The sequence below is a fragment of the Streptomyces paradoxus genome, from assembly GCF_014202475.1.
Lineage (GTDB): Bacteria > Actinomycetota > Actinomycetes > Streptomycetales > Streptomycetaceae > Streptomyces > Streptomyces paradoxus.
In genome coordinates, this window is record NZ_JACHGV010000001.1 from 542,469 (window position 1) to 600,139 (window position 57,671).

Below are 57,671 nucleotides of genomic sequence, written 5' to 3' on the forward strand. Positions count from 1 at the left end.
ACCGGGTGCGTCTCCACAGGCGCGGATCAGTAGCAAGCCGACCAGGGAATGTCACTGCCCGCGGCTGAACGGCGGGTCAAGGGTGCGCTGAGCGTGGACACGCAGTCAGCCGTCGCCGTGCTGGTGGGGTCTGGTCTCGCCAGGACGGCAGGAATGCGGGAATCACCGCCGTCCTGCCGTCACTCACGGTGCTGGACGAAGCGAGGAGAGCCACCGTCGAGCTCGAGGTGTCGGACGACCCCGCACCACGCACCGAGCCGCGGCGAGCGCGCTCACGCCTACGCGGCCAGCGCAGGGAACACGACCACCGAGCCGTCCTTGTCGCGGGCCATCTCGATCGCCACGTCCGGCGTGGGGCCGTTGACCATGACGCCGTCGCCCAGCCTGTGGATCTGGTTCGTCGCGCGCATCAGGCGATCGACCTCACCGGTTGTGAAGACGGGTCGACGACCCTGCGGGCGGGCGAGCTCCAGCCTCGACAGGCGTTGCAGGACACCGGCGCTGTCCGACTCCAGTGTGTCGAGGCGTTGCTGATCGGTCTTGAGTGCACGGGTGAAGTTCTCGAACAGGTTGCCGGAGCCGGTCTGTGCGTGCTCGACGGCCTGCAGGACGATGACTCGCCGCTTCAACGCGATGGCCAGGGAGGCGAGTTCGAGGTGGGCGCGGAACGTGCCGCCATCCTCGTCGACGCCGGGGAACGCCTTGGTCAGCGTGCCGATCTCGACGGCCTTGCCGTCGGGCAGCTCGTCGAGTGCGCTCTGCCATTGGGCGAGGTTACGCTCGGCGGCGGCCAGCGCCTTGCTGATGGCGTGCACCGCCGAGTCCAGTCCCAGCGAGGCACCGAGCTTGCCCTGGTCGAGGAGAACGGCGGTCGCCTTGTCCATGGCGTCACGGCAGCCGTCGAGTTCGCTGCGGTCGTGGTTGAGCTTTTCGTCGTGCAGTCGCTCCAGCAGTTCCGTGATGCGTTCGATGGCCTGCTGGCCCTTGGAGTCGGCGTTCGCGCTCATCCCCACCGCCACGGCCATGAGCACGAGCGGCGCGGCCACGGTGAGCGCCGCGCTGCCGGCGACCGCGACACCGGCTGTAGCACCGGCTCCGCCGACCGCGCCCGCCGCCGCCGCTCTGCCGACCGGCTCGAACGTGGCGCCGGCAGCGATGCGGCCCGTGGCGGCGTTCACGAGTGAACCGTAGATGCCGTCGGCCGGCCCCTCCTTCAAGAGGCGGAGGCCAGCGGCTCGCTGCCGTCGTCAACGCGGCGATATCACGCACTCTCGATTCCGGCACTGAGGGCGCCGGAACGGTCGCCGATGCCTGCACGGGGCAATGATGTCCTCAGGCTGACACCGGGCCTCGTCGCCGGACGGCAATCATGAGCCGCCAGAACCCAGGGCAGGGGTTCCAGCGGCCGGTCGCCGCTCAGGCCGCCTCGCGCACCTGACTCCGATGGGCCCGGACGACATCGGCGTACCGATGCCCCGTCCCCTTGATCGTCCGCCGCTGCGTCGCATAATCCACGTGCACAAGCCCGAACCGCTTCTCATACCCGTACGCCCACTCGAAGTTGTCCAGCAGCGACCAGGCGAAGTAGCCGGCCAGTGGGGCGCCCCGGCGGGCGGCGGAGGCGCAGGCCGCCAGGTGCCGCAGGAGGTAGTCCTGCCGCTCGGGGTCGTCGACCGTGCCGTCGGGGCGCACGACGTCGGGGTAGGCCGAGCCGTTCTCCGTGACGTAGAGGCGGCGGGCCCCGTACTCGTCGGTGAGCCGCATCAGCAGTGTCTCGATGCCGCTCGCGTCGATCTCCCAGTCCATGCCGGTGCGCGGGACGCCGCCGCGGCGTACGGCCCGGGCGTGCGGCGCCGGTCCGTCCGGGTCGTCGGCGACGGTCTGGGGGAAGTAGTAGTTCAGGCCCAGCCAGTCCAGCGGGGCGGCGATGGCCGCCGAGTCGCCGGGACATTCCGGGAGTTCGACTCCGTAGAGCTCGCGCATGTCCGCCGGGAAACCCATGCCGTGCACCGGGTCGAGCCACCAGCGGTTGGTGTGGCCGTCCATGCGGCGGGCGGCCGCGATGTCCTCGGGGCGGTCGGTCGCGGGACGGATGGTGGAGAGGTTGTTGACGATGCCGACCTGCGCTCCCGGAGCCGCCGCGCGGACGGCCCGGGCGGCCAGGCCGTGGCCGAGCATCAGGTGGTAGGAGGCGCGGACGGCGGCCGTGAGGTCCGTCAAACCGGGAGCCATCTTCCCTTCGAGGTGGCCGATCCACGCGGAGCACAGGGGCTCGTTGAGCGTGGCCCAGTGGGTGACGCGGTCGCCCAAACGCCGGGCGACGACCGAGGCGTACTCCGCGAACGCCGAGGCGGTGTCGCGCTCCGGCCAGCCGCCCCGGTCCTGGAGCGCCTGCGGCAGGTCCCAGTGGTAGAGGGTGACGGACGGGGTGATGCCCGCCTCCAGCAGGCCGTCGATCAGCTCGTCGTAGAAGGCCAGGCCCTTGGCGTTGACGGGGCCGTCGCCGCCCGGGACGACACGCGGCCAGGCGATCGACAGGCGGTAGGCGTTCACCCCCAGCCGGCGCATCAGGGCGATGTCCTCGCGCCAGCGGTGGTAGTGGTCGCAGGCGACATCGCCGTGGTCGCCGCCGGCGGTCTTCCCCGGGGTGTGCGAGAACGTGTCCCAGATCGACGGCGAGCGGCCGTCCTCCGCCACGGCTCCCTCGATCTGGTACGCCGAGGTGGCCGTGCCCCACAGGAAGTCGTGCGGGAGAGCGGCGAGGTCGATGGTCACGGAAGTCCCTTCGGGAACGGGCGAGTCGGTCACTTGACGGCTCCCGCCGTCAGGCCGGCGACGAGATAGCGCTGGAGCAGCAGGAAGCCCGCGACCACGGGGACGCTGACGACCAGCGAGGCGGCCATGATCTGGTTCCAGTACACGTCGTTGAGGGTCGAGTAGCCCTGGAGGCCGACGGCGAGGGTGCGGGTGGTGTCGTTGGTCATCACCGAGGCGAACAGGACCTCGCCCCAGGCGGTCATGAAGGCGTAGACCGCGACCGCGATGATGCCGGGCACGGCCGCCGGGACGACGACCCGGAACAGCGCGCCGAGCGGGCCGCAGCCGTCGACCAGGGCCGCCTCGTCCAGGTCGCGCGGCACCGAGTCGAAGTAGCCGATCAGCATCCAGATCGAGAACGGGAGCGAGAACGTCAGGTACGTCAGGATCAGACCGCCGCGCGACCCGAACAGTGCGATGCCGGTCGCGTTGCCGATGTTGACGTAGATCAGGAACAGGGGCAGCAGGAAGAGGATGCCCGGGAACATCTGCGTCGACAGCACGGTGACGGTGAAGACGCGTTTGCCCCGGAAGTCGTAGCGGCTGACGGCGTAGGCGGAGAAGACGGCGATCACCACCGAACAGACCGTCGCCGCGCCCGCCACCACCAGGGAGTTGAGGAAGTAGCGGGCCAGCGGGACCGTCGACCAGATGTCGATGTACGGGCGGATCGTCAGCTCGCTCGGCAGCCAGCGGAACGCGCCGGTGACGTCCGCCAGGGGCTTCAGCGAGCTGGAGACCATGACGTAGACCGGGATCAGCACGAAGCCCGTCAGCAGCGTCAGGAAGATCCGCCGGGACCACAGGAACGAGCGGGGCGGGGCCATGGGGGACGTGGTCATGAGGCGCTTCTCCGTCCGCGTGAGGTGAGCACGAGGTGCCCGCCCGTGACCAGCAGCAGGAACAGCAGCAGGAGGACGGACATCGCTGAGCCGGTACCGAAGTTCCAGGTGACGAACGACGCCTGGTAGATGTGCACCGAGATGAGGTCGGCGGCCTCCGGGGCGGTCCTGCCGAACAGGACGAACGGCGTGTTGAAGTCGTTGAACGTCCACAGGAAGAGGACGAGCACGAGGACCTGGTTGACCGGGCGCAGGGACGGCAGGGTGATCCGGCGGATCTGCTGCCAGACGCCGGCGCCGTCCAGCGCGGCCGCCTCGTACAGCTCACGCGGGATGTTCTGCAGGCCGGCCATGACGATGAGGAAGGCGAACGGCCAGCCCTTCCACACCGACACCGTCAGCAGCGCGACGAAGCTGTTGTCGCCGATGAGCCAGAAGGACGGCTTGTCGGTGAGGCCGAGCTGATCGTGCAGGACGTGGTTCACCAGCCCGTTGTCGTGCTGGAACATGAACACCCAGGTGATGACGGCCGCGTAGACGGGCAGGGCGTACGGGACGAGGAACAGGGCCCTCAGCAGGCCGCGCCCCCGGAAGGTGTCCTGCATGAAGACCGCCGCCGCCGTGCCGGTCAGCCAGCACAGGCCCACCGACAGCAGTGTGAAGGCGACGGTGACGAGGAAGGAGTGCAGCAGCGCCTCGCCGACCGGGGCGTCGAAGTCCACCGACACCTTGTAGTTGTCGAGGGCGGACCAGGGGGCGGCGCCCCAGTCGCGGATGTAGAACTGCGTGAGCTCCTTGAAGCTCATGACGATGCCGATCACCATCGGCACGAGGTGGACGAGGAGTTCGAGGAGCAGGGCGGGCAGGAGCAGCAGGTAGGGCAGGCCCACCCGGTGGATCCGCCCGGTGCGGCGGCGGGGGCCGCGCGCCGCGCCGGGCGGGCTCTTGCGGACCGCCGGCCTCTCGGCCTGGGCAGTTGTGGTCATGTCGCTCAGGCCGCCGGCATCTGCTGCTGAGCCTTCTCCAGGGCCGCCTTCACCGATCCGGTGGTGACCGGGCGTCCGGCGGCCGCGTCGGCGAACAGGCCCTTGATGGCCGTGCCGACCGCCGTCTCGAACTGGGACTCGTCGGCGACCTGCGGCAGCGCGACCGCGCTGTTGGCGAGGGTGTCCTTCAGGACGGTGGTGGCCGGGGTGGCGAAGGCGGCGTCCGACTGGGCGGACTTGACGGGCGGGATGGTGCTGTAGGCCTTGTTGAGGATCTTCTGTTCGGCGTCGCTCGTCATGAACTTCACGAACTTCGTGGCGCCGTCGGTGTTGTCGGTGTTCTTGAAGACGGCCAGGTTGATGCCGGCGACCATTGAGTTGACCTGCTTGCCGGTGCCGGGGGCGCCGGACTGCACGGGCACGGGGGCGATGCCGTAGTCGTCCTCGCTCATGCCCTGCGACGCGAGGTTGGCGGACGCGGACTGCCACAGCAGCATCGCGGTCTTTCCCTTGGCGAAGTCGCTCACCGACTGGTTCTGCGCGTACTCGGCGTTGCCCGGCGCGATGACCTTGTCCTCGGCCATCAGGTCGACGTACTGCTTGACCGCGGCGACCGTCCCGTCGCTCGTGAAGTCGGGCTTGCCGTCGGCGGTGAAGAAGTCGGCGCCGTGCTGCTTGGCGAAGACGAACGCGTGGTGGATGTTCTCGGACGGGTTCGAACCCTCCATGCCCAGGGCCCACTTGCCGTCCTTGGACAGCTTCTTGCCGTCGGCGACCAGCTCGTCCCAGGTGGCCGGGGGCTTCGAGATGCCCGCGTCGGCGAACATCTTCTTGTTGTAGTAGAGCGCGTACGACATCGAGTACAGCGGCACCGCCGCCGGGTCCTCGCCCTCGGCGCCCGTGGAGCCGAGGGCCGAGTCGACGAACCGGTCCCTGCCGCCGATCTTGCCGAAGTTCTTCGCGTCCCACGGCAGCAGCGCGCCCGTGGCCTGGAGCGAGGCGCTCCAGGTGTTGCCGATGTTCAGCACGTCCGGGCCCTGGCCGGAGGTGGTGGCGGTGAGGATCCGGTTGAGCAGGTCCGACCAGGGGACGACCTCCAGCTTCACCTTGATGCCGGTCTGCTTCTCGAACTTGTCGAGTTCGGGCTGGAGAACCTTCTTGTCGACCTCGATGCTGGCGCCCTGGTTGGACGCCCAATAGGTGAGCGTCTTCGGTGAGTCGTTCGACCCCCCGCCGGTCGCGGAGCCGCCGCCGCAGGCCGTGGCCGCGAGGGCGAGTGACAGTGTGACGGCGCCTGCCGCCGCGGCTCGGATGCTGCGCATGGCTGCTCCTGGCCCTTCCGGGAGTACGGGAGGACGCCTCCCCCGTCGCGAGGGAGCCGTCATGGCTTAATTTAGGACGTGAGTTAATCCCCGGAAGGCAGTGCCGTCAAGGGTTTGGACACACTCTCGGAACTCTCGCCGGACCCCTTGACGCATCTGTTCCACGGATGAAGCATTCAGCGGCGAGAGAGCGCTCCCCGCACCCCACACCGTTCACTTCCTGAACCAGGAGAGCCGCCCCATGCACCCTGACTCCCCGTCATCACGCCTGCCCGCTCCCGGTCGCCGGGCCGTCCTCGGCGCCGCCGCGGCGGCCTCCGCGCTGGCGGCCCTGCCCGGCACCGCCTCGGCCGCCCCGGCCGGTCGCGAGCGGCCCGTGCGCACGAGGCCGCGCGCCCTGCCCGGCGGTGGCGACCTCGGCCCGAAGGTGCTGGTCTTCGATCCGTCCACGCCGAACATCCAGGGCAGACTGGACGAGATCTTCCGGCAGCAGGAGTCGGCCCAGTTCGGCACCGGCCGCTACCAGGTGCTGTTCAAGCCGGGCACCTATCACGGCCTCAACGCGCAGATCGGTTTCTACACCTCCGTCTCCGGCCTCGGCCTCTCCCCCGACGACACCACCATCAACGGCGACATCACCGTCGACGCGGGCTGGTTCGACGGCAACGCCACGCAGAACTTCTGGCGCTCCGCGGAGAACCTCGCGGTCGTACCCGTCAACGGCACCAACCGCTGGGCGGTCTCCCAGGCGGCCCCGTTCCGCCGGATGCACATCCGCGGCAACCTGAACCTCGCCCCGACCGGTTACGGCTGGTCCAGCGGCGGCTACATCGCCGACAGCCGCATCGACGGCCAGGTGCAGCCGTACTCGCAGCAGCAGTGGTACACCCGGGACAGCGCGATCGGCGGCTGGCTCAACGGCGTGTGGAACATGGTGTTCTCCGGCGTCGAGGGCGCCCCTGCGCAGGGCTTCCCCAACCCGCCGTACACCACCCTGGCCACCACGCCGGTCTCCCGCGAGAAGCCGTTCCTGTACCTCAGCGGCAGCGAGTACCGGGTCTTCCTGCCCGAGAAGCGGACCGACGCTCGGGGCGTCACCTGGGGCAACGGCACCCCGAGGGGCACCTCGTTGCCGCTGTCGCGCTTCTACGTCGCCCGGCCCGGTGTCACGGCGGCCACGCTCAACCAGGCCCTCGCCCAGGGGCTCCACCTGCTGCTGACCCCGGGGATCTACCACCTCGACCAGCCGGTGCGGGTCGAGCGGGCCGGCACCGTCGTACTCGGCCTCGGCTACGCCACGCTCATCCCCGACGGCGGCGTCACCGCGCTGAAGACCGCCGACGTCGACGGCGTACGGCTCGCCGGGTTCCTCGTCGACGCCGGACCCGTCAACTCCGCCACCCTGCTGGAGATCGGCCCGCGCGGCGCCTCCCGGGACCACTCCGCCAACCCGACCACCGTCCAGGACGTGTTCATCCGGATCGGCGGGGCCGGTCCGGGCAAGGCCACCACCAGCATGGTCGTCAACAGCCGGCACACCATCGTCGACCACACCTGGGTCTGGCGCGCCGACCACGGTGACGGCGTCGGCTGGGAGACCAACCGCGCGGACTACGGCGTCGTCGTCAACGGCCACGACGTATTGGCGACCGGGCTGTTCGTGGAGCACTTCAACAAGTACGACGTGCAGTGGTTCGGCGAACGCGGCCGCACGGTCTTCTTCCAGAACGAGAAGGCGTACGACGCCCCGAACCAGGCCGCGATCCAGAACGGTCCCGTCAAGGGCTACGCGGCCTACCGGGTCGGGGACGGCGTGACCAGCCACGAGGGCTGGGGCCTGGGCAGCTACTGCTACTACAACGTCGACCCGACCATCGTGCAGCACCACGGCTTCGCGGCGCCGAACCGGCCCGGGGTGCGCTTCCACGACCTGCTCGTGGTCTCGCTCGGCGGCAACGGGCAGTACGAGCGCGTCATCAACGACACGGGGGCGCCGACGTCGGGGACCTCGACGGTGCCGTCGACGGTGGTGTCGTACCCGTGAGGGACCGGCCCCTCCCTTCCGGGCGGAAGGGAGGGGCCTCCCGGGCCTCCCCCGGCGCTACCGCGCCGAGGCCGCGACCGGCGCCGGCGCGTAGCCGGTGGGCCGGGCCGTGAGGGTGCCGCGGCCCTGGGTGCGGCTGCGCAACCGGGTCGCGTAACCGAACAGTTCGGCCAGCGGCACGGTGGCGGTGACGACCGCCGCGCCCGCGCGGGAGACCGAGCCGGTCACCTTCCCGCGCCGGGCGGCGAGATCGCCGAGCACGCCGCCGACCGCTTCCCCGGGCACGGTGACCGTGACCTCGACGACCGGCTCCAGCAGGACCATCGCGCAGGCGCGCAGGGCCTCCCGGAGACCGAGCCGGCCGGCCGTGCGGAACGCCGTGTCCGAGGAGTCCTTCACATGGGTCGCCCCGTCGGTCAGGGTGACCCGCAGCCCGGTCACCGGGTGCCCGCCGAGGGGGCCCTCGGTGAGGGCGTCCCGGCAGCCGGCCTCGACCGCCCGGACGAACTCCTGCGGCACCCGCCCGCCGACGACAGCCGAGCGGAACTCGAAACCTCCCTCCTCGTGCGGCTCCACGTCGAGGACGACATGGGCGAACTGCCCCGCCCCGCCGTCCTGTTTGACATGCCGGAACACCAGCCCGGACACGCCCCGGCCGACGGTCTCGCGGTAACTGACCCGTGGGCGACCGACGTTGACCTCCAGCCCCAGCTCGCGCCGGAGCTTCTCCACCGCCACCTCCAGGTGCAGTTCACCCATGCCGGACAGGACCGTCTGCCCGGTCTCCGGGTCGGACCGCACGACCAGCGAGGGGTCCTCCTCGGTCAGCCGCGCCAGCCCCGACGCGAGCCGGTCGGTGTCACCGGCCCGGCGGGACTCGACCGCGACCGATACCACCGGCTCGGGCACACCGGGTGGTTCGAGTACGAGCGGCGCCTCCGCCGCGCACAGGGTCGAGCCCGCGCGTGCCGACTTCAGCCCGACCACGGCGACGATGTCCCCGGCGACGGCCCGGTCCAGCGGGGCGTGCCGGTCGGCCTGGACGCGCAGGATCCGTCCGATCCGCTCGCTGCGCCCGGCGCTCGCGTCCCACAGGGTGTCTCCCTTCTCGATCGTGCCGGAGTAGATCCGCAGATACGTCAGCCGTCCCGTCGGCGTGGCGTGCACCTTGAACGCGAGGGCGGACGCAGGTGCCGCGGGGTCGGCGGGCCGCGTCTGCTCCTCGCCGTCGTCCGTGCCGCGGACCGGCGGCACGTCCAGCGGCGACGGAAGGTAGGCCACGACCGCATCGAGCAGCGGCTCGACACCGCGGTTGCGGTACGCGGAGCCGCACAGCACCACCACGCCGTCACCGTCCCGGGTCACCTCGCGCAGCGCCGAGGAGAGGGTCCCCTCGGAGAGCGCGCCGGTGACGCAGAACTCCTCCAGCGCGCCCGGGTGCAGTTCCGCCACGGCCTCCTCCAGCGACCGGCGGCGCGCCAGGGCCTCGCCCCGCAGGCCGCCGGGCACCGGCACGTCCTCGCAGGTACCGTCGTCGGCCCACAGCAGTGCGCGCATGCGCACCAGGTCGACGACGCCGGTGAAGGTGTCCTCCGAGCCGACCGGCAGCTGCACGACCAGGGGTGCCGGGTGCAGCCGCTCCCGGATGGACGCCACGGCCGCGTCGAGGTCGGCCCCGGCGCGGTCCATCTTGTTGACGAACGCGATCCTCGGCACGCCGTGCCGGTCGGCCTGCCGCCACACCGACTCGCTCTGCGGCTCCACCCCGGCCACCGCGTCGAACACGGCCACCGCGCCGTCGAGCACCCGCAGCGCCCGCTCCACCTCGTCGGCGAAGTCGACGTGCCCCGGGGTGTCGATGAGGTTGAGCCGGTGACCGTCCCAGGCGCAGCTCACCGCCGCGGCGAAGATGGTGATGCCCCGGTCGCGCTCCTGCGGGTCGAAGTCGGTGACGGTGGTGCCGTCGTGGACCTCGCCGCGTTTGTGCGTGGTGCCGGTGGCGAACAGGATCCTTTCGGTGACGGTGGTCTTGCCGGCGTCGACATGGGCGAGGATGCCGAGGTTGCGGACGACGGCGAGCGGGTTGAGGTGGGTGCGCACGGCCCGGGGCCTTTCGGTGCGTTCAGGAAGGGGGCAGCGCGATTCCCGGGCGAAGCGGGCAGACAAGAACTCGAACCCGACGTTGCGTCAGGATCGTCGGGGTGTCAGACGCTCGTCCCGGTCAGCCGGTGCCGCCGCGCAGCGGGCACCGGGGCGACGAAGACACGAGGATCACCTCGTAGCGCGGCAGGGAGACGACGGCAGCGGTGTGGTCACGCATGGCCGTCTCCCTTCATTCGTCGCGCCGGTGCCCCGGCGCTCGGTAGTGGGCGGCGCCGGGTATGTGCGTGAGTGTAGGGAGGGCGGCGGGGACGGGGCCAGGGGTTTTTGAAGCGGGCGGTTCGGGGCGGTCGGGTCCGTCTTCGTCGCGTCCCGGCCGATGGCGACCTGGCGGTAGTTGCCGGCCGCACCTGCCGAGCCCCGCTGCGCATCTCTGGTCTCCACACACCTCAGGGGTCTCGTCCGGTTCGCGCTCTACTCGCCGGGCCGGTGACTGCGGACGCTGAACGTATGGGGGCTGTCGAAGAGGGGCTGCGCCGATTACAGTTCGGCCAGTTGGCTTGTCCGCGCTGCCGGTTGCCGGTTGCCGCAGGATCGTGTGGCGACGCTGGAGCAGGACTGGGTTCTGCTGGAGCCGGGGCTGGAGGTGCCGGCGCACCTCGTGCCCGCAGAGCACCGGTGGATCACTCTGTCGGACGGCCGGGTCACGGTGTACGGGGTGTGCCCGCCGGACGGCTCGCAGCGCTGCCGGATCGAGCACCGGCTGGCGTGCTCCAAGCAGCCGTTGCCGGATCTCTGGCCGTGGCTGACGGCCCTGCGGGCGGAGAACGCCCGGGCCGCGCAGCGGCGAACCGACCCGGAACCGCCGCGCCTGCCGCAGGCGTGGCCGGACGCCGGGTAGGCGGGGCTTCCGGCACGCTCTGACCGCATGCGGCAGCAACGACACTGGCAGTGCCTCGGCTTCGAAGACGAAGTCCCCGGCCAGCAAGTCGAAAAAGGCCGACTGTACGAGCCAGACGCTCGACCAGGCCGAGTGGATGGAGCACTGCGCCGACGATGCCGGCACTGACGCCGACACGGGGGCGAAGTCGGCGGGCTTGAGGTTCGGCGAGTCGTACACGTGGCCCGACGGGCTGAAGGTGTCGGTCACCGAGGCGAAAAGGTTCACCGACTTCGACGAGGATGTGCTGGAGTCACCTGAGCCGGGCAGTACTGACTTCCGGGTGACGCTGAAGTTGGAGAACGGAAGCAAGGAGCCGGCCGCCCTGGACGATCTGTCGCTCATCGTCGAAGGGGCCACGAACGGTGGAGAGGCGTCCTTCACCATGTTCGAGAACGGGTCGCAGCCGCTGGAGGGCCGGCTCGCTCCCGGGGTGAAGACGAGGAAAAACGCCGACCACGTGCTGGAGACGAAGTACGGCAAGAAGATCGTGGTGACGGTGCAGCGGAACAGCGAGAACTACGACCTGGACTTCCCCGAGTTCAACGGCGAGATCACCGGCTGACGCCGGGCACGACGAAGCGCCCCACTCCCCGAGTGGCGGCTGGAGCGGGGCGCTGTCGTCAGGAATCGCTCCGGAGACTGTGTCGCTGCCGGTACCCCTTCGTCGCCTTCATTCCAGCAGGCAGGGCCGCGGTTTTCCGGCTCCGGCAACCCGCGCGTGTATGCGTCACGGCGAGCCTTTGGCAGATCGAAGCGCCGTCAGTTGCTGACGTCGACGGGTGGCGGTGACGCGAGCGAACTGGCCCGATGGCGACAGCGAGAGTGCCGCTCCGCTCGGCAGCCACCTGTCCACAGCGGCAAAACCCGCAGGCCGGACCGCTACTCCGGCGGGGTCGGGGTGTCGTGGGTGCGGTACATCGCCTGGACGTCCAGCTCCAGTTGGACGGTCGGGCCGACCACGGCGATGCCCCGGGCCAGCATGGAACGCCAGTTGAGGGTGTAGTCCTCACGGTGCAGTTCCGCCGTCGCCAGGGCCGCGCAGCGCAACTCCTGGTCGTAGCCGCCGTTCACGGTGCCGAGGTAGGTCGTGTCCAGGGCCACCGAGCGGCTGACGCCGTGCATCGTGAGGGAGCCCTGCAGCGTCCACTTGCTGCCGCCCCGGTAGGCGAAGCGCGTGCTGGTGAAGTCGATGTGCGGGAAGCGCTCGACGTCGAGGAAGTCGGCGGACCGCAGGTGGTTGTCGCGGGTGCTGTTGCCGGTGGTGATGCTGGAGGCGTCGATGCGGACGTGCACGCGGGAGTCGGTCATGTCCGGGGCTATCCGGATGCCGCCCTCGAAGCGTTCGAAGCGGCCGTGGACATGGGCCATGCCGACGTGCTTGGCGATGAACCGGATCGCCGTGTGCGGTGGGTCGAAGAGCCAGGTTCCGGCCGTCGGCAGCTGGAGCGCCTCGGCGGGCTGCAGCCAGACGCGTTCGGTGGCCGGCGGGGCGCCCGGGCCCGTCTCGATCGTCTCGCGGTGCGGCCGCAGGCCCTGCGCCGAGATGAGCAGGCTGTACCGGCCGGGCGGCAGGGCCGCGAGGAAGTAGCCGTACGGGTCGGTCGTGCCGCGGGCGGCGACGCGGTGGGTGTCCAGGGCGGTGACGGTGACGTCCGCCGCGGCCAGCGGCGAGCCCATCGGGTCGACGACCTCGCGGGCTACGGCACCCGCGCCGGCGGGGAGGGGGAGGGCGAGGCCCGCCGCTGCGGCGGGGGTGCTCTTGAGCCACCGGCGCCGGAGCGTTGCGAGGGCCATGGTGGTCACCTTTCTTCGGGTGTGCGGCCGTACGGACGGCGCTTCCGCGCACGCCGACGGCCGCACCTTGCTGCGGTCACACCCCCTTGTCGATCTTGACGGACCGGGCTCCGGTGCGGGTGTCTCAATACGAGACAGTCAGGGCTGCCCCCTGAAGGCGTCCGCGTGTTCGGCGGCCCACTGGGCGAACGTGCGCGCCGGGCGGCCGGTGACCTTCTCGACGACGCCGGAGACCGTGCGGCCCACTTCCGGGGTGTCTCCGTACGCCTTGAGCAGGAAGCCGACGACGTCCTCGGGGAGGCCCGCCGCCCGCCACGTCGCTACGGCCTCCTCCTCGGTCAGTTCAATCAGGGCGATCTCCCGGCCGACGGCAGCGGCGATCGTGCTCACCTTGTCGCCGAGGGTCAGCACCTCGGGGCCGGTGATCACGTACTCCTGGCCGTCGTGCCCCTCCTGCGTGAGCGCGACCGCGGCGACGGCGCCGATGTCGCCCTCGTGCACCATGGCGCTCAGCCGGTCGACGAACGGCTCCCGCACCTCGCCCGCCGCCACGATCCCGTCCGCCCAGTCCAGGGCGTTGGCCATGAACTCGACCGGCATGAGCACGGTCCAGTCCACGCCGTCGTCGGCGCGCACGGCGTCCTCCAGCGGGGTGGGGCCGCCGCCGTGCAGCACGGTGACGCGGCGGATCCCGGCGGAGCGGGCGAGTTCCAGGATGCGGGGGCCGGTCTCCAGCGGGCTGAAGGCCGCACCGCCGAAGGTGATCAGATGGAGGCCGGTGACACCCTCCATGGCCGGGGCCAGGCCGTCCGGCTCGGTGAGGTCGCCCTCGACGACCTCGACGCCGGCCGGGAAAGAGGCCTTCGCTGCGTCACGCGTCAGGGCGCGCACCTCGTGGCCCCGGTCGAGCAGTTCGGTGACGACCTGCCGGCCGACGGTTCCGGTGGCACCGGTGACAAGGATCCTCTGCGTCTGGGTCATGCCACGACCCTAGGAAGGCTTGCGGTCAGTTTCCGTCCGCAAGGCCGGGGAGAATGACGTGGCTTCCCATACCGGTCCGCAGGGGGTGGGGCATGGCGGAACGACGGTTCACACGGCAGGACTTGGTTCGCCGCCGACGACGAGGCGGCTTCGTCGGAAGACGCGATGAGATCAGCGCGTTCCGGACCAATCTCGGCCCACGGCTTCTGGCGGGCGGTGTCAGGCTCATGCGTCCGGTCGACGAGACGGTGGTCGGCAAGTCGCAAGACCGCCACGCCTGGGTCATGAGACTGGTCAGGTCCGTTCTGCGGCTCATCGCCCGGCATTCCCCGGGTGGGAACACAGCCGTCCCCACGGCAGGGCCGTAGAGCGGCTCCTGACTAGGGGGCGCTCCCTTGGGTGTGCTCCGGCGGGCCCCCTTCGTACGCCGCCAGCAACACCCCCCGTACCCCTTCCGCCGTCACCTCGCGCGGATTGGCGTACGGCTCGCCCGCGGCCCGGTCCGCCGCCGGGGCCACGTCGGCTTCCGCGAGGCCCAGTTCGGCCAGGGAGCGCGGGGCGCCGAGGCGGGCGGCCAGGTCCCACAGGGCGCGGGGGACGTCGTCGGTGCCGAGGGCGCGGCGCAGTACGGTCAACGCCTGCGGAGCGGCGGGGGCGTTGTGGGCGAGGGCGTGGGGCAGGACGACGGTGTGGGTCTCGGCATGGGGCAGGCCGTAGGTGCCGCCCAGGACGTGGCACAGCTTGTGGTGCAGCCCCATCGTGGTCGTGCCGAGGCACGCGCCGCACAGCCACGCCGCGTACAGTGCCCGGCCGCGCGCGTCGAGGTCACCCGGGTCGGCGGCAAGCCGCGGAAGCGCCTCGGTCATCGCCCGGACGCCCTCCTCCGCCATGACCGTCACCAGCGGTGAGACGTCCGGGGCGTACAGTGCCTCGACGGCGTGGGCGAGCGCGTTGATCCCGCTGGTGACGGTCAGGGGTACGGGCAGGGAGAGGGTGAGGCGGGGGTCGTAGACGACGCTGCGGGGCTGGACGACCGGGTCGCGGCCGGTGCGTTTGGTGCCGTGCTCCGTCAGGCCCCACACCGGGGTCATCTCCGAGCCGGAGTAGGTCGACGGCACGGCGATCAGCGGCAGTCCGGTGCGCAGGGCGATCGCCTTGCCGAGCCCGATGGCGGAGCCGCCGCCGACCGCGACGCAGCCGTCCGCACCGGCCGCGCGTACGGCCGCGACGGCCCGGTCGGCGTCCTCGACGGGCACATGCATGCGGGCCTCGGCGTGCAGGCCCACGCAGCGGTCGCCGAGGGCGTCCGCCACCGTCCGTGCCACGGACTCGCCCCGGCTTCCGCACACGACGAGCAGCCGCCGCAGGCCCAGTCGGGCCGCCTCCTCCGGGGTCGCGGTGACGGCCGCGCCGGGCCGGAAGACCACCCGCACGGGCCGGGTCTCGTAGGTGAACTGCTCCTGGAACGTCATGCGGTCCGCTCCAGGACGAGGTCGAAGCGGGCGTGCCGGAAGGGGTTCGCCACGCCGAACTCCCGGGCCAGCGAGGGGTCGTCCGTCTCCGTGAAGTCCTGGACCAGGCTCTGTTTCACGGCGAACACCGCGTCGGAGTCGAGGTAGTCGCCGCCGGCCACGAAGATGTGCGTGGTGACGGGGGTGTGGCCCTCGGCCTCGGCGATGAAGTGGATGTGCGCGGGGCGGTAGGGGTGCCGCCCGGTGGCGCGCAGCAGCACGCCCACGGGGCCGTCGGTCGGGATCGGATACGCCGCCGGGACGCAGGTGCGGAACCAGAAGCGGCCCTCGGCGTCGGCGGTGAACAGCCCGCGTCCGTTGCCCGCGGGCTGGACGCCGGGCTGCTGGACGTCGTAGTAGCCCTTGTCGTCGGCCTGCCAGACGTCGACGACGGCGCCGGGCAGCGGCGTGCCGTCGGCGGACCGCACCCGGCCGCTCACCACGCACCTCTCGCCGCCGCCCACCAGGTCGATGTCGTCGCCGAGCGCGCGGACCGGCGAATCCGTCATGTGGAAGGGGCCCAGCACGGTCGACTCGGTCGCGCCCGCCGCGCGATCGCTGTTCAGCGTCTCCACCAGCATGGACAGGCCCAGGACGTCCGACAGCAGGATGAACTCCTGCCGGGTGTCGGTGCAGGCCTGGCCGGTCGCCGTCAGGAAGGTGATCGCCCGCTCCCACTCCTCCTGGGTGAGACGGGTCTCGCGTGCGAAATCGTGCAGGTGGCGGACGAGGCCGGTGAGCAGTTCGCCCAGCCTCGGGTCGGCGGTCCCGCGCAGGCTGTCGAGGGCCTGCGCGGTGACGCCGGCCCCGGTCGCGTCGGTGGTCATCCCGGCTCCTCGTCGTCGACGTCCGCTTCCTCCATGATGGCGCGCTCAGGCGTGCCCGAGGATGCGCCGCAGCGCGTCCGCGAGCAGTTCCCCGGCGTCCGGACGGGCGCCGGCGTGCCGGAAGGCGACGAACCCGTCCGGGCGTACGAGGAGGGCGCCCGCGTCCGGGATCTCACGCAGCCGCGCCCAGTCGCCGTACGGGTCCTCGTACTGCTGCCCGGGGCCGATCACCACCGTGGCGATCTCCACCTCCTGCGCCTCGGCCGCCCGCACCCAGTCCTCTCCTCCGATGCCGGTCAGCAGGGTGAAGCGGCCCCGGCCGATCGTGTCGAGGGTGGAGAGCGTGCGGGTGCCGGAGGTGATCCAGGCGTGCGGGAGCCGGGCGCCCGGGCGGGAGGACGGCTGGTGGTGCAGCTCGGGGTCGCGGGCGAAGCCCGGGTCGGGCGTGCCGTCGGGGACGATCGCGGCGGAGCTCTCGGCGGAGTAGCGCTGGTTGAGGTCGACGCCGTGCGCGTTGAACTCGTAGACCTTGAAGGCGATCGCCTCGCGCAGCTTCGCCCGCTGCTTCTCGGCGGCCTCGGTGGCGTCCTTGCGGGCGGCGATGTTCGCCCACAGCTGCTCGGGGGTCTGCGGGGCGAGACCGTCGAGGGCCTCGAAGACGGGGGCGGTCTCGCGGATGGACCGGTTGGCGCGGGTGACGACCTGGCGGCCGACCGGGGCGCGCTCGGCGGTGTAGCTGTCGAGCAGCCTCGGGTGGGCGGTGCCGTCGAGGACCAGCCGGAGCTTCCAGGCGAGGTTGTAGGCGTCCTGGATCGAGGTGTTGGAGCCGAGGCCGTTGGACGGCGGATGCCGGTGCACGGCGTCTCCGGCGCAGAAGACACGGCCGTTCGCGTACGACTGCGCGTACATCTCGTTGACGGTCCACGCCGAGGACGACTTGACGGTCACGGGGATGTCGTCGTCGCCGACGAGCTGTCGGACGACGGACTCGGCGTACTCGGTGGTCAGGTCCGGCGCGCCGGCGTTCACGTCGTAGCCCCAGACGATGAGCCACTCGTTCCACGGGCGCACGCAGCGCACCAGGCCGGCGCCGATGCCCCCGACCGTCGCCCCCGGGGCGAGGACCCAGTAGAGGGTGGACGGGCGGTGGGCGGTGTACTTGCCCAGGTCCGCCTCGAAGACGATGTTGACGCTGCCGGCCACGCCCATCTGACCGCCCATCGGCAGCCCGGCGTCCGCGGCGACCTTCGACCGTCCGCCGTCGGCGCCGATGAGGTACTTGGCGCGGATCTCGTACGTGTCCCCGCGCAGCCGGTCGCGGACGGTGGCCGTGACGCCGTCGGCGTCCTGGGTGTGGGAGAGGTACTCGTTCTGGAAGCGGAGCCGGGTGCCGCGGGCGACGGCCGCGTTCACGAGGACCGGTTCCATCAGGTGCTGCGGCATGTCGCACATGCGGGTGGGGCTGGCCAGTTCGTGCTCGGCCTGCACGAGCGGGTCGTTGCCCCAGGAACGCACCCGGCCCAGCTCCTCGCCCGCCAGGCTCGTGCAGAACGTCGTGTTGCCCATCAGATGTTGCGGAGTGGCCTGCGCGACGACCTGCTCCTCCACGCCGAGGTCGCGCAGCACCTCCATGGTGCGCTGGTTGGTGATGTGCGCACGGGGGGTGTCGGCGAGGCTCGCGTAGCGGGTCACCACGATGTTGGGCACGCCGTAGGTGCTCAGGGCGAGCGCGGCCGAGGCACCGGCCGGGCCGCTGCCCACGATCAGGACGTCGGTCTCGACGACGGTGGACACGGGGGCTCCTGCGGAGGGGTTGGGGCGACGGGGAGTGCCGGACGTCCGTGATCATGGCGTCCTCCGGCCGGTCGCGGGTGTCTCATTACGAGACACCCGGTGGGGCGGGCCGTGTCAGGTACGAGCATCCGGTGAGGCGCGCCGTTGCGTGTGCGGGCACCGGTGAGGCAGGCCGTTGCGTGTGCGGGCACCCGTGAGGCAGGCCGCGCGATGTGCGAGCACCCGGTGAGGCAGGCCGCGCCATGTGCGAGCACCCGGTGAAGCGGGACGGAACCGGCGATTGTTTCCCGTTCAACCGAACGCGCTACGGTGGTCCGTGCCGTGACCACCACAGACTCTTCCCCCGCAGCCACCGCCCGGCCCTCGCTGCGCGCCGCTCGCGAGCGGTTCCTGGCGGGGCGTCCGCTGCCCCCGGGAGTGCCGGAAGAGGTCGTCGCGGCGTGGCGGCGGGCGCGGTTCTTCGGTGTGCCGCACGACTTGGAGGAGCCGTCGGCGTGTCCGCCGCTCCCCGGGGAGTCGCCACTGCTCGGTGCCGCCCGGCCGGTGCTCGACCGGGTCGTCCCCGCACTGAGCGCGGGCGGGTCGCTGCTCGTCCTGACCGACGAGCGGCTGCGCGTGCTGTGGACGGCGGGGAGCTCGCCCGGGTCGCGTGTGTGCGCCGTCCTGTCGGAGCAGGAGGTCGGCAACAACAGCGCGGCCCTCGCCCTGCGTGCCCGGAGCCGGGCCGAGGTGCACGGGCCCGAGCACTTCCTCGACCGATGGCAGGACGTGTCCGCGGTCAGCGTCCCGGTGCTCGGCCCGGAGAGCGGGCAGGTGCTGGGCACGCTGACGGTCGTGTCCCGGCTGTCCGCCGCGGGCCGGCCGCATCCGCAGGCGGCCCTCGCCGAGGCGACGGTCGCGGCGGTCGAGACCGAACTGCGGACACGGGCCGGGCGGGGCGAACGGGTGCTGCTGGACGCCTACGTGCTGGCCGCGCGGGGGCAGGACCGGGCCGTGGCGGCCCTCGACGGCCGCAACCGGCTGGTCAGCGACGCGGCCCAGCGGCTGCTGACGCCCGAGGTGCTCGGAGTGCTGGAACGTACGGCGGCCGGCGCCTCCGACACGGACGTCACGGGCTTCGCGGAGCTGCCGGAGGGGGCCGGATGCACCGCGCGTGTCACTCCGGTCCGCCTGGACGGCAGGACCATCGGGATCGTGGCCGCCCTGGAACCCCTCGACGATCCGGCGCCCCCGGCCCCGGCCCCGTCCCCGCCGGTCGCGCTGACCGGCTCCTCGCTCCCCTGGCGGCACGCCGTCGGCCATGCCGTCGAACTGGCCCGCTCCCGGGAGCCCCTGCTGCTCACCGGTGAGCGCGGCACGGGCAAGAGCGCGCTGGCGCGGGAGCTGTTGGGCCCGGATTCCGTACAGGTCGCCGACGCGGCGCTGGACCCCGGCCTCGGCCAGGCTCTGCCCGCACGGCACCCCGGCGACCCACTGCTGCTCCGTCACGGTGAGCGCCTCGCGCAGCCCGGCGTGGCGGCACTCAACTCCCTGCTCGACCAGCACCCGGACACCCGGCTGCTGGTCACTTACACACCCGGCGCACCGGTGGGCCCCTGCCTCCAGCGCCTCCTGGACAAACTGTCCGCCCGCTCGGTGGCCCTGCCGCCGCTCCGCGAACGCACCGAGGACATCAGGGAACTCCTGCCGGCCCTCGCACCTCGTCCGGCACCCGGGCAACCGCCGCTGACCTGGACCCTGGACGCCCTGCGCGCGCTCCAGCGGTACCCGTGGCCCGGGAACGTCACCGAGCTGGCCCATGTCGTACGGGCCCTGGCGGAGCAGCGGCGGCCGACCGGGCCGGTGCGCCGGGCGGAGCTGCCGGACGCCGTCCGGGAAGGACCGGCCGCGCGCCCGCTCAGCCCGATGGAGCACGCCGAACGCGCGGCGATCCTGGAGGCGCTGCGCCGGCACGGCGGCAACAAGGCACGCGCGGCGGCCGCGCTGGGGATCGGCCGGGCGACGCTGTACCGCAAGCTGCGGGGATACCGGCACTGAGTCACGGGCACGCACGACGGCCCCTGCGTACGCGCGGCAAGCCGTGACGGCGCACAACAGCTCGGGCGGGTCGAGAAAGATCTCGACCCGCCCGAGCTGGTCTGTGTCCGAGGGGGGACTTGAACCCCCACGCCCGATAAAGGGCACTAGCACCTCAAGCTAGCGCGTCTGCCATTCCGCCACCCGGACCAGGTGTCTGCCGCCTTGCCAGGGGTGTTCCCCGCGGCGACACGGACAACAATACCAAGGTTTCGGAGTGCCTTTCACCTGCGTTTCCGTCCGCATGGCGGGGGTCCGGGACCTCGCGCTCCGATACCTCTAGGGTCGCACCATGAGTGACTGGATGGTTACGCAGGGCTCCTCCGCGGGACGCCGCCCGCGGACGCTGTCGCCGCTCAGGGAGCATCTGCGGGACACGTTCTGGTTCGCCCCGACCGCGGCGATGGTCAGCGTTTTCGTGGTCTGGGTGGGGGCGCAGGCGCTCGACACGGCGATCGTCGACGCGCTCCAGGAGGACCGGGACTACGAGACGCTCGACGAACTGCTGCGGTTCGCGGAGGACGCGAAGGCCGTGGTGAGCGCGGTCGGGTCGGCGATGATGACCTTCATCGGTGTGGTCTTCAGCATCTCGCTGGTGGCCGTGCAGATGGCGAGCGGGCAGTTCACCCCGCGCGTGGTGCGGCTCTTCGTCCGGAGCCGGATCACCAAGGCGACCTTCGCGGTGTTCCTGGCGACGTTCGTACTGACCCTGCTGGTCCTGACGAGCTTCGACAGCGTCGAGGACCCCCGGGCCGTCACCTCGGTGCCCTTGGTGCAGTCGGTGCTCACCCTCTGCATGGTCGGGCTGAGCCTGCTGCTCTTCGTGCTGTACGTGAACTCCACTCTCAGGCTGATGCGGATCAGCCATGTGATCGCCCGGATCGCCTCGGAGTCCTTCCGGGTGGCCGCCTCGGTGCCCGTGCCGGCGGGCGGGCAGGACGACCCCGGCCTGGGCGCCGCGACCGCCTGGGTGCCACACGAGGGCCGGGCGGGGGTGCTGCGGGATGTACACATCTCGCGGCTGGTGCGGGTGGCGCGCAAGCACGGGGTCGTGCTGCGGCTGATCCCGCGGACCGGGGACTTCGTGGTGCCGGGCATGCCCGTGCTGGCGGTCCACGGCGGGCCGGTCCCGCCGCGCCGGGCACTGCGCTACGCGGTCTCCGTGGGGGTGGAGCGGACCTACCACCAGGATCTCGGTTTCGGGCTGCGGCAACTGGCCGACATCGCGTTGCGCGCCCTGTCGTCCGCGATCAACGATCCGACGACGGCCGTGCAGGCGCTGGACCGTATCGTCCAGTTCCTGGCCGCGCTGAGCCGACGGCCGTTGGATGCCGCCCTGTACCGGGACCGGGCCGGTGTGCTGCGGCTGGTGCAGCCGGTGCCCGGCTGGGCCGAGCTGGTGGACCTCGGGTTCACCGAGGTGCGGGGGTGCGCGCCCGGAAATCCGCAGGTGTGCCGGCGCATGCTGGCCGGCCTGGACGACCTGCTCCTGCTCGCGCCGCCGGAGCGCCGCGCGCCGCTGCTGCGCCATCGCGAACTGCTCCGCCAGGCGATCGACCTGACTGCACCGAACCCGGCGGACCGGGACTTCGCACTGCACCCGGACCGGCAGGGGATCGGCTGAGAGTCCAGGGCCCGAGTGGCGCCGGGCCCTGTTCGGCGTCGGGCCGTGTTCGGCGTCGGGCCTGCCGGACGAACGGATCCTGTTCGGCGTCCGACGCCGGCCCCCCGCAGACTGACCGCGTGGCGAACCGGCGCCGGACGCGCCCCCCTTCCTCAGGGCAGCAGCTGGTACTCCGGGAAGTTCCCCGGCAGCCGCTCCCCCTCCGGGCCCCGCGTCACGGCGCGCACCAGCAGGTCACCGCCGACGAACGCGCCGCGCCAGGACGCGCCGAGCCCGCCGAACAGTTCGTCGCGGTCGCCCCGGGAGCGGGGCGTGCCGTGGCCGACCTTGAACGCGCGGATGTGCGGGGCGAGCCGGTCGTACGTCGCCCGGTCGTCCGTGGACAGCGTGGCGACCAGCGCGCCGTTGGAGGCGTTCATCGCGGCCAGCAGCTCCGCTTCCGTGTCGACCAGGACGATCGTGTCGACCGGCCCGAACGGCTCCGCGTGGTGCAGCGGAGAGGACGAGGGCGGATTGAGGAGCGTGACCGGCTGGACATAGGCGGAGGTGTCCTGGCCGGGCAGGAAGCGGGCGTCGTCGGGCGTGGCGCGGTGCAGCGGTACGGCGCCGCGCTCGATCGCCTCGGAGACCTGGTCCTGCAGTTCCTTCGCCTTGGCCGCGTTGATCACCGGCCCGAAGTCCAGCTCCGGGTACGGGTCGTCCGGGTGCTCCACGGCGAGCGGATGCCCGACTCCGAGCGTCCGCACCGCCGGTAGGTACGCCGCCAGGAACGCGTCGAACAGGTGTCGCTGGACGACGAAGCGCGGGTACGCCGTGCAGCGCTGCTTGCCGTAGTCGAAGAGCTTGGGGATCACCGCGGTGAGCGTGTCCCAGTCCGAGTAGTTCCAGATGCCCCAGGTGTTGAGCCCTTCCTGTTCGAGTACATGTCGTTTGCCGAGGTCGGCGACGGCCGTGGCGACGGCGGCTCCGGTGTCACGGCCGCCGACGAAGGAGACGCAGCCGATCTCGGGCGCCCGCACCAGCGCCTGTGACAGCTCGCCTCCGCTGCCGCTGACGAGGGTCACGGGGATTCCCTCGCGGGCGGCGAGAGCACAGGCCAGGGTCAGACAGGCGACACCGCCGTCGGTCGGGGTCTTGGCGATGACCGCGTTGCCTGCCAGTGCCTGGACCAGCACTGCGTGAACGAGCACGCTCATCGGGTAGTTCCAGCTGGCGATGTTGGACACGGGGCCGTCCAGCGGGGTGCGCCCGGCGAGCATCGGTTCGATGCCGTCGACGTACCAGCGGACCCCGTCGACGGCCCGGTCGACGTCCGCCTGGGCGAGCCGCCAGGGCTTGCCGATCTCCCAGACGAGCAGGAGCGCGAGCAGACCGCGGTGTTCGGCGAGGGCGTCGAGGGTGGCCGCGACCCGGGCCCGGCGCTCCTCCAGGGGGAGGTGCCGCCAGGCACGGCGCTGGTCCAGTGCGGCGCAGACGGCCCGGTGGGCGGTGGTCCCGTCCAGACGGGGCGGGCCGGCGATCGGGCTGCCGTCGACCGGGCTGACGGCGGGCAGGACCCTGCCGTCGGCCTGCCAGGCGCCGTTCCAGAGGTTGAGGACCCGGTCGTCACGGAAGGCCTCGGGGGCGGCGGCGAGGCAGCGCCGCCATGCGTCGGACCAGGACGTGCCGGTCTTGAGGGTGAGGGTGGGTGCCATGGGGTTGCTCCGCTCTCGGTGCACAGTCGGGGGCGGGGAATCGGCGTGGGTGGTTCGGTGTCGGTGGTTCGACGTCGGTGGCCCGGCAATCGGCCTCAGCCGCGCACGAGCACGGTGGCCCGGCTACCGCCCTTCCAGCCGCGCGAGCACCAGCTTCGCCGTCTCTGTCGGGGTGCTGCCCACGCTCACACCGACCGCCTCCAGTGCCTCCTTCTTCGCCTGCGCGGTACCGGAGGAGCCCGACACGATCGCACCCGCGTGGCCCATGGTCTTGCCCTCGGGCGCGGTGAAACCGGCGATGTAGCCGACGACCGGCTTGGTGACGTGCTCACGGACGTACGCCGCCGCGCGTTCCTCCGCGTCGCCGCCGATCTCGCCGATGAGGACGATCAGTTCGGTGTCGGGGTCGTCCTGGAAGGCGGCGAGGCAGTCGATGTGCGTGGTGCCGACGACGGGGTCGCCGCCGATGCCGACGCAGGTGGAGAAGCCGATGTCGCGCAGCTCGTACATGAGCTGGTACGTCAGCGTGCCGGACTTGGACACCAGTCCGATCCGGCCCGGCTTGGTGATGTCGGCCGGGATGATGCCCGCGTTGGACTGTCCGGGCGTGATGAGGCCCGGGCAGTTGGGGCCGACGATGCGGGTGCCCTTGTCCTTCGCGTAGGCGGTGAAGGCCACGGAGTCGTGGACCGGGATGCCCTCGGTGATGACGACGGCGAGGGCGATGCCGGCATCGGCGGCCTCGACGACGGCCGCCTTGGCGAAGGCGGGCGGCACGAAGACCACGGTGACGTCGGCTCCGGTCGCGCGCATGCCGTCGGCGACCGAGCCGAAGACGGGCACGGCCCTGGGGGCACCTCCCAGGCCCTCAAGGCACTGGGGGACGTCGAAGTCGACGGTGCGGCCCGCCTTGCGCGGGTTGACCCCGCCGACGACGTTCGTGCCGGCCGCGAGCATCCGCCGCGTGTGCTTCATGCCCTCGCCGCCGGTCATGCCCTGGACGAGGACCTTGCTCTCCTTGGTGAGGTAGATGGCCATGGCGTTCCCTCTCCTCAGGCCGTGGTGGCGAGTTCGGCGGCACGGGCGGCGGCGCCGTCCATGGTGGTGGCCTGCTGGACCAGCGGATGGGCGTACTCGTCGAGGACGGCCCGGCCCCGGGCCGCGTTGTTGCCGTCCAGACGGACGACCAGCGGTTTGGTCAGCCGGACGGTCTCCAGGGCCTGCACGATGCCGTCGGCGACCGCGTCACAGGCGGTGATCCCGCCGAAGACGTTGACGAAGACGGATTTCACGGCCGGGTCGGAGAGGATGACCGACAGCCCGTCCGCCATCACCTGGGCGCTCGCTCCGCCGCCGATGTCGAGGAAGTTGGCGGGTCGCGCGCCGCAGCCCGCGACCACGTCGAGGGTGGACATGACGAGGCCCGCCCCGTTGCCGATGATGCCGACCTCGCCGTCGAGCTTGACGTAGTTGAGGCCCTTGGCGGCGGCCGCGGCCTCCAGCGAGTCTTCGTGCTCCACGTCGTCGGCGCCCCACCGGGCCTGTCGGAAGCGGGCGTTGTCGTCGAGGGTGACCTTGCCGTCCAGGGCGAGGATCTGTCCCTGCCGGGTGCGCACGAGCGGGTTCACCTCGACCAGGAGGGCGTCCTCGCGGACCAGGCCCTCCCAGAGCCGGATGATGACGTCCACGGTCTGCGGCGGCAGCCCGGCCGCCTCGGCGATCTCACCGGCCTTCGCGGAGGTGACGCCCTCGGCGGGATCGACGGGCACGCGGGCCACGGCCTCGGGACGGGTGGCGGCGACGTCCTCGATGTCCATGCCGCCCTCTGCCGAGGCGATCGCGAGGAACCGGCCCGCAGCGCGGTCGAGTACGTAGGACACGTAGAACTCGGTCTCGATGTCCACGGGCTGGGCCAGCATGACCTTGCCGACCGTGTGGCCCTTGATGTGCATGCCGAGGATCTGACGGGCGGTGAGCTCGGCGGCGGCGGGGTCGGCGGCGAGCTTCACTCCGCCCGCCTTGCCCCGTCCACCGGTCTTCACCTGGGCCTTCACCACCACCCGCCCGCCGAGCCCGCGCGCGATGTCGCGTGCCTGCTTGGGCGAGTCGGTGACCTCGGCTCGCGGCACCAAGATGCCGTGTTCTGCGAAGAGTTCCCTTGCCTGGTGTTCGTACAGGTCCATTCCGGCTCCTGACTGCTGTGTCTTCTGGGGAGCGACCCCCAGTCCCCCGAAAGTGCCGCACGCCCCCTGGACACCACCCACCGGATGCGGGATAACAAGCTTCATACAGTATTCGTCGACTGTATGCAATGTACTGCGAGCCGCTCCAACCCCCTACGAAGGGACAGGACTTCGCCATGCCCGACGACACCCAGGACTTGATTTCCGGTGGTCATCTCGTAGCCAAGGCGCTGAAGGCCGAGGGAGTCGACCGCATCTACACGCTGTGCGGCGGCCACATCATCGACATCTACGACGGTTGCGTCGACGAGGGCATCGAAGTCGTCGACGTGCGCCACGAGCAGGTCGCCGCCCACGCCGCCGACGGCTATGCGCGGATCACCGGCAAGCCCGGCTGCGCGGTGGTCACCGCGGGGCCCGGGACGACCGACGCCGTCACCGGTGTCGCCAACGCCTTCCGCGCCGAGTCCCCGATGCTGCTGATCGGCGGTCAGGGGGCCCTCACCCAGCACAAGATGGGGTCCCTCCAGGACCTGCCGCACGTCGACATGATGAACCCCATCACCAAGTTCGCGGCGACCGTGCCCGACACCGCCCGCGCCGCGGACATGGTGTCCATGGCGTTCCGCGAGTGCTTCCACGGCGCGCCGGGCCCCTCCTTCCTGGAGATCCCGCGCGACGTGCTGGACGCCAAGGTGCCGGCCGCCAAGGCGCGCGTGCCGCAGGGCGGCGCCTACCGTGCCTCGACCCGCTCGGCCGGCGATCCCGAGGCGGTCGAGAAGCTCGCCGACCTGCTGGTGCACGCCGAGAAGCCGGCCATCCTGCTCGGCAGCCAGGTGTGGACCACCCGCGGAACCGAGTCCGCCATCGAACTCGTGCGGACCCTCAACATCCCGGCCTACATGAACGGCGCGGGACGCGGCACCCTCCCGCCCGGCGACCCGCACCACTTCCAGCTCTCGCGCCGGTACGCCTTCTCAGGCGCCGACGTCATCGTCATCGTCGGGACGCCCTTCGACTTCCGCATGGGCTACGGCAAGCGGCTGTCGCCGGACGCGACCGTCGTGCAGATCGACCTCGACTACCGCACCGTCGGCAAGAACCGCGACATCGACCTCGGCATCGTGGGCGATGCCGGGCTGGTGCTGAAGTCGGTGACCGAGGCGGCCTCCGGGCGCATCAACGGCGGTGCGTCCAAGCGCAAGGAGTGGCTGGACGAGCTGCGGGCGGCCGAGCAGACCGCTCTGGAGAAGCGGCTGCCGAACCTGAAGTCCGACGCCTCACCCATCCACCCCTACCGTCTGGTGAGCGAGATCAACGACTTCCTCACCGAGGACTCGGTCTACATCGGCGACGGCGGCGACATCGTCACCTTCTCCGGGCAGGTCGTGCAGCCCAAGTCGCCCGGGCACTGGATGGACCCGGGGCCCCTCGGCACGCTCGGCGTGGGCGTCCCCTTCGTGCTCGCGGCCAAGCAGGCGCGGCCCGACAAGGAGGTCGTCGCGCTCTTCGGAGACGGCGCGTTCTCCCTGACCGGCTGGGACTTCGAGACCCTCGTCCGCTACAACCTCCCGTTCGTCGGCATCGTCGGCAACAACTCCTCCATGAACCAGATCCGGTACGGCCAGGCCGCCAAGTACGGCAAGGACCGCGAGCGGATCGGCAACACCCTCGGCGACGTCCGCTACGACGAGTTCGCCCGGATGCTGGGCGGTCACGGCGAGGAGGTCCGCGACCCCGCCGACATCGGCCCGGCCCTGCTGCGCGCCCGCGAGTCCGGCAAGCCGTCGCTGATCAATGTCTGGGTCGACCCCGACGCGTACGCCCCCGGAACCATGAACCAGACCATGTACAAGTGAGGTGCCCCCGATGACTTCTCCGTCCACCAAGGCCCTCGAAGGCATCCGCGTGCTGGACATGACCCACGTCCAGTCCGGGCCGTCGGCGACCCAGCTGCTCGCCTGGCTCGGCGCGGACGTCGTCAAGCTGGAGGCGCCGACCGGCGACATCACGCGCAAGCAGCTGCGTGACCTGCCGGACGTCGACTCCCTCTACTTCACGATGCTCAACTGCAACAAGCGGAGCATCACCCTCAACACCAAGACCGAGCGCGGCAAGGAGATCCTCACCGAGCTGATCCGGCGCTCCGACGTCATGGTCGAGAACTTCGGTCCGGGCGCGGTGGACCGGATGGGCTTCACCTGGGACCGCATCCAGGAGATCAATCCACGGATCGTCTATGCCTCCATCAAGGGGTTCGGCGAGGGTCCGTACACCAACTTCAAGGCGTACGAGGTCGTCGCGCAGGCCATGGGCGGGTCGATGTCGACCACCGGTTTCGAGGACGGACCGCCGCTGGCGACGGGGGCCCAGATCGGGGACTCTGGGACGGGTGTGCACGCCGTGGCGGGGATTCTCGCGGCGCTGTACCAGCGGGAGAACACCGGGCGCGGGCAGCGGGTCAACGTGGCCATGCAGCATGCCGTCCTCAACCTCTGCCGGGTGAAGCTGAGGGATCAGCAGCGGCTGGCACACGGCCCGCTCCGTGAATATCCCAACGAGGACTTCGGCGACGAGGTTCCCAGGTCCGGAAACGCCTCCGGCGGCGGCCAGCCCGGCTGGGCGGTCAAGTGCGCGCCGGGCGGCCCGAACGACTACGTGTACGTCATCGTGCAACCCGTCGGCTGGCAGCCGATCAGCGAGCTCATCGGCCGGCCCGAGCTGGCCGACGACCCCGAGTGGGCGACGCCCGAGGCGCGGCTGCCCAAGCTCGGCAAGATGTTCCAGCTGATCGAGGAGTGGACCTCGACGCTGCCCAAGTGGGAGGTACTGGAGCGGCTCAACGCGCGCAACATCCCGTGCGGGCCGATCCTGTCCACCCGGGAGATCATCGAGGACCGTTCGCTCGCCGCCAACGAGATGGTCGTCACCGTCCCCCACCCCGAGCGCGGCGACTTCGTGACCGTCGGCAGTCCGCTCAAGCTGTCCGACTCCCCCGTCGAGGTGACCAGCTCCCCGCTGCTCGGGGAGCACAACGAAGAGGTCTACGTCGGCGAACTCGGCCTCGGCGACGAGGAAGTGCGCCTGCTCAAGTCGAACGGGGTGATCTGACGTGATGGCGGAAGACCGGGTCCTGCGGGTGCGGTCCCTCCTGGAGGCCGTGCGGGCCGAGGGGCGGACCGCGCTGACCGCGCCCGAGGGCAAGGTGATCGCCGACGCGTACGGGATCGCCGTGCCGGGCGAGGAGCTGGCGACGGACGTCGAGGAGGCCGTGGCGTTCGCGGCGCGTTTCGGCGGGCCCGTCGTGATGAAGATCGTCTCGCCGGACATCCTGCACAAGACCGACGCCGGCGGAGTGATCGTGGGGGTCGAGGGCGCGACCGACGTACGGGCCGCCTTCCACACCATCATCGACAACGCGCGCGCCTACGACGCCGCCGCCCGAATCTCGGGCGTGCAGGTGCAGGAACTGCTGCCGAAGGGGCAGGAGGTCATCGTCGGCGCGGTCACGGACCCGACGTTCGGGAAGGTGGTCGCCTTCGGTCTCGGCGGGGTCCTCGTCGAGGTCCTGAAGGACGTGACGTTCCGGCTCGCACCGGTGACCGCCGACGAGGCGCTGTCGATGCTGGATTCGATCCGGTCGGCGGAGATCCTGCGCGGGGTGCGCGGCCAGGCGGGCGTGGACCGGTGGGCCGTCGCCGAGCAGATCCGCCGGGTGTCGCAACTCGTCGCCGACTTCCCCGAGATCGCCGAGGTGGACCTCAATCCGGTGATCGCGACGGCGGAGGGGGCCGTCGCGGCCGACATCCGGGTGATCCTCGCCGAGTCGCAGCCCGCGCCGCGCCGGAGGTATGCGCGCGAGGAAATCCTCACCTCGATGCGCCGGCTGATGCAGCCGGGCTCGGTCGCCGTGATCGGCGCCTCCAACGAGCAGGGCAAGATCGGCAATTCGGTGATGCGCAACCTCGTCGACGGAGGGTTCGCCGGGGAGATCCATCCGGTGAATCCCAAGGCCGATGACATTCTGGGCCGCAAGGCGTACAAGAGTGTCACGGACGTTCCCGGAGAGGTGGATGTGGCGGTCTTCGCGATCCCCGCCAAGTTCGTGGCCTCGGCCCTGGAGGAGGTGGGACGCAAGAAGATCCCGAACGCCGTCCTGATCCCCTCCGGATTCGCGGAGACCGGCGAGCACGAACTCCAGGCGGAGATCGTGGCGATCGCCGAGCGGCACGGCGTACGGCTGCTGGGGCCGAACATCTACGGCTACTACTCGACCTGGCAGGACCTGTGCGCCACGTTCTGCACGCCGTACGACGTCAAGGGCGGGGTGGCGCTGACCTCGCAGTCGGGCGGCATCGGCATGGCCATCCTGGGCTTCGCCCGCACCACCAAGACGGGCGTGTCGGCGATCGTCGGACTCGGCAACAAATCTGACCTGGACGAGGACGACCTGCTGACCTGGTTCGGCGAGGACCCGCACACCGACTGCATCGCGATGCACCTGGAGGACCTCAAGGACGGCCGCGCCTTCGTGGAGGCCGCCCGGGCGACCGTGCCGAAGAAGCCGGTGGTCGTGCTGAAGGCCGGCCGGACGGCGGCGGGAGCCAAGGCGGCCGGTTCGCACACCGGTGCCCTGGCGGGCGACGACGCCGTGTACGACGACATCCTGCGGCAGGCCGGGGTGATCCGGGCGCCGGGGCTGAACGAGATGCTCGAGTACGCGCGCGCGTTGCCGGTGCTTCCCGCGCCCCAGGGCGACAACGTCGTGATCATCACGGGCGCCGGCGGCAGTGGTGTGCTGCTCTCCGACGCGGTGACGGACAACGGACTGTCGCTGATGGAGATCCCGCCGGACCTCGACGAGGCGTTCCGGAAGTTCATCCCGCCCTTCGGGGCCGCGGGCAACCCGGTGGACATCACCGGGGGCGAGCCGCCGTCGACGTACGAGGCGACGCTCCGGCTGGGCCTGGAGGACCCGCGCATCCACGCGCTCGTCCTCGGCTACTGGCACACCATCGTCACTCCTCCCATGGTCTTCGCGGAGCTCACCGCGCGCGTGGTGGCCGAGTTCCGGGAGCGCGGGATCGAGAAGCCCGTGGTGGCGTCGCTCGCTGGGGACGTGGAGGTCGAGGAGGCCTGCCAGTACCTCTTCGAGCGCGGGGTCGTGGCGTACCCGTACACGACCGAGAAGCCGGTGGCCGTGCTCGGCGCGAAGTACCGCTGGGCGCGGGAGGCGGGACTGCTGGGGGGCGGTACATGAGGTGACTGAGCGGGGGGCCGGCCGACGGTGCGCGTCGGCCGGCCCCGGGACCCGCACGGCATGGGACAGGGGGCGCTGGCCAGATCTTTCGACGCAAGGGGTGCGACACGACATGACAACGACCGATCTGCCCACCACGGTTCCCTACCGGGAGGTCACCGACGCGAACGGTCGCGTCTACCGCCTCGGTGAGACCGACATCGACATCATGGGGCGCAAACGCAAGTGGATGGTGATCCTGCCCTGGATCGGCATGATGGGCATCTCCTCCGCCGAGTACGCGTTCGCGTCCGCCGAGGACACCCTGCACACGGCGCACAGCTGGAACAGCATGCACATCTTCTGGATGATGACCGTCTGGGTCTTCTTCCAGGCCGCGGTGGCCTTCCCCGCGGGCAAGCTGCGCGAGAGCGGAAAACTGCCGGCCCGCTGGGCCATGATGCTCGGCGCCACCGGCACGCTGCTGGGCTACCTGTCGCTCGCCTTCGCGCCGCACGTGGTCTTCGCCTACATCGGCTTCAGCATGTTCAGCGGCATGGGCGCGGGCATGGTGTACGCCACCTGCGTCAACATGGTCGGCAAGTGGTACCCGGAGCGCAAGGGCGGCAAGACCGGCTTCGTCAACGGCGGTTTCGCCTACGGCTCGGTGCCCTTCGTCTTCCTCTTCAACGGCTACATGGACCTGACCAACTTCCGCTGGGTGCTGGTCTCGGTGGGTGTGTTCCTGGCCGGCCTGGTCGCGTTCTCCGGCTACTTCTTCAAGGACCCGCCGAAGAACTGGTGGCCCTCCACGATCGACCCGCTGAACCCGCCGGACGACCCGCGCGCGGCCCGCTCGATGCGCATGAACCCGCCGGCGGTGCGCCAGTACTCCCCGAAGGAGGCGTGGAAGACCGGCCGGGTCGCCCTGATGTGGTTCTGTCTGGCGTGCACGTCCGGCGTGAACATCTTCGGCATCGCCTTCCAGGTGGAGATCGGCGAGGAGGCCGGATTCGCGGGCGGGATCGTCGCCACGGCCATGTCCCTGAAGGCCATCGTGAACGGCACCGGCCGCGGTGTCATCGGCTGGCTCTCCGACCTGTACGGCCGCAAGCGGTGCCTGCTCGTCGTCTGCGTGATCCTGGGCCTGTCCCAGTACGGCATCCTCTGGTCGGCGAACGCCGAGAACCTTCCCCTGTTCCTGGTCTTCTCCTCGATCTCCGGCTTCGGCGGCGGAGCCATCTTCCCGATGTTCGCCGCGCTCACCGCCGACTACTTCGGCGAGAACAACAACGCGTCCAACTACGGCATGGTCTACAGCGCCAAGCTCGTCTCCGGCCTGGGCGCCGGCATGGGTGCCGTGGTCGTCGGTGCCTGGGGGCACTCCGGTGCCTTCATCCTGGCCGGCTCCATCTCCCTCTTCGCGGGCTGCGTGGCGCTGTTCCTGACCCCGCCGGGACGCGACAGGGAAACGCGCCGCATCTCCCCCAACCCGCAACCGCTCGGTGAGGACACGACCTGACACGGCGGCCTGACATGGCGGCGGATCCGACCGCGGCAGCCAGACCGTTCGCACCGTCCGCCGTGCACCGTCCCCCTTCGGGCCGACGCGTCCGGAAACGTGAGGAGGCCCTTCCCCGGTCGGGGAAGGGCCTCCTCACGTTTGCGGGGTCGTCAGCACTTCTCCCTCAGGGAGTGCAGGTGCGCGCTGGAGCGGCGCGCGAACGTGAAGGACTCGGCGGGGTTGTCGTGCTCGGCCTGCCAGTGGTGGGCCATGCGGTGGCCGCGCAGCCGGGTCACCGCGGAGATGAACCGCTGGTAGTCGATGTCGCCGTCGCCGACGTCCGTCATGCGGTAGCCGTACGGGTTCGACGGGTCGCTCTCGCCGTCCTTCACGTGGAAGAGGGGGTAGCGGTCGGGCTGCCGCAGGACGTAGTTCAGCGGCTCGAAGGGCGCGGGCGTGCCGTCGGGCCGCTTGGAGAAGCGGAACTGGCCGACGTACGCCCAGTAGATGTCCATCTCCAGGTACACCAGGTTGGGGTCGGTCTCCTTGAGCAGGATGTCGTAGAGGCGGACCTTGGGGTTGTCGGTGGCGAAGGAGAACTCCTCGGAGTGGTTGTGCTGGTAGAACTTCATGCCCCGGGCCTTCGCCGCCGCGCCGTACGTGTTGAAGTCCTCGGCGGCGCGCTTCCAGGCGTCGACGGTCGAGCCGTAGCGGAACGGGCCGGCGGCCGTGCCGATGTGCTTGAGGCCGAGGGCCTGGGCGTCGTCGAGGACCTTGGTGAGGTTCTGGGCGAAGGTGTAGGCGTTCGGGTCGGCGGAGTAGTAGCCGACGTGGCTGCCGATCGGGTTCAGGCCGTGGTTTCGGGCCAGCCGCTTGAGCTGGGCGAGGGTGATGGGGCCCGCTGAGCCCTGGGTGTAACCGGCGAACTCGACCTCGTCGTAGCCGTATCGCTCCAGTTCGGCGAAGACGGGGCCGAAGCCGAGCGTGGAGACCTTGTCGCGCAGGCTGTACAGCTGGATGCCGAGGCGGCCGGGCGGCAGGACGGGGCGGCCGCGGCCCTTGGCGCCGGACGCGGGGCCGGTGGATGCCGTCGCGGGAGCGGCGGTCGCGGGGGCCGCGGCGCCGAGCAGGGCGGCGGCGGTGGCGCCGGCGGCCACGCCGAGCATGCCTCGTCTGCTGAGGCGGTGGCCGAGCTCGGGGTCGGGCTGGGAGAAGCGGCTCATGCGTGGAACTCCTCGTGATCGCGGGGCGTTGTCAGTGGTGAGTGCTTCACTTGTGACCAGTCGGGACCGAGGGCTGTGACCTCAGGTCAGACCGGCGAGTCGGAGCAGCAGTGACTTCACATCGGTGGCCGCGACGCGGTCTCCGACAGCACGGGGGGTGGAGCAGATGAGGAGCGGACCGTCGTCGTCGCTCTGCGGAAGGCGGCCGTGGCTGCCGCGAATAGGTGAGGGGTCCAGGGGCACGACCGCCATGCGGTAGCGCATGCCGAGCTTCTTGCGCGCCAGTGCGGTGGCCGCCTTGACCTTGATGTAGGGGTCGAGGGGATCCATGAAGAGTTCGACCGGGTCGTAGCCGGGTTTGCGGTGGATCTCGACGAGTTGCGCGAAGTCGGGCGCGAGGTCGTCATCGAGCCAGTAGTAGTACGTGAACCAGGCGTCGGGTTCCGCCACGGCGACGAGTTCGCCCGCGCGCGGATGGTCGAGGTGATGGGTCTTCTTGCCCTCGTCGTCGAGGAGTTGCTCGATGCCGGGCAGGCCGTCCAGGGCGGCGCGGGTGGCGTCGAGGTCCTCGGGGCGGCGCACGTAGACATGGGCGATCTGATGGTCGGCGACCGCGAAGGCGCGGGACGCCATCGGGTCGAGGTACTCCATGCCGTCCTGTGTGTGCACCTCCAGCAGGCCGGCGCGGCGCAGGGCGCGGTTGATGTCGACGTGCCGGTTCACGCGGGTGATGCCGTACTCGGACAGTGCGACGACGGTTCGGCCCTCGGCGCGGGCGTCGTCCAGCAGCGGGGCCAGGGCGGCGTCCAGGTCGGCGGCCGCCTTCAGGGAGCGCGGGTCGTCGGGGCCGAAGCGCTGCAGGTCGTAGTCGAGATGAGGGAGGTAGCAGAGCGTCAGGTCGGGGCGCCGGGTGCGCATGATGTGGCGGGTCGCGTCGATGATCCACCGGCTGGAGACGAGGTCGGCTCCGGGACCCCAGAAGTGGAACAGGGGGAACGTACCGAGCTTCCCGGTGAGTTCGTCGTGCAGTGCGGCCGGCCGGGTGTAGCAGTCGGGTTCCTTGCGGCCGTCGGCGTAGTAGACCGGACGGGGGGTGACGGTGATGTCGGTGTCGGCGCCCATGGCGTACCACCAGCAGATGTTCGCGACGGTGTAGCCGGGGTGGGCGCGGCGGGCTGCGTCCCAGAGCTTGTCGCCGGCCACGAGGCCGTTGTGCTGGCGCCACAGGAGGACATCGCCGAGTTCGCGGAAGTACCAGCCGTTGCCGACGATGCCGTGCTCCGAGGGCATGGTGCCGGTGAGGAAGGTGGACTGGGCGGCGCAGGTGACGGCGGGCAGGACGGTGCCGAGCGCGGCGCGGGAGCCGGACCGGCCGAGGGCCTTGAGGTGGGGCATGTGGTCGAGGAGACGGGGGGTGAGGCCGACGACGTCGAGGACGAGAAGCGGGGTGGGGCGGTCCGTGGCGGCCGGGTCAGGGCGCTCATGGGTGCCGGTGCTCATGGCAGCTCCTTCAGGCCGAGGTCGGTCAGCAGGTCGCGGGCGAGGGTGAGTTCGGCGGCGATGCCCTCGGCGAGCTGGGTGCGGCTCTTGGGGCGCGACTCGGGCGGGAGGGCCTGCCAGGTGTAGGTCTCGACCTCCAGGTGGCGGGTGAGGGGGGCCGGGCCGCCGACGAGCCGGGTCAGTGTGGATTTCAGCACCGGGAGGGTGGAGGTGAGGGGCGCGGCGGGGGCGGCGTGCAGCGGGACGTGGAAGTGGGCGCGCCAGGGTGAGGCGTCCGGCAGGGCGTGTCCGGCGAGGGCCTCGTCGAGGTCGTCCGTGGCGCGCAGACCGGCCGCGGTGGCGGTGCGGGTCTGGTGCAGGAAGCGGGGTTCGGCGAAGGCGGCGAGGGCCTCGCGGACCTCGGGGAGATGGGGGTGTTCGGCGTGCAGGGCGGCGGAGAGCTGGGATTTGACGACGCGGAGGCGGGCCTCGGTGAGGGCGTCGAAGGCGGCGTGCGGATCTTCGAAGGAGGTGGCGAGATGACAGGTGTCGACGCAGATGCCGATGCGGTCGTGGCCGATCGCGGTGAGCGGGGCGATGGCGTCGCGGGTGGTCTCGACGACGCAGCCGGGTTCCGGTTCCAGGCCGACGCGGATGGAGCGGCCGGTCAGCTCCTCGATGGCGTCGAGGCGTTCGGCGAGGGTGCGCAGCGCGGTGCGGGCGGTGTCCGCGCGGTCGTCGTCGTACGCGGTGCGCCAGGCGAGGGGCAACGTGGAGATGGTCCCGTCGGTGACGTCGTCGGGGAGGAGCCCGGCGAGGACGCGGGCCAGGGCGGTGGTGTGGTCGAGGCGTTCCGGGTCGGCCCAGTCCGGCTTGTAGACGCGGTACTTGACCTCCTCGGCACCGAAGCCCTCATAGGGGAAGCCGTTGAGGGTGACGACCTCCAGGCCGCGCCGGTCCAGCTCCGTGCGCAGCCCGCGCAGTGCGGAGGGGTCGGTGACGAGGGCCTGGGCGGCGTCCTTCGCCAGCCACAGCCCGATGCCGAGCCGGTCGCGGCCCAGGCGGCGGCGGACGGGTTCGCAGTGGTCGCGGAGTTGGGCGAGGACGCCCTCGAGGGTTTCGGCGGGGTGGACGTTGGTGCAGTAGGCGAGGTGGACGGTGGAGCCGTCGGGGTGCCGGAAGCGCATGGCTCACGCCTCCACGGGGGTCACCCGGGCCGGTGTGCCGGGGCCGGCGTCCGGCTCGTGCGGATCCCGCGGGGCGCCGCGCAGGATGGAGTTCCCCTCGTGGGTGGCGTCCGTGCCGGTGACGTCGAGGTTCAGGCGGCCGCTGAGCCCGTAGAAAGCGACCGGGTTGCGCCACAGCACCTGGTCGACGGTGTCCTCGTCGAAGCCCTCGGCCAGCATCAGGTCGCCGACCTTGCGGGTCTTGAGCGGGTCGCTCTTTCCCCAGTCGGCGGCGGAGTTGACCAGGACCTGCTCGGGGCCGTAGGCGCGCAGGATCGCGACCATCCGCTCCTCGTCCATCTTGGTGTCGGGATAGACGGAGAAGCCCAGCCAGCAGCCGCTGTCCCGGGCCTCTTTGACGGTGGTCTCGTTGAGGTGGTCGACGAGCACGCGGTCCGCGGGCAGGGCGGACTCCCGGACGGCGTCGAGGGTGCGGCGCAGCCCGGCGAGCTTGTCGCGGTGGGGGGTGTGCACGAGGGCGGGCAGTCCGTGGTCGGCTGCGAGCTGGAGCTGCGCGGCGAGGGCGGTGTCCTCCGCTGGGGTCATGGAGTCGTAGCCGATCTCCCCGACGGCCACGACGTTGTCCTTGACGAGATAGCGGGGCAGCTCGTCGAGGACGGGCGTGCAGCGCGGGTCGTTCGCCTCCTTGGGGTTGAGGGCGATCGTGCAGTGGTGGGCGATGCCGTACTGGGCGGCGCGGAAGGGTTCCCAGCCGAGGAGGGAGTCGAAGTAGTCACGGAAGGAGGCGGGCGAGGTCCTGGGCTGGCCCAGCCAGAAGGAGGGCTCGACGACGGCACGCACACCGGCGGCGTACATGGCCTCGTAGTCGTCGGTGGTCCGGGACGTCATGTGGATGTGGGGGTCGAAGATGCGCATCAGGACTCCTTGCCGTGGGGGTGGTCCGCGCCGGGGACCGGCGTGGCGGACTCGGTCAGGTCCAGGACGCGGTGCAGGTCCTCGGGGACGGAGCGGCCGGCGGCGGTGCGTTCGGCGGCGTAGTCGGCCAGCATGCGGGCGAGTTCGCCGTCGCCGGCGGCGCGCCGGGGCAGGTCCGACACGTGGTCGACGGGGACTCCGGTGAACAGGCACTTCAGCACGGCGTGACGCCAGGCGTGGGCTGTGAGGTGCCGGGCGGCGTAGGGGCCGACGGCGGCGCTGAGGAGCCGGGTGTCGTTGGTGCGCAGGGCGTCCTCGATCAGCGGGAGAGCGCCCGGGCCGGACACGAGGTGGGGCAGGGCGTGCAGCACGGCTCGGCGCTCGTCGGCGGTGCCCTGGAAGTACACCCGGGTCAGGGCGTCGGTGCCGGCCCGGGCCGCGGCGAGGATCAGGACCCGTGCGGCGTCGGCGTGTGCGGGGCCGCAGCGCCGGCCGGCTTCGGCGAGCCGCAGCTCCCAGACGGAGATGGGCCCGTGGAGGCCGGGGTGGGCGGCGGCCTCGTCCAGGGCGTGGTCGAGCCAGGTGCGGGCTGGTGGGTCCAGGTGGGTGGCGAGGTGGCGGCGGAGATCGGTGAGTGAGGGGCGGGTGGAGGCGGTGTCAGGGGAGGGTTCGCCGGTGTGGGTTCTGGTGCTCGGGGTGTCCGGGGCGCTCTCGGTTCTCGCCGCTGGTGTGGTGCGGGGGTGGCTCATCTGCTGCTCCCTTCAGGGGCGGTGGAGGGAGCGCCGTGGGGTGGCGCGGTCTGCTGGGAGGCCTGAGCGGGGCTGGGCGGCGCGGTGGCCGCGGTCCGCTCGGCGTGGCGGAGGAACGGCAGGGAGTGCGCGGCGAAGTGCGGGCCGGCGTGCGAGTGACGGGGCAGTTCGACGACGGTCAGGCCCTGGTATCCGGTGGCGGCGAGGGCCGCGAGGACCGGCGGGAAGTCGATCTCCCCCTCCCCGAACGGGAGGTGCTCGTGGACGCCGCGCCGCATGTCCTCGATCTGGACGTGCCGCAGCCAGGGGGCGGCGGCCCGCACGCAGTCGGCGGGAGAGAGGGGTTCGAGGCACTGACAGTGGCCGATGTCCAGGGTGAGGCCGAGAGGGCCGGGGTCGCCGAGGGCCCGGCGGAGGTGGTGGAAGTCGGCCAGGGTGGCGAGGAGGTGGCCCGGCTCGGGTTCGACGGCGAGCGGGATGCCCGCGGAGGCGGCGGCGTCCAGGACGGGAGCGAGGGAATCGGCGAGGCGCTTCCACGCGGTGTCGGTGCCGGTCCCTTCCGGCACGATCCCGCTGAAGCAGTGCACCGCGTGGGCGCCGAGGTCGGCGGCGACCCGGACGGCCCGGGCGAGCAGGTCGGTGCGGCGGGCCCGGTCGTCGGGGTCGGGGTCCAGCAGGGACGGGCCGTGCTTGCGTCGGGGGTCGAGCACATAGCGGGCTCCCGTCTCGACGGTGACGCCCAGCCCGAGCGCGTCCAGCCGCCGCGCGACCCGGCGGGTGCGGGCGGCGAGATCGGGGGCGAGCGGGTCGAGGTGCATGTGGTCGAGGGTCAGTCCGACGCCGTCGTAGCCCAGGTCGGCGAGGAGCGACAGGGCATCGTCGAGCCGCAGATCGGCGAGACCGTTGGTGCCGTAGCCGAAGCGGAGGGAAGGGAGGACACCGGGCGGGGTGGCGGTAGTGGCGGTGTGGGGCGAGGCGGCGGTCCGGACGGTGGGGGCGGTCGGGGCAGTGGACTGCGTGCCGAGGGCGTCCGAGGCCCCGGCCCGGCGGCTCTCCGAAGAAGCCCGGGCAGTTTCGGGGCTCATGTGACGCTCACCTTCTTCGCGAACCTCGCTCCGAGCGGGGCCAGGGCCGCGATGAGGAGGGCAGTGGCCGTGCCCCGGGAGCGGGCGGCCAGGGTGGCCTGGAGGGGGATGGTGGCGCGGATGCCCGCGCCGACAGCGCGCTGGGTGAGGGGAGGTGAGGGGTTCAGGGCGGCGTGGAAGTAGGGGCGGGCGGCCGTCGCCGCGTAGGCCGCTCCGAGGGTGGTGGAGAGCAGCGCCGCGCACTCCTGCTCGGGGTGCCGGACTGCCCGGGGGCCCGCCGGCCCGGGGGCCGTCCCCTGCCGGCGGCCTCGCGTCGGCAGGGCGGTGCGGCGTGTCACCTGGCGGGTCAGCAGGGCCGTCGCCGCGAGGGCCGCCAGGGGGGCCAGGGGTGAGCCGCCCCGGGCCTCCTGGCGGGAGACCGTGGTGACGGCCAGGGTGTGGGTGCCGAGGAGGGCCGCGGAGGGCAGGGCGGGGCGGGCATGGCCCGTCGTGGCCGCCGCTCCCAGGAGCAGGTCGAGGCCGCGGGCCGCGCCCATGGCCACGGGCCCGGCGGGCGTGTGCTTCAGGCCGAGGTCGTACGCCCAGACGGTTGCCGCAAGGGGCGCGGCGACGGCCAGGGCCGGGCGGCCCGCGCGGGCGGCCAGGGCCAGTCCGGCGCCGGTGAGGGCACAGGCCGCCGTGAGTGCTGCGGCGGGCCGGACGCGGCCGGAGGGCAGGGGGCGGTGCGGGCGCTCGACGGCGTCGACGTCGCGGTCCGCCCAGTCGTTGAGGGCCATGCCGGCTTCGTAGAGACAGAGGGAGGAACCGATGGCGAGCAGAGTGCGGGAGCCGGGTGGCGAACCGGTGGCGGCCGCGCCGGCCAAGGCGTCTCCGGGGACGCTGAACAGGGCGGGCAGACGCAGGAGTTCGACCCAGGCGCGGCGACGCCGCGAGCGGCCTGCACAGGCGCAGGGGGCCGTGCCGTCGGCGGTGCCGCCCTCCGTGCCCTTGGCCGTGCGACCGGCTGGGGTGTCGGCGATGCCTGGAGGGGCGGCGTCCCTCGACGCGCCGTCGAGGCATCCGCAGGAGCTCCGGCGCAGCGTCACAGTGCTCCCCCCGTCTCCCCGGTGTCCCCCACCGGCGGCGCGCCACCGCCCTCTGCATCGGGCCGCCCGAGGCTCCGCCCGAACCGGACCAGTTCGTCGTACTGCTCGGACAGTCCCGCGGGCCCTTCCCCCACCGGGTCCTTGAAGTAGAAGCCGAGGGCGCCGAGCGGGCCGGACACTCCCGCCTCGTGGGCGCGGGCGGTCAGGCGGGCCAGGTCCAGTACCAGGGGTGCCGCGAGTGCCGAGTCGCAGCCCTGCCAGATGGTCTGGAGGATCATGCGGGTGCCGAGGAAGCCGTCGAAGGCGATGTGGTCCCAGGCGGTCTTCCAGTCGCCGAGGGACGGGACGTCGTCGATGTGCACCTCGCCCTCGGGGACGGTGCCGAGGGTGTCGGCGAGGACGCGTTCCTTGCCGGCGTTCTTCGCCGCCGCGGCGGCCGGGTCGGCGAGGGCCGCGCCGTCTCCGCCGCCGAGCAGGTTCGTGCCGGACCAGGACCGGACCCTCAGCGCCCGCTGCGCGAACATCGGGCCGAGCACGGCCCGCAGCAGCGTCTGCCCGGTCTTGCCGTCCCGGCCGGCGTACGGCAGGCCGCTGTGTCCGGCCTCGCGGGCGGCGACGGGGTGGTGCATGCCCTCGGAGGGGGTGAAGTTGACGTAGGGGCAGCCGGCGCGCAGGGCCGCCAGCGCGTACAGGGTGCTGGCCGGCAGTGGGGCGCCGGGCCCCTGGGAGGCGGGTTCGGTGGAGGCGACGTTCACCACCACGGCGCGTTCCAGTGCGTGGCGGTGCACGAAGTCGCGGATGTCGTCGGTGAAGGCCGTGATCAGTTCGGCTTCGCTCCGGGTGTCTCCCGGTGTGGGGCCGCCGGGTCTGATCTCCCGGTCGGCGGCTTCGAGTTCGGCCGCGACGGCGGTGGCGACGCCCGGGGGGAGGACACCGCCGGCGGTGAGGGTCTCGGCGCGTTTGGGCAGGGGGCAGTCGAGGGTGTCGTGACCGCCGAAGACGAGGTCGGACAGCGCGGGCAGGCCGCTGCCGGTGAACGCCGGGGTCTCGGTCACCATGCCGGTGGGCGGGTGCAGTCCCGCGGTGACGGCGGCGCACCCCGTGACGACGGTGGTGGCGACGGAGCCTCTGGCTCCGATCAGCCACACCCCCACACGCGGTCGGGAGAGGGACGCGGACATGGGCAGCCTCCTGATCGTGCGCGAGCCCCGGGGGGAGGTACGGAGACGGCGGGCGGGGGTCCGGCGTCCCCCGCCCGCCGCCGTTCACTGGCCCTGGACGGGCAGTTCCTTGAGCTGGATGTTGCGGAAGGAGACCTTGTCGGCGGCGCCGTGGTTCTGCAGGCCGATGTAGCCGTCGGTCAGGCTCCGCTGGGGGTCCTTGTTGGTGAAGTCGTTGATCTTGACTCCGTTGAGGAACACCTGGAGGCGTTCGCCCTGGACCTTGATCTCGTAGGAGTTCCACTGGCCGGGCGGCCGCAGAACCTGGTCACGGGCCTTGATGTCGGCCGACTTGAAGGAGTAGACGGAGCCCGTGGTGCGGTCGGCCGCGTCCGTGGCGTCGATCTGGATCTCGTAGCCCTTGTTCACCGCGGACCAGGGGTCGTCGGAGGCGGGGAAGCCCACGAAGATCCCGGAGTTGTCGTCGCCCCGCATCTTCCAGTCGAGCTTGAGCGAGTACGACTTCAGCTCCTTGGCCTGGTACCAGAGCAGGCCCATGCCGCCCTCGGACTCCATCACGCCGTCCTTGACGGTGAACTTGCCGGGGCCGGCCTGCTTCCAGCCGTCCAGGGTCTGGCCGTTGAAGATCTTCCGGTAGTCCTTGCCCGGCTTGCAGTCCGCCTTGACCTGGCCGGTGGCGTACTGGAGGCCGCCGAGCAGGTGGGCGCGGAAGGCCTCTTCGGCGTAGGACTCCTTGGTGTGGCCGCCGCCGGTGTAGAAGGAGCGGCCGCCGCCGTAGCTCTGGCACCAGGCGATCGGGTGGTCGCCCTTCATGCTGCCGCCCTGGTAGGTGGTCTCGTCCAGGGTGGCGAGGACCTTGGCCTGCTCACGGGGGTTGGTGCGGTAGTTGTACCACTCGTCGGTGCGCTCCCAGGCGTCGCCGAGGTGCCCGGTGGACGGGTGGTCGTGGTCCTCGACGCGGACGGTGGCCTTCTGGATGGCCGGGTGCGAGTCGAAGTAGGCGCCGACGAGGCCGCCGTAGAACTCCCAGTCGTACTCGGTGTCGGCTGCGGCGTGGATGCCCATGTAACCGCCGCCACCCGCGACGTAGTTCTCGAACGCCTTCTGCTGCTCGGCGTTCAGCACGTCGCCGGTCGTGGACAGGAAGGCCACCGCGTCGTACTTGGCGAGGTTGGCCGTGGTGAACTGCCTGGCCTCCTCGGTGGCGTCGACCGTGATGCCGGCCGGGCCGCCGAGTTCCTTCAGCGCGGCGATGCCGGCGGGGATGGAGTCGTGGCGGAAGCCCGCGGTCTTGGAGAAGACCAGGACCTTCTTGCCGCCCTTGAACGGCTGCTTGGAGAACTCGAAGTCGTCCACGTCGAACAGCGCGCCCTCGCCGCCCTTGAAGACGAGGTAGATGTCCGTGGTCTTCTTCGGCAGCGACCGCAGGGGCACGTCGACGTTCTGGAACGTCTCCCAGCCGCCGGTCGGCGGGATGTAGGCCGAGCCGTGCAGCGGCCCGTCGGGCGAGCCGGTGCGCAGCTCTACGAAGCCGCCCGCGCCGCCGGAGGAGGCCCGCACGGTCATCTTCTTCTGCCCGTCGAACCGGTAGGGAGTGAAGGAGATCCAGTCGCCGTCGTTGATGTCGCCGACGGTCTTGCCGCCGTTGGCGCCGGTCTTGGTGATGATCGACACGCCCGACTGGGTGGTGAAGTGCTCGCCCTGGCGGTGCAGCGGCTGGAGGACGGTGCGGGCGGTGCCGGTCAGGGCCTCCTGGCCGTTGGCTCCGCCGTCGGTGTAGCCGGCGCCGACGACGCCGTAGATGTTGGCGTTGGGGTCGTGGCCGCCGTCACCGGGGGGCGGTGTCAGGGTGCCCTCGCAGCCCATCTCGCTGGTCAGCTCGTGGGCGTGGGAGTCGTGGCCGAGGCTGTAGGTGACCTTGACCTTGGAGCAGTCGACGGTCTCCTCGGGGTCGGTGACGGTCACCTTGAACGGGACGGGCTTGCCGAACTCGGCCAGCGCGCCGTTGCCCGGGATGTCGATCCTCACCTTGGGCTCGGTGTTGCCGACCACGATCCGGATGCTGGCGTTGCCGGTGTTGCCCTCGGGGTCCTTGGCGGTGACGGTGGCACTGTAGGTGCCGACCTTCTTGTAGCGGTGGGTGGGGTTGAGGCCCTCGCCCTTGGTGCCGTCGCCGAAGTCCCAGCTGTAGGTGAGGTTCGTGGAGTCGGCGTCCTTGGCGGAGGCGGTGAACTTCACCTTCAGGCCGGCCGCGCCGGAGGTCTTGTCGGCGCTCACCTCGGCGATCGGCGAGAAGCCGTCCTCGGCGTTCTCGATCCGGTAGAGGGCGGAGTTCTCGTCGCCCTGGAACCAGGAGACGCCGTAGTCGAGGACGTAGAGGGCGCCGTCGGGGCCGAACTCCATGTCCATGATCTGGGTGCCGGTCCACGGGAAGTCGTTGATCTTCGCGACGGAGCCGTCCGCGTTCTGCTTGATGCGCTTGATCCAGCGGCGGCCGAACTCACCGGCGAAGAAGTCACCGTCGTAGGCCTCGGGGAACTTCACGCTGGAGTCGAGGCCGGGGTCGTAGCGGTAGACCGGGCCGGCCATCGGTGACTCGGAGCCGCTGCCGAACTCGGGCAGGGATCCGCCGTCGTACGGGATCCAGGCGGCCTGGGCGGGCGGCAGGTCGGTGAGGCCCGTGTTGTACGGCGAGGTGTTCTTCGGGGCGGCGCAGTCGAACGGCTCGCCGGACTCCTTGGTGGCGAAGTCGTAGTCGACGTAGGCGTCGTTGTCACCGGTGCAGAAGGGCCAGCCGAAGTTGGCGGGCTTGGTCACCTTGGCGAACTCGACCTGCCCTCCGGGGCCGCGCTTGGGGTCGGCGGCGCCGGCGTCCGGGCCGTAGTCGCCGACGTAGAGGGTGCCCGTCTTGTCGTCGACGCTCATCCGGAACGGGTTGCGGAAGCCCATCGCGTAGATCTCGGGGCGGGTCTTCTCGGTGCCGGGGGCGAAGAGGTTGCCCTCCGGGACCGTGTACGAGCCGTCCTCGGCGACCCTGATGCGCAGGATCTTGCCGCGCAGGTCGTTGGTGTTGGCGGAGCTGCGGCGGGCGTCGAAGGCCGGGTTGCGGTTCGGCCGGTCGTCGATCGGCGTGAAGCCGTCGGACGCGAAGGGGTTGGTGTCGTCGCCGGTCGACAGGTAGAGGTTGCCGTCCGCGTCGAAGTCGATGTCGCCGCCGACGTGGCAGCAGATGCCCCGGGAGGCCGCGACGTCCAGGACCTTCTTCTCGCTGGCCATGTTCAGCGTGCCGTTGGCGTTGAGCACGAAGCGGGAGAGGCGGTTGACGCCGTCGAACTTCTTGAAGTCCTCGGCGGTGCCGGTGTCCGGGGCGTCGCCCGCGGGGGTGTCGAGCGGCGGGGCGTAGTAGAGGTAGATCGCCCGGTTGTTCTTGAAGTCCGGGTCGATGCCGACGCCCTGGAGGCCTTCCTCGTCGTGGCTGTAGACGGGGATCTTGCCGGCGACCTTGGTGACGCCGCCCTGGTCGGTGAGGCGCAGCGTGCCGTCGCGCGAGGTGTGCAGCACGCTGCGGTCCGGGAGCACGGCGAGCGACATCGGCTCGCCCGTCTCGGGCTCGCCCTTGGCGAGCGGCACCTGCTGGAACTGGCCCTCGGCGGCTGCCGGTTCGTCGTGCTCCGGGTGGCCGGGGTGGGCGCCGGCGACGGTGGCCGGGGTGCCCACGGCGAGGAGCAGGCCGGTGAACAGGGCGACGGTGGTGCGGAGCCTGGGCCGTCTGGGGGTGCGGGCGCTTGTGGGTCTGGTTCTGTGCACGAAGTCCCTCCGGGAACGGGGTGGGCCGTACGGGTGGGTGCGAAGACGTGCGGTGCGGGCGCCGGGGTGCGCCGTCACCCCGGAGGTGCGTGTGTCCTGAACACATCAAGGACGGTAACCGCGTCCGTCCGGGGCGAACACCCCTTGCGACAGACTCGGCCGGACTTTCTCCCTGCACGGGACAAAGCGGGATCCGTGCAGGTCGGAGGGGGGACCGGCGGTGCTGCCGGTCCCCGTCCCCGACCTGCGCCGGGTGCGTGGTTCAGCTGTTGAACGCGGCGTCGAAGGACGCGCTGGGCGGCTCGAAGTCAAAGGCCTTCAGCCGGGTCAGTGCCTCGGGCGCCCCCTGCAGCCGGTCCATGCCGGCGTCCTCCCACTCGACGGAGACCGGGCCCTGGTAGCCGATGGAGCGCAGCATCCGGAAGACGTCCTCCCACGGGACGTCGCCGTGCCCGGCGGAGACGAAGTCCCAGCCGCGCCGCGGGTCGCCCCAGGGCAGGTGGGAACCGAGCCGGCCGTTGCGCCCGTCGAGGCGTTTGCGGGCCTCCTTGCAGTCGACGTGGTAGATCCGGTCACGGAAGTCCCAGAGGAAGCCGACCGGGTCGAGGTCCTGCCACACGAAGTGCGAAGGGTCGAAGTTCAGCCCGAAGGCGGGCCGGTGGCCGACCGCTTCCAGCGCGCGCTGGGTCGTCCAGTAGTCGTAGGCGATCTCGCTGGGGTGCACCTCGTGCGCGAACCGCACGCCCTCGGCGTCGAAGACGTCCAGGATCGGGTTCCAGCGGTCGGCGAAGTCCTGGTAGCCCCGCTCGATCATCGCCTCGGGGGCGGGCGGGAACATGGCGACCAGGTGCCAGATGGCGGAGCCGGTGAAGCCGATGACGGTGTCGACACCGAAGGCGGCAGCGGCCCGGGCGGTGTCCTTCATGCGGTCCGCCGCCCGCTGCCGGACACCTTCCGGGTCTCCGTCGCCCCACACCGGCCCCGGCAGGATGGCCCGGTGGCGTTCGTCGATGATGGCGTCGCAGACGGCCTGGCCGACCAGATGGTTCGAGATCGCCCAGCACTTCAGGCCGTACTTGTCGAGAAGGGCGTGCCGGCCGTCGAGGTACCCCGGGTCGGAAAGCGCCTTGTCGACCTCGAAGTGGTCACCCCAGCAGGCGAGTTCGAGACCGTCGTAGCCGAAGTCGCGGGCCAGGCGGCAGACCTCCTCCAGGGGCAGGTCCGCCCACTGGCCGGTGAAGAGCGTGAAAGTGCGCGGCATCGAAAGGGGCCTCCTCAGACCGCGATGGGCGTGTAGACGGAGTTCTTCTCGGCGCTCTCCTCCACCGCCGCGAGCACGCGCTGCACCTGCAGCCCGTCGGCGAAGGAGGGTTCGGGGCGGCGGCCCTCGGCGATGGCGTGGACGAGGTCGCGGGCCTGGTGGACGAAGGTGTGCTCGTAGCCGAGGCCGTGGCCCGGCGGCCACCAGGCGTCCAGGTAGGGGTGGTCGGGTTCGGTGACGAGGATGCGGCGGAAGCCGGCCTCGGCGCCGGGCTCGGTGCCGTCGTGGAAGGACAGCTCGTTGAGCCGCTCAAGATCGAAGGCGAGCGAGCCGCGCTCGCCGTTGAGTTCGATGCGCAGGGCGTTCTTGCGGCCGGTGGCGTAGCGGGTGGCCTCGAAGGAGGCCAGGGCGCCGGAGGGGAAGCGGGCCGTGAACAGGGCCGCGTCGTCCACGGTGACCTGGCCGGTGCCGGCCGACGTGACGGCGGACAGCCCGCTGGTCGCGCCGGTGGGCAGGGGCCTCTCCCGTACGAAGGTCTCGGTCAGCGCGGAGACGCCCGCCAGCGGCTCCCCCACCAAGTACTGGGCGAGGTCCACGATGTGCGCGCCCAGGTCGCCCAGCGAGCCCGAGCCGGCCTGCTCCCTGCGCAGCCGCCAGGTCAGCGGGAACGCGGGGTCGACCAGCCAGTCCTGGAGGTACGTCACCCGCACGTGCCGCAGCCTGCCCAGGCGGCCCTCGGCGACCATGCGGCGGGCCTGGGCGGTGGCGGGCACCCGGCGGTAGTTGAAGCCGACCATCGCCACCTGGCCGCGTGCGTGCGCCTCCTCGGCCGCCAGCACCATCGAGGTGGCTTCCTCGACGGTGTTGGCGAGGGGCTTCTCGCACAGCACGTGCTTGCCCGCGGCCAGGGCAGCCAGGGCGATCTCGGCGTGGCTGTCGCCAGGAGTGCAGATGTCGACGAGGTCGACGTCGTCCCGTTCGACGAGGGCGCGCCAGTCGGTCTCGGTGGAGGCCCAGCCGTGCCGGTCGGCCGCCGCGCGGACGGCGGCGGCGTCCCGGCCGCAGATCACGGCCTGCACGGGGTTCAGCGGCAGGTCGAAGACGCGGCCCGCGGTGCGCCAGCCCTGGGAGTGGGCGGCGCCCATGAAGGCGTAGCCCACCATCCCCACGCGCAGGGGTGGCTTGCCTGCCTCGGTCCCCTCCGGCTGCTCCTGCGGCTGTCCCATACGGGTGTCCTCCTCGTCCTGGTCGGGGTGGCGCACGTGGGGGGTGCGGGGCGGCTCACTTGAAGCCGGTGGACATGTACTGGTCGACGTTGGTCTTGTCGACGACGGCCGAGTAGAGCGTGAGCGACGACGGGATCTCGAACTCGGCGAGGCCTCCGATGCCCTTGCTCTGGCCGAGGGCACGGGCGAGGTCGATCGCGGAGGCGGCCATGGTCGGCGGGTACAGCACGGTCGCCTTGAGCACGCCGTCGTCCTGCTTGATGGCCTGGAACGCGGAGAGCGCACCGGCGCCGCCGACCATCAGGAAGTCGTCGCGCCCGGCCTGCTCGATGGCGCGCAGCGCGCCCACGCCCTGGTCGTCGTCGTGGTTCCACAGCGCGTCGAACTTCGACTGGGCCTGGAGCAGTTGGGCCATCTTGGCCTGCCCGGACTCGACGGTGAACTCGGCGGCCTGCCGGGCGACCTTCTTGATGTTCGGGTAGTTCTTCAGGGCGTCGTCGAAGCCCTGGGTGCGCTGCTTGGTGAGCTCCAGGTTGTCCAGGCCCGCCAGTTCGATGACGCGGGCGCCGGACTTGCCCTTGAGCTTCTCGCCGATGTAGTGCCCGGCGTTGAGGCCCATGCCGTAGTTGTCGCCGCCGATCCAGCAGCGGTAGGCCTGCGGGGTGTTGAAGATCCGGTCGAGGTTGACGACCGGGATACCGGCGCGCATCGCCTTCAGGCCGACCTGGGTGAGGGCCTTGCCGTCGGCGGGCAGCACGACCAGGACGTCGACCTTCTTGTTGATGAGGGTCTCGATCTGGCCGATCTGCTGGGCGGTGTCGTTGGAGCCCTCGGTGATCTCCAGGGTGACGTCGGAGTACTTCTCGGCGCGGCTCTTGGCGTTGTCGTTGATGGCGTTGAGCCAGCCGTGGTCGGCCTGCGGTCCGGCGAAGCCGATGGTGACCTGCTTGCCGGGCTTGTCGTCGGCCACCGGCTGGTCCTTGCCGGCCGGTTCGTCCCCGGAGTCGGACGGTTCGTTGCTCGTGCACCCCGTGAGGAGGGCACCGGCGGAGACGGCGGCGGCCCCGAAGAGCAGCCCTCTGCGGCTCGTGATCTCTGGCATGGCGGGGAACCCTTTCCTCAGGTCGTGCTCGCGGTACGGCGCTGGACCAGCACGGCGGCGACGATGATCGCGCCCTTGGCGATCTGCTGGACGTCGCTCTGCAGGTTGTTCAGGGCGAAGATGTTGGTGATCGTGGTGAAGATCAGGACGCCGAGGACCGAGCCGACGATGGTGCCCCGGCCGCCGGTGAGCAGGGTGCCGCCGATGATCGCGGCGGCGATGGCGTCGAGTTCGTAGAGGTTGCCGTTGGTGTTCTGGCCGGAGCCGGCCAGGACGATCAGCAGGAAGGCCGCGATGCCGCAGCACAGCCCGGACAGCAGGTAGAGGTAGAGCCGCTGGCGGCGGACGTCGATGCCGGCGAGCCGGGCGGCCTCCGGGTTGCCGCCGACGGCGACGGTACGGCGTCCGAAGGTGGTGCGGTTGAGCACCAGCCAGCCGATGACCGTGACGACGGCGAACACCATGACCAGCGGCGGGACGCCGAGGACGTAGGCGTCGCGCTCCCCCAGGTCGAGGACGGACGGCACGGTGACGATCTGCGTCTTGCCGTCGGTGATCTGCAGGGCGAGGCCGCGGGCCGAGGCCAGCATGGCGAGGGTGGCGATGAACGGCACCATCGCGCCGTAGGCGATGAGCACCCCGTTGACCAGGCCGCAGCCGACTCCGACGATCACCGCCGTGAAGAGGATGCCGGCGAAGCCGTACTCCTGGGTGGCGACGGTGGTGGCCCACACGGAGGCGAGGGCGACGATCGCGCCGACCGACAGGTCGATGCCGCCGGAGATGATGACGAAGGTCATGCCGACGGTGACGACGCCGATGACGGACGCCTGGGTGAGGACGAGTTGCAGGTTGCGGCTGTCGAGGAACTCGTCGGGCTTGGTGATGCCGCCGATGAGGATCAGCGCGGCGAGTACGCCGAGCAGGGACAGCGTGCGGACGTCGGCGCGGGCCGGCAGGCCGCGCCAGGCGGGGGGCCGGGCCTGGGGCACCTTGTCGGTGCTGCTGTCCCGGGGCGGGGAGACGGGCTGCGTCATGACGCCGGGCTTCCTTCCATGACCAGGTCGAGTACGCGGTGTTCGTCGAGTTCGCGCGCGGGTGCCGTGTGGACGACACGGCCCTCGCGCAGCACCAGGACGCGGTCGGCGAGGCCGAGCACCTCGGGCACCTCGCTGGAGACCAGCAGCACGGCGAGGCCCTCGTCGGCGAGCCGGCGGATGACCGCGTAGAGCTCGGCGCGGGCTCCGACGTCGACGCCGCGGGTGGGTTCGTCGAGCAGCAGCACCTTGCAGCCGCGCAGCAGCCAGCGGGCGAGGACCGCCTTCTGCTGGTTGCCGCCGGACAGGGTGCGCACGGGCACGGACGGGTTGTCGGGCCGCAGCGACAGCTCGCGGGTCGCGGCCCGGGCGGCGCCGAGTTCGGCGCCCCGGTCGATCCAGCCGGCGCGGGAGAAGCGGGACATGGAGGAGACCGACACGTTGCGGGTGACGGACTCCAGCATCAGCAGTCCCTGCGCCTTGCGTTCCTCGGGGGCGAGCCCGAGTCCGGCCCGGACGGCGGCCCGTACGCTGCCGGGCTTCAGGGCCTTGCCGCCGACCCGCACCTGACCGGTCGTCGGTTTGCGGGCGCCGTAGACGGTCTCCAGGATCTCGGAGCGGCCCGAGCCGACGAGTCCGGCCAGGCCGACGATCTCGCCCGGCCGGACGTCGAGGTCGAACGGCTCGAACTCCCCTTGCCGGGACAGTCCCCGCACCGTCAGGACGGGTTCGCCGGGCGGCGGGGAGACGGGCCGGCCGGGGAAGACGTACTCGACGTTGCGGCCGGTCATCAGGGCGACGACCTCGCGGGTCGGGGTGGACTTCGCCGGGAGCCCGTTCGCGACGGCCCGGCCGTCCTTCAGCACCGTCACCCGGTCGCCGATGCGGCGGATCTCCTCCAGGCGGTGCGAGATGTAGACGACGGCGACTCCGGCGGCGGTGAGGTCGCCGACGATGCGGAAGAGGTTGTCGACCTCGTCCGGGTCGAGGGCCGCGGACGGCTCGTCCATCACGATGAGCCGCACGTCGTGGGAGAGCGCCCGCGCCATGGACACGATCTGCTGCTGCGCCGCCGACAGTTCGCCGACAAGCCGGGCCGGGTCGATCTCCGCATGCCCGAGTCGCTTGAGCAGAGCGGCCGTTGACGCCTTGGCCGCCTTGCCGCGTACGACGAACCCGGCCGCGGTCGGCTCATGTCCCAGGTGGACGTTCTCGGCGACCGACAGGTGCTCCACCAGGTCGAGTTCCTGGTAGATGGTGGCGATGCCGAGGCGCATGGCGGCGATCGGCGAGCGGAGCGTCACCTCCTCGCCCCGCCAGCGGATGGTTCCCGTGTCGGGCTGGTGGGCGCCGGCGAGGACCTTGATGAGCGTGGACTTGCCGGCCCCGTTCTGGCCGAGCAGGCAGTGCACCTCACCGGCCTGGACGTCGAGGTCGACGCCGTCGAGGGCCCGGACTCCGGGGAACGACTTGGTGATGCCGGACATGCTGAGCAGCGGTGGTTCTGGTGCCATGAGGTCCCCTTGGCGGGCGTGCGGGCCGGTTTCAGGGCAGGGCGAAGCAGAGCGCGGTGCTGGTACGCGGTACTGAACTCAGTGACTACGCAGGTGAGAAGAGATGGTCGCTGATCAGCCGGGCCCCGCCGATGACGCCGGCGGTGGGGCCCAGCTCGCCCAGGACGATGGGCAGGTTGCCGGTCGCCAGGGGCAGCGACTGGCGGTAGACCTGGGTGCGGATCGCGGCGAGCAGGGTGTGGCCGAGGCCGGTCACCCCGCCGCCGATCACCACCAGGCCCGGGTTGAAGAAGCTGACCAGGCCGGCGATGACCTGGCCGGTGCGGTTGCCGCCCTCGCGGATCAGGTCGAGGGCCGTGGCGTCACCGGCGGAGGCCGCGGCGGCGACATCGACGGCGGTGAGGCCGCCGTTCGTCTCCAGCCGCGAGGCCAGTTCGGCCGAGAGCCCCTGCTGGGCGGCTTCCACGGCGTCGCGGGCCAGGGCGGCCCCGCTGAAGTGGGCCTCCAGGCAGCCCCGGTTGCCGCAGGCGCACGGGCGGCCGTCGGGGACGGCCTGGATGTGCCCGATGTCGCCGGCGCTGCCCGTCGTACCGCGGTAGACCTCACCGCCGACGACGATGCCGCAGCCGATGCCGGTGCCGATCTTGACGCAGAGGAAGTCGGCGACGGTGCGGGCGACGCCCGCGTGCTGCTCCCCCATCGCCATGAGGTTCACGTCGTTGTCGACCATGACCGGACAGCCGAGTTCCTGGCTGAGCGCCTCCCGCACGGGGAAGCCGTCCCAGCCGGGCATGATCGGCGGTGCCACCGGGATGCCCTCGGGGAAGCGGACCGGGCCCGGGACGCCGATGCCGGCGCCGTCGAACCCTTCCGCGAGCCCGGAGGCCCTCAGTTTCGCGGCCATGGCGAGGACCTGCTCGAAGACCGCGACGGGGCCTTCGCGCACGTCCATGGGCTGGTTGAGGTGCCCGAGGGTCTCCAGCTCGGCGTTGGTGACGGCGACGTCGACCGAGGTCGCGCCGATGTCGACGCCGAGGAAGCGCAGCTCGGGGTTGAGCCGGATGTTGTGGGAACGGCGGCCACCGCGCGAGGCGGCGAGTCCGTCGGCCACGACCAGCCCCGTCTCCGGCAGCCGGTCCACCTCCACGGCCAGCTTGGACCGCGAGAGGTCGACCTGGTCGCCCAGCTGGGCGCGGGAGTTGGGGCCGCCGTCGCGCAACAGCGTGAGCAGCCGGGCCTGGTGGGCGTTCGCGGGTCGTGCGGTCATGCGTCTCACGAGCCCCTCCCCGCCTCGATCGGCCTCTGCGCGCCGGTTTTCCGCCACCTCGGTGGCGTGCTTTCGGAGGGAACGTAGCAGCGGCTGCCGGAGGTGGGAAGAAGTCGCGCAGGAATTGCCCTCTACTTTTTCCACTCAGAGGACAAAGAAGCAGTGAGGGGTGTCTCGCGCCGCGAGACGGGTGTGGGGGCGCTACGAGCGCGAACGCGCGTGGTACGACCGGCGCGTGTGCTCCGTGTGGTCGCGCATCAGCCGGGTGGCGCGCTGTTCGTCCCGGTCGGCGACCGCGGCGATCAGTTCGCGGTGCTCGATCCAGGACTGATGGCCGCGCTGCCGGGCCACCGGCGTGTAGTACCAGCGCACGCGCCGGTCGACCTGGGCGGCGAGTTCGGCGAGGACCGCGTTGCCGGCAAGCTCCATGATCTTGGCGTGGAAGCGGGCGTTCATGGCGACGGCCCCGTCCACGTCGTCGGCCTCGACGGCCTTCTCGCCCTCCGCGCACAGCGCTTCCAGGGCGGCGATGCCCGCACTGTTCGCGCCCGCCGCCGCGAGCCGGGCCGCCTCGGCCTCCAGGAGCGTACGGACCGTGAGGAGCTGGTCGGCCTCCTCCTCCGTCGGTTCGTGCACGAACGCGCCCTGGGCGGGCCGCAGATCGACCCACCCCTCGGTGTTGAGCCGCTGCAGCGCCTCGCGCACCGGCTGCCGGGAGACCCCGAGATGCCCGGCCAGTTCGCTCTCGACGAGATGCTGGCCGGGCTGCAGCGCACGGGTGGTGATGAGTTCGAGCAGTGCCTCGTAGACACGGTCGCGCAGCGGACCCGGGCGTTCCAGCTTGGGTACCGCCCCCTGGGGCAGGCCTGTCGACAGCATCGCGGTCCCCCTCCTCGGCAGGGCCGTGCACAGCGCGGCGCGAGCCGGTGTCGCCGCAGAGTCAGTATCGATTGTCTTTCGTCTACAGTCTACGGCGCACAAGAGCCAGCGTTTCGGGGAGTTGACCGCGTCACACCGCCTCGCCGCTCAGGGGCAGCGCACGACCTGCCCCGCGTACGACAGGTTCCCGCCGAAGCCGAACAGCAGCACCGGGTCGCCCGTGGCGACCGCTCCCTGCTCGATGAGCTTCGAGAAGGCCAGCGGGATGCTCGCGGCCGAGGTGTTGCCGGACTCGGTGACATCGCGCGCGACGACGGCGTTGACGGCGCCGATCTTCTCCGCGAGGGGTTCGATGATGCGCAGGTTCGCCTGGTGCAGCACGACTCCGGCGAGGTCGGCCGGCTCCAGACCGGCCCGCTCGCAGGCCCGGCGCGCTATCGGCGGCAGCTGCGTGGTGGCCCAGCGGTAGACGCTCTGCCCCTCCTGGGCGAAGCGCGGCGGGGTGCCCTCGATGCGCACCGCGTTGCCCATCTCGGGCACCGAGCCCCACAGCACCGGCCCGATGGCCGGCTCGTCGGCGGCCTCCACCACCGCGGCGCCCGCCCCGTCGCCGACGAGCACGCATGTGGTGCGGTCGCTCCAGTCGGCCACCTCGGACATCTTGTCGGCCCCGATGACCAGCACCCGGCTCGCGCCCCCCGCGCGGACGGCGTGGTCGGCGGTGGCCAGGGCGTGGGTGAAGCCGGCGCACACGACGTTGAGGTCCATGGTGGCGGCCTGCGGGATGCCCAGGCGGGCCGCGACCCGGGCGGCCATGTTGGGCGAGCGGTCGACGGCGGTGGAGGTGGCGACCAGCACCAGGTCGATGTCGGCCGGGCTCAGACCGGCGGCGGCCAGGGCCTTGGCGGCGGCGTGGGCGGCCAGTTCGTCGACCGGTTCGTCGGGGCCCGCGATGTGGCGCGTGCGGATGCCCACCCGGCTCCTGATCCACTCGTCACTGGTGTCCACCAGGCCCGCCAGGTCCTCGTTGGTGAGCACCTTGGCGGGCTGGTAGTGGCCGACGGCGGCGATGCGCGAGCCGTTCATTGGGTGGATCCCCCTCGTTGCCTTGGGTAGCGGATCCACCAGTCTGATCAGTGACTCACGGGTACGGCGGCATCCGAGGCGACAGGAAACGGGCGCCGGGGTTGTAGCTTCTGTCAGCACCTCGGACGTCGTGGCACCTGTCGACCCTTACCCGGTGAACAGTTGCGTCGCCTTTCGCACCAGTTCGTACAGCCCGTAGGCGAGCGGTACGCCGACCCACACCCAGGCGAGGGCGATCAGCCACCGCCGGTCCGGGCTAGGCGGACTCTGACTGCTGTCGCTCGACACGGGCGGCCTCCTTCGGGGCGGGGACGTGATGGCGGGGGTCGACGGGCCGGATCAGTTCGTTGGCGACGAAGCCGACGACGAGCAGCCCGATCATGATGACGAAGGACAGCCCGTACAGGGACGCGCCGTGCCGGCCCGCCTCCTCCTGCCGGTCGGCGATCCAGTTCACGATCAGCGGGCCGAGCACCCCGGCCGTGGACCAGGCGGTGAGCAGCCGCCCGTGGATGGCGCCGACCTGGTACGTACCGAACAAATCCTTCAGATAGGCCGGAACCGTGGCGAAACCCCCGCCGTAGAAGGAGAGGATGACCAGTGCGCACAGGACGAACAGCGGCTTGGAGGAGTCGCCCAAGAGGGCGATGAGGGCATACATCAGCGCGCCGACACCCAGGTAGACGCGGTAGATGTTCTTGCGGCCGATGAGGTCGGACGTCGAGGACCAGCCGATGCGTCCGGCCATGTTCGCCGCGGACAGCAGCGCGACGAAGCCGGCGGCGGCCGTCACCGACACCGGAGTGGAGGTGTCCGCGAAGAAGTCCGTGATCATCGGCGCGGCCTTCTCCAGGATGCCGATGCCGGCGGTGACGTTCATACAGAGCACGATCCACAGGCACCAGAACTGCGGGGTGCGCAGGGCCTGGTTGGCGGAGACCTGCGGGCCGGTGGGGGCTTGTCGCGCAGTTCCCCGCGCGCCTGGGGCATGACGCGGAACCCGGACCAACAGCACACCCAGCAGCATGAAGACCGCGTACGACAGCCCGTGCACGAGGAAGGCGAGCGCGATGCCGGAGCTGTCGCCGCCGAACGACTCCAGCATCTGGGCCGACCACGGCGAGGCGATGAGCGCGCCGCCGCCGAAGCCCATGATGGCGATGCCGGTGGCCATGCCGGGCCGGTCCGGGAACCACTTGATCAGCGTGGAGACGGGCGAGATGTAGCCGATGCCGAGACCGATGCCGCCGACGAAGCCGTAGCCGAACACGATGAGCCAGTACTGGTCCAGGGACGCGCCCAGCGCGGAGAGCAGGAAGCCGGAGGAGAAGCAGATCAGGGCGACGGTCATCGCCCAGCGCGGGCCCTTGCGCTCCACGAGCGTGCCGCCGAACGCGGCGGACAGGCCCAGCATGACGATGCCCAGCTGGAAGGGCAGCGCGCTCTGGGTGCCGCTGAGGCCGAGCGCGGACTCCAGGGGCGGTTTGAACACGCTCCAGGCGTAGGCCTGGCCGATGGAGAGATGGACGGAGAGAGCGGCGGGCGGAACGAGCCAGCGGCTCCAGCCCGGGGGCGCGACTGGGGGACTCATGAACCCCGGACGGTAGGGATCCGCGGGGGAGTTGAGAAGACGCGGCGTCGACCGTATGCGGTGAACGGTATCCGGCATGCGCCGAACGGTCGGCGCACGGCCCCTTGCCCACCCAACCTCCATACTGTAGACAATATTTCGTCGACACAAGCCGTCCGCGAGCCATGACGCGACCCGTCGGGCGGCCGGACGGCAGCCACCTCCGCGGTATCCCTCGAACCGAACGGAGTGTTCCCGTGAAAGTCGCAGTTCTCGGCGCCGGTGCCATCGGCGCCTACGTCGGCGCCGCGCTCCACCGCGCGGGCGCCGAGGTGCATCTCATCGCGCGTGGACCGCACCTGGCGGCCATGAGGCAGCACGGAGTCCGGGTGCGCAGCCCACGCGGCGACTTCACCGCGCGCCCCCACGCCACCGACGACCCGGCCGAGGTCGGCCCGGTCGACCATGTCTTCCTGGGCCTGAAGGCCAACGCGTACGCGGCATGCGGGCCGCTGATCGCGCCCCTGCTGCACGAGACGACCTCGGTCGTCGCGGCCCAGAACGGCATCCCCTGGTGGTACTTCCACCGGCACGGCGGCCCGTACGACGGCCACCGTGTCGAGAGTGTCGACCCGGACGGCGCGGTCAGTGCGGTGCTCGCGCCCGAACGGGCCGTCGGCTGTGTCGTCTACGCGGCGACCGAACTCGAAGGGCCGGGCGTCGTACGCCACTTGGAGGGCACGAGATTCTCCATCGGCGAGCCCGACCGCAGCCGCTCCGCGCGCTGCCTCGCGTTCAGCGAGGCCATGCAGGCGGGCGGGCTGAAGTGCCCGGTCGAACCGGACCTGCGCAGCGACATCTGGGTCAAGCTGCTCGGCAACATCTCCTTCAACCCGATCAGCGCCCTGGCCCGCGCGACCATGCGCCAGATGTGCCTGCACGGCGGCACCCGCAAGGTCATCGAGATCATGATGACCGAGACGCTGGCGGTCGCCGAGGCCCTCGGCTGCGAGGTCGGGGTCTCCATCGAGCGCCGGCTCGCGGGTGCCGAGCGGGTCGGCGACCACCGCACCTCCACGCTCCAGGACCTGGAGCGCGGCAAGCCGCTCGAACTCGACGTGCTGCTCGCGGCGGTCGTCGAGCTGGCGGAGATCACCGGCGTGGCGGTGCCCACCCTGCGCACCGTGCACGCCCTCTCGGACCTGCTCGCGCTGAGGAGCGCCGCATGAGGAAACGGCAACCGAAGACCTACACCCGGCTGACGCACCCGCTCGTCCGGGACTCCCGCGACGAGCCCTTCCGGCAGGCGACCTGGGAGGAGGCCCTGGACCGGGCGGCCCGGGGCATCCAGGCGGCGCGCGGCGCGTTCGGGATGTTCTCCTGTGCTCGCGCCACCAACGAGATGAACTACGTGGCGCAGAAGTTCGCCCGGGTCGTCATGGGCACCAACAACGTCGACTCCTGCAACCGCACCTGTCACGCCCCGAGCGTGGCGGGCCTGTCGGCGGCGTTCGGCTCGGGCGGCGGCACGTCGTCGTACGAGGAGATCGAGCACACCGACGTCATCGTGATGTGGGGCTCCAACGCCCGGTTCGCGCACCCGATCTTCTTCCAGCACGTGCTGAAGGGGATCAGGAACGGCGCCCGGATGTACGCGGTCGACCCACGCCGCACATCGACCGCCGAGTGGGCGGAGAGCTGGATGGGGCTCAACGTCGGCACGGACATCCCGATGGC

General features: G+C 71.4%; 43 protein-coding genes, 1 tRNA gene and 1 pseudogene (1 of these 45 only partly in view). 11 read left to right on the top strand and 34 right to left on the bottom strand.

All coding sequences use genetic code 11. The features are described 5' to 3' along the window. Positions 1 to 278: 278 nt before the first annotated feature. The 5 genes and pseudogenes from HNR57_RS02475 to HNR57_RS02495 form a co-directional block, all read right to left on the bottom strand. A pseudogene (locus HNR57_RS02475) lies at positions 279 to 1,202 on the bottom strand (hypothetical protein); the annotation flags it as partial. A 214-nt stretch (positions 1,203 to 1,416) separates the two neighbouring features. After that, positions 1,417 to 2,775, bottom strand: coding sequence for a GH1 family beta-glucosidase (locus HNR57_RS02480; RefSeq protein ID WP_184555180.1), 1,359 nt, complete (start codon positions 2,773 to 2,775; stop codon positions 1,417 to 1,419). A 29-nt stretch (positions 2,776 to 2,804) separates the two neighbouring features. Further along, the gene (locus HNR57_RS02485; protein WP_184556530.1) at positions 2,805 to 3,644 is read right to left on the bottom strand and encodes a carbohydrate ABC transporter permease; all 840 of its coding nucleotides are present in this window, start codon (positions 3,642 to 3,644) and stop codon (positions 2,805 to 2,807) included. Positions 3,645 to 3,655: 11 nt separating this feature from the next. Next, complete coding sequence (locus HNR57_RS02490) at positions 3,656 to 4,645, bottom strand: carbohydrate ABC transporter permease (protein WP_184555183.1); 990 nt, start codon at positions 4,643 to 4,645, stop codon at positions 3,656 to 3,658. Positions 4,646 to 4,650: 5 nt separating this feature from the next. Beyond that, positions 4,651 to 5,967, bottom strand: coding sequence for an ABC transporter substrate-binding protein (locus HNR57_RS02495; RefSeq protein ID WP_184555186.1), 1,317 nt, complete (start codon positions 5,965 to 5,967; stop codon positions 4,651 to 4,653). A 241-nt stretch (positions 5,968 to 6,208) separates the two neighbouring features. Here HNR57_RS02495 and HNR57_RS02500 point away from each other — a divergent pair, with 241 nt between their 5' ends. After that, positions 6,209 to 8,011 carry a pectate lyase-like domain-containing protein gene (locus HNR57_RS02500; RefSeq protein ID WP_184555189.1) on the top strand — a complete coding sequence of 601 codons (1,803 nt, stop codon included), beginning with the start codon at positions 6,209 to 6,211 and terminating at the stop codon, positions 8,009 to 8,011. A 57-nt stretch (positions 8,012 to 8,068) separates the two neighbouring features. Here HNR57_RS02500 and fusA read toward each other — a convergent pair whose 3' ends face one another. Next, entirely contained in the window at positions 8,069 to 10,111 is a 2,043-nt protein-coding gene (gene fusA / locus HNR57_RS02505) for an elongation factor G (protein ID WP_184555192.1), read from the bottom strand. 598 nt (positions 10,112 to 10,709) lie between these two features. Between fusA and HNR57_RS02510 the strand changes: the two genes are divergently transcribed. Together HNR57_RS02510 and HNR57_RS02515 are read left to right on the top strand one after the other, a co-directional pair. Further along, a complete protein-coding gene (locus HNR57_RS02510) occupies positions 10,710 to 11,012 on the top strand; it encodes a DUF6083 domain-containing protein (protein WP_313672939.1) in 303 nt (100 codons plus the stop codon). Between the two features lie 136 nt (positions 11,013 to 11,148). Then, the gene (locus tag HNR57_RS02515) at positions 11,149 to 11,616 is read left to right on the top strand and encodes a hypothetical protein (protein ID WP_184555195.1); all 468 of its coding nucleotides are present in this window, start codon (positions 11,149 to 11,151) and stop codon (positions 11,614 to 11,616) included. Between the two features lie 317 nt (positions 11,617 to 11,933). Here the strand turns inward: HNR57_RS02515 and HNR57_RS02520 are convergent, their stop codons facing one another. The 5 genes from HNR57_RS02520 to HNR57_RS02540 form a co-directional block, all read right to left on the bottom strand. Beyond that, positions 11,934 to 12,848, bottom strand: coding sequence for a YceI family protein (locus HNR57_RS02520; protein WP_184555198.1), 915 nt, complete (start codon positions 12,846 to 12,848; stop codon positions 11,934 to 11,936). A gap of 138 nt (positions 12,849 to 12,986) precedes the next feature. Next, entirely contained in the window at positions 12,987 to 13,829 is an 843-nt protein-coding gene (locus tag HNR57_RS02525) for an NAD(P)H-binding protein (protein ID WP_184555201.1), read from the bottom strand. Positions 13,830 to 14,209: 380 nt separating this feature from the next. Beyond that, entirely contained in the window at positions 14,210 to 15,301 is a 1,092-nt protein-coding gene (locus HNR57_RS02530) for a maleylacetate reductase (protein WP_184555203.1), read from the bottom strand. Then, positions 15,298 to 16,167, bottom strand: coding sequence for an intradiol ring-cleavage dioxygenase (locus tag HNR57_RS02535; protein ID WP_184555205.1), 870 nt, complete (start codon positions 16,165 to 16,167; stop codon positions 15,298 to 15,300). Before HNR57_RS02535 ends, HNR57_RS02530 begins: the two co-directional genes overlap by 4 nt. 45 nt (positions 16,168 to 16,212) lie before the next feature. Beyond that, entirely contained in the window at positions 16,213 to 17,961 is a 1,749-nt protein-coding gene (locus HNR57_RS02540; RefSeq protein WP_184555208.1) for an FAD-dependent oxidoreductase, read from the bottom strand. Between the two features lie 321 nt (positions 17,962 to 18,282). Between HNR57_RS02540 and HNR57_RS02545 the strand changes: the two genes are divergently transcribed. Next, positions 18,283 to 19,998 carry a sigma-54-dependent Fis family transcriptional regulator gene (locus HNR57_RS02545; RefSeq protein ID WP_184555210.1) on the top strand — a complete coding sequence of 572 codons (1,716 nt, stop codon included), beginning with the start codon at positions 18,283 to 18,285 and terminating at the stop codon, positions 19,996 to 19,998. 104 nt (positions 19,999 to 20,102) lie between these two features. On the opposite strand, the gene HNR57_RS02550 is transcribed toward HNR57_RS02545, so the two are convergent. Continuing rightward, a tRNA-Leu gene (locus tag HNR57_RS02550) sits at positions 20,103 to 20,187 on the bottom strand. 142 nt (positions 20,188 to 20,329) lie between these two features. On the opposite strand from HNR57_RS02550, the gene HNR57_RS02555 reads away from it, so the two are divergent. Further along, complete coding sequence (locus tag HNR57_RS02555) at positions 20,330 to 21,661, top strand: DUF2254 domain-containing protein (protein WP_184555213.1); 1,332 nt, start codon at positions 20,330 to 20,332, stop codon at positions 21,659 to 21,661. 152 nt (positions 21,662 to 21,813) lie between these two features. On the opposite strand, the gene HNR57_RS02560 is transcribed toward HNR57_RS02555, so the two are convergent. The 3 genes from HNR57_RS02560 to sucC all read right to left on the bottom strand — a co-directional run bounded on the left by HNR57_RS02560 (position 21,814) and on the right by sucC (position 25,538). Beyond that, complete coding sequence (locus tag HNR57_RS02560) at positions 21,814 to 23,355, bottom strand: aldehyde dehydrogenase family protein (RefSeq protein WP_184555215.1); 1,542 nt, start codon at positions 23,353 to 23,355, stop codon at positions 21,814 to 21,816. Between the two features lie 123 nt (positions 23,356 to 23,478). Beyond that, positions 23,479 to 24,393, bottom strand: coding sequence for a succinate--CoA ligase subunit alpha (gene sucD, locus HNR57_RS02565; protein ID WP_184555218.1), 915 nt, complete (start codon positions 24,391 to 24,393; stop codon positions 23,479 to 23,481). A 14-nt stretch (positions 24,394 to 24,407) separates the two neighbouring features. Continuing rightward, positions 24,408 to 25,538: an ADP-forming succinate--CoA ligase subunit beta gene (gene sucC, locus HNR57_RS02570; RefSeq protein WP_184555221.1), complete on the bottom strand. Its 1,131-nt coding sequence runs from the start codon at positions 25,536 to 25,538 to the stop codon at positions 24,408 to 24,410. 176 nt (positions 25,539 to 25,714) lie between these two features. Between sucC and HNR57_RS02575 the strand changes: the two genes are divergently transcribed. The 4 genes from HNR57_RS02575 (at position 25,715) to HNR57_RS02590 (ending at position 32,299) form a co-directional block, all read left to right on the top strand. Continuing rightward, positions 25,715 to 27,397 (top strand): thiamine pyrophosphate-binding protein, encoded by a 1,683-nt coding sequence (locus HNR57_RS02575; RefSeq protein WP_184555224.1) that lies wholly within the window; start codon positions 25,715 to 25,717, stop codon positions 27,395 to 27,397. A 10-nt stretch (positions 27,398 to 27,407) separates the two neighbouring features. After that, positions 27,408 to 28,649: a formyl-CoA transferase gene (frc, locus tag HNR57_RS02580; RefSeq protein WP_184555227.1), complete on the top strand. Its 1,242-nt coding sequence runs from the start codon at positions 27,408 to 27,410 to the stop codon at positions 28,647 to 28,649. A gap of 4 nt (positions 28,650 to 28,653) precedes the next feature. Further along, positions 28,654 to 30,798 carry an acetate--CoA ligase family protein gene (locus tag HNR57_RS02585; protein WP_184555230.1) on the top strand — a complete coding sequence of 715 codons (2,145 nt, stop codon included), beginning with the start codon at positions 28,654 to 28,656 and terminating at the stop codon, positions 30,796 to 30,798. Between the two features lie 112 nt (positions 30,799 to 30,910). Beyond that, positions 30,911 to 32,299, top strand: coding sequence for an OFA family MFS transporter (locus tag HNR57_RS02590; RefSeq protein WP_184555233.1), 1,389 nt, complete (start codon positions 30,911 to 30,913; stop codon positions 32,297 to 32,299). A 152-nt stretch (positions 32,300 to 32,451) separates the two neighbouring features. Here HNR57_RS02590 and HNR57_RS02595 read toward each other — a convergent pair whose 3' ends face one another. The 19 genes from HNR57_RS02595 to HNR57_RS02685 all read right to left on the bottom strand — a co-directional run bounded on the left by HNR57_RS02595 (position 32,452) and on the right by HNR57_RS02685 (position 55,955). Further along, positions 32,452 to 33,504 carry a sugar phosphate isomerase/epimerase family protein gene (locus HNR57_RS02595; RefSeq protein ID WP_184555236.1) on the bottom strand — a complete coding sequence of 351 codons (1,053 nt, stop codon included), beginning with the start codon at positions 33,502 to 33,504 and terminating at the stop codon, positions 32,452 to 32,454. A gap of 81 nt (positions 33,505 to 33,585) precedes the next feature. After that, positions 33,586 to 35,004, bottom strand: coding sequence for an alkaline phosphatase family protein (locus HNR57_RS02600; protein ID WP_184555239.1), 1,419 nt, complete (start codon positions 35,002 to 35,004; stop codon positions 33,586 to 33,588). Then, a complete protein-coding gene (gene eboE, locus HNR57_RS02605; RefSeq protein WP_184555242.1) occupies positions 35,001 to 36,170 on the bottom strand; it encodes a metabolite traffic protein EboE in 1,170 nt (389 codons plus the stop codon). Before eboE ends, HNR57_RS02600 begins: the two co-directional genes overlap by 4 nt. 3 nt (positions 36,171 to 36,173) lie before the next feature. Continuing rightward, a complete protein-coding gene (locus HNR57_RS02610; protein ID WP_184555244.1) occupies positions 36,174 to 37,085 on the bottom strand; it encodes a TatD family hydrolase in 912 nt (303 codons plus the stop codon). Next, a complete protein-coding gene (locus HNR57_RS02615) occupies positions 37,085 to 37,834 on the bottom strand; it encodes an EboA domain-containing protein (RefSeq protein WP_184555247.1) in 750 nt (249 codons plus the stop codon). The genes HNR57_RS02610 and HNR57_RS02615 overlap by 1 nt, the downstream gene beginning before the upstream one ends. Beyond that, positions 37,831 to 38,919, bottom strand: coding sequence for a sugar phosphate isomerase/epimerase family protein (locus HNR57_RS02620; RefSeq protein ID WP_246554153.1), 1,089 nt, complete (start codon positions 38,917 to 38,919; stop codon positions 37,831 to 37,833). The genes HNR57_RS02615 and HNR57_RS02620 overlap by 4 nt, the downstream gene beginning before the upstream one ends. Next, complete coding sequence (locus tag HNR57_RS02625; RefSeq protein ID WP_184556536.1) at positions 38,916 to 39,998, bottom strand: SCO3242 family prenyltransferase; 1,083 nt, start codon at positions 39,996 to 39,998, stop codon at positions 38,916 to 38,918. The genes HNR57_RS02620 and HNR57_RS02625 overlap by 4 nt, the downstream gene beginning before the upstream one ends. A 2-nt stretch (positions 39,999 to 40,000) precedes the next feature. Then, complete coding sequence (locus tag HNR57_RS02630; protein WP_184555250.1) at positions 40,001 to 41,185, bottom strand: inositol-3-phosphate synthase; 1,185 nt, start codon at positions 41,183 to 41,185, stop codon at positions 40,001 to 40,003. Positions 41,186 to 41,269: 84 nt separating this feature from the next. Then, entirely contained in the window at positions 41,270 to 44,992 is a 3,723-nt protein-coding gene (locus tag HNR57_RS02635) for a ThuA domain-containing protein (RefSeq protein ID WP_184555254.1), read from the bottom strand. 262 nt (positions 44,993 to 45,254) lie between these two features. Next, positions 45,255 to 46,253, bottom strand: coding sequence for a sugar phosphate isomerase/epimerase family protein (locus tag HNR57_RS02640; RefSeq protein WP_184555256.1), 999 nt, complete (start codon positions 46,251 to 46,253; stop codon positions 45,255 to 45,257). Positions 46,254 to 46,267: 14 nt separating this feature from the next. Next, entirely contained in the window at positions 46,268 to 47,479 is a 1,212-nt protein-coding gene (locus HNR57_RS02645) for a Gfo/Idh/MocA family protein (protein WP_184555258.1), read from the bottom strand. Between the two features lie 55 nt (positions 47,480 to 47,534). Beyond that, positions 47,535 to 48,581, bottom strand: a complete 1,047-nt coding sequence (locus tag HNR57_RS02650; protein WP_184555261.1) for a substrate-binding domain-containing protein — start codon at positions 48,579 to 48,581, stop codon at positions 47,535 to 47,537. 17 nt (positions 48,582 to 48,598) lie between these two features. Next, positions 48,599 to 49,618 carry an ABC transporter permease gene (locus HNR57_RS02655; protein ID WP_184555264.1) on the bottom strand — a complete coding sequence of 340 codons (1,020 nt, stop codon included), beginning with the start codon at positions 49,616 to 49,618 and terminating at the stop codon, positions 48,599 to 48,601. Beyond that, a complete protein-coding gene (locus HNR57_RS02660) occupies positions 49,615 to 51,132 on the bottom strand; it encodes a sugar ABC transporter ATP-binding protein (protein WP_184555267.1) in 1,518 nt (505 codons plus the stop codon). Before HNR57_RS02660 ends, HNR57_RS02655 begins: the two co-directional genes overlap by 4 nt. Before the next feature lie 85 nt (positions 51,133 to 51,217). After that, the gene (locus HNR57_RS02665) at positions 51,218 to 52,399 is read right to left on the bottom strand and encodes an ROK family protein (RefSeq protein WP_184555270.1); all 1,182 of its coding nucleotides are present in this window, start codon (positions 52,397 to 52,399) and stop codon (positions 51,218 to 51,220) included. A 201-nt stretch (positions 52,400 to 52,600) separates the two neighbouring features. Beyond that, positions 52,601 to 53,278: a GntR family transcriptional regulator gene (locus HNR57_RS02670; RefSeq protein ID WP_184555273.1), complete on the bottom strand. Its 678-nt coding sequence runs from the start codon at positions 53,276 to 53,278 to the stop codon at positions 52,601 to 52,603. Positions 53,279 to 53,425: 147 nt separating this feature from the next. Next, entirely contained in the window at positions 53,426 to 54,364 is a 939-nt protein-coding gene (locus HNR57_RS02675) for a beta-ketoacyl-ACP synthase III (RefSeq protein ID WP_184555276.1), read from the bottom strand. A gap of 147 nt (positions 54,365 to 54,511) precedes the next feature. Then, a complete protein-coding gene (locus tag HNR57_RS02680; protein WP_167526639.1) occupies positions 54,512 to 54,652 on the bottom strand; it encodes an MFS transporter small subunit in 141 nt (46 codons plus the stop codon). Beyond that, entirely contained in the window at positions 54,621 to 55,955 is a 1,335-nt protein-coding gene (locus HNR57_RS02685; protein WP_184555279.1) for an OFA family MFS transporter, read from the bottom strand. Before HNR57_RS02685 ends, HNR57_RS02680 begins: the two co-directional genes overlap by 32 nt. A 236-nt stretch (positions 55,956 to 56,191) precedes the next feature. Between HNR57_RS02685 and HNR57_RS02690 the strand changes: the two genes are divergently transcribed. Both HNR57_RS02690 and HNR57_RS02695 read left to right on the top strand, forming a co-directional pair. Continuing rightward, positions 56,192 to 57,163, top strand: a complete 972-nt coding sequence (locus HNR57_RS02690) for a 2-dehydropantoate 2-reductase (protein ID WP_184555282.1) — start codon at positions 56,192 to 56,194, stop codon at positions 57,161 to 57,163. After that, a protein-coding gene (locus HNR57_RS02695; RefSeq protein ID WP_184555285.1) for a molybdopterin oxidoreductase family protein crosses the window boundary here: on the top strand, positions 57,160 to 57,671 show its 5' portion. 1,408 nt of this gene lie beyond the right edge of the window; the window shows 512 of its 1,920 coding nt (coding positions 1-512); its start codon is at positions 57,160 to 57,162; its stop codon lies beyond the right edge, outside the window. Before HNR57_RS02690 ends, HNR57_RS02695 begins: the two co-directional genes overlap by 4 nt.

What these genes read in the sequence shown, in the direction of transcription:
- HNR57_RS02485 (WP_184556530.1), bottom strand. Translation starts at nt 3,644, where the DNA reads ATGGCCCCGCCCCGCTCGTTCCTGTGGTCCCGGCGGATCTTCCTGACG.
- HNR57_RS02490 (WP_184555183.1), bottom strand. Translation starts at nt 4,645, where the DNA reads ATGACCACAACTGCCCAGGCCGAGAGGCCGGCGGTCCGCAAGAGCCCG.
- HNR57_RS02495 (WP_184555186.1), bottom strand. Translation starts at nt 5,967, where the DNA reads ATGCGCAGCATCCGAGCCGCGGCGGCAGGCGCCGTCACACTGTCACTC.
- HNR57_RS02500 (WP_184555189.1), top strand. Translation starts at nt 6,209, where the DNA reads ATGCACCCTGACTCCCCGTCATCACGCCTGCCCGCTCCCGGTCGCCGG.
- HNR57_RS02515 (WP_184555195.1), top strand. Translation starts at nt 11,149, where the DNA reads ATGGAGCACTGCGCCGACGATGCCGGCACTGACGCCGACACGGGGGCG.
- HNR57_RS02520 (WP_184555198.1), bottom strand. Translation starts at nt 12,848, where the DNA reads ATGGCCCTCGCAACGCTCCGGCGCCGGTGGCTCAAGAGCACCCCCGCC.
- HNR57_RS02525 (WP_184555201.1), bottom strand. Translation starts at nt 13,829, where the DNA reads ATGACCCAGACGCAGAGGATCCTTGTCACCGGTGCCACCGGAACCGTC.
- HNR57_RS02530 (WP_184555203.1), bottom strand. Translation starts at nt 15,301, where the DNA reads ATGACGTTCCAGGAGCAGTTCACCTACGAGACCCGGCCCGTGCGGGTG.
- HNR57_RS02535 (WP_184555205.1), bottom strand. Translation starts at nt 16,167, where the DNA reads ATGACCACCGACGCGACCGGGGCCGGCGTCACCGCGCAGGCCCTCGAC.
- HNR57_RS02555 (WP_184555213.1), top strand. Translation starts at nt 20,330, where the DNA reads ATGAGTGACTGGATGGTTACGCAGGGCTCCTCCGCGGGACGCCGCCCG.
- HNR57_RS02560 (WP_184555215.1), bottom strand. Translation starts at nt 23,355, where the DNA reads ATGGCACCCACCCTCACCCTCAAGACCGGCACGTCCTGGTCCGACGCA.
- sucD (WP_184555218.1), bottom strand. Translation starts at nt 24,393, where the DNA reads ATGGCCATCTACCTCACCAAGGAGAGCAAGGTCCTCGTCCAGGGCATG.
- sucC (WP_184555221.1), bottom strand. Translation starts at nt 25,538, where the DNA reads ATGGACCTGTACGAACACCAGGCAAGGGAACTCTTCGCAGAACACGGC.
- HNR57_RS02575 (WP_184555224.1), top strand. Translation starts at nt 25,715, where the DNA reads ATGCCCGACGACACCCAGGACTTGATTTCCGGTGGTCATCTCGTAGCC.
- frc (WP_184555227.1), top strand. Translation starts at nt 27,408, where the DNA reads ATGACTTCTCCGTCCACCAAGGCCCTCGAAGGCATCCGCGTGCTGGAC.
- HNR57_RS02585 (WP_184555230.1), top strand. Translation starts at nt 28,654, where the DNA reads ATGGCGGAAGACCGGGTCCTGCGGGTGCGGTCCCTCCTGGAGGCCGTG.
- HNR57_RS02590 (WP_184555233.1), top strand. Translation starts at nt 30,911, where the DNA reads ATGACAACGACCGATCTGCCCACCACGGTTCCCTACCGGGAGGTCACC.
- HNR57_RS02595 (WP_184555236.1), bottom strand. Translation starts at nt 33,504, where the DNA reads ATGAGCCGCTTCTCCCAGCCCGACCCCGAGCTCGGCCACCGCCTCAGC.
- HNR57_RS02600 (WP_184555239.1), bottom strand. Translation starts at nt 35,004, where the DNA reads ATGAGCACCGGCACCCATGAGCGCCCTGACCCGGCCGCCACGGACCGC.
- eboE (WP_184555242.1), bottom strand. Translation starts at nt 36,170, where the DNA reads ATGCGCTTCCGGCACCCCGACGGCTCCACCGTCCACCTCGCCTACTGC.
- HNR57_RS02610 (WP_184555244.1), bottom strand. Translation starts at nt 37,085, where the DNA reads ATGCGCATCTTCGACCCCCACATCCACATGACGTCCCGGACCACCGAC.
- HNR57_RS02615 (WP_184555247.1), bottom strand. Translation starts at nt 37,834, where the DNA reads ATGAGCCACCCCCGCACCACACCAGCGGCGAGAACCGAGAGCGCCCCG.
- HNR57_RS02620 (WP_246554153.1), bottom strand. Translation starts at nt 38,919, where the DNA reads ATGAGCCCCGAAACTGCCCGGGCTTCTTCGGAGAGCCGCCGGGCCGGG.
- HNR57_RS02630 (WP_184555250.1), bottom strand. Translation starts at nt 41,185, where the DNA reads ATGTCCGCGTCCCTCTCCCGACCGCGTGTGGGGGTGTGGCTGATCGGA.
- HNR57_RS02640 (WP_184555256.1), bottom strand. Translation starts at nt 46,253, where the DNA reads ATGCCGCGCACTTTCACGCTCTTCACCGGCCAGTGGGCGGACCTGCCC.
- HNR57_RS02645 (WP_184555258.1), bottom strand. Translation starts at nt 47,479, where the DNA reads ATGGGACAGCCGCAGGAGCAGCCGGAGGGGACCGAGGCAGGCAAGCCA.
- HNR57_RS02650 (WP_184555261.1), bottom strand. Translation starts at nt 48,581, where the DNA reads ATGCCAGAGATCACGAGCCGCAGAGGGCTGCTCTTCGGGGCCGCCGCC.
- HNR57_RS02655 (WP_184555264.1), bottom strand. Translation starts at nt 49,618, where the DNA reads ATGACGCAGCCCGTCTCCCCGCCCCGGGACAGCAGCACCGACAAGGTG.
- HNR57_RS02660 (WP_184555267.1), bottom strand. Translation starts at nt 51,132, where the DNA reads ATGGCACCAGAACCACCGCTGCTCAGCATGTCCGGCATCACCAAGTCG.
- HNR57_RS02665 (WP_184555270.1), bottom strand. Translation starts at nt 52,399, where the DNA reads ATGACCGCACGACCCGCGAACGCCCACCAGGCCCGGCTGCTCACGCTG.
- HNR57_RS02670 (WP_184555273.1), bottom strand. Translation starts at nt 53,278, where the DNA reads ATGCTGTCGACAGGCCTGCCCCAGGGGGCGGTACCCAAGCTGGAACGC.
- HNR57_RS02675 (WP_184555276.1), bottom strand. Translation starts at nt 54,364, where the DNA reads ATGAACGGCTCGCGCATCGCCGCCGTCGGCCACTACCAGCCCGCCAAG.
- HNR57_RS02685 (WP_184555279.1), bottom strand. Translation starts at nt 55,955, where the DNA reads ATGAGTCCCCCAGTCGCGCCCCCGGGCTGGAGCCGCTGGCTCGTTCCG.